The sequence below is a fragment of the Fodinibius sediminis genome, from assembly GCF_900182555.1.
GTDB lineage: Bacteria > Bacteroidota > Rhodothermia > Balneolales > Balneolaceae > Fodinibius > Fodinibius sediminis.
Map to the genome: position 1 here is coordinate 1 of NZ_FXTH01000020.1, position 57,671 is coordinate 57,671.

Below are 57,671 nucleotides of genomic sequence, written 5' to 3' on the forward strand. Positions count from 1 at the left end.
TGGCAAAACAACAATCAGGTCGCCAAAGACGTTATGCAATCGGCTGAATCTGATATTGGATTAACCGATGAACAACCAGCTCCGGAAGAGCCAAACTCAGATGAGATCAACCTGACAACTAAAACCAACTTCTAACGGCTGACTGTCAGATCAAGTCGTGGCTATTACAGGTAAAGTATCTACGGTTTTATCCTTTGAGCGATTCAATCTTTAACAAATAGTTTTTACTAGTGCCATCAAAAGTTTAAGCCCCCGATTAGGGGGGGGCATTTAGAATCAGCCAATATTTGGTTAGTTACTTTTGGTCTTCACTTTGTTCGGCTTCTTTTCCATTCTGCCCTTGTCTTTCGCCCATCTCGCGATCCAGTAAGTATAGTCCAGAGCCGTCTTCACCAACTAATTTTAGTTTATCAATAACATCTTGTACCATCTCTTCTTCCTCTACCTGTTCATCAATAAACCAAAGTAATAAATTTTTGAGTGGGTAATCGTCCTCCTCTTGGGCAAGATTATACATCTTGTTAATACGTTTCGTGATATGCTGCTCCTGTTCAAGAGCAAACTCAAACGCTTCCAGCGGAGAATCAAATTGCACTTTGGGTTTATCAATATCCTGCAATATTGGTTGGGCGTCTCTTTGAATTAAGTGGTTGTAGAACTTCATACCATGTTCTATTTCCTCTTGCCACTGGGCTTTTAGCCAGCTTGCAAAGCCACCAAGGTTATTCTCTTCAAACCACGCCGACATCGCCAAATAAGCATACGCAGACTGAAATTCTTCTTGAATCTGATTGTTTATTTCTTCTTCGATATTTTGCTTAATCATAATGTTAAATATTTAACTTCGATTATTTTCTAATTTTATCTAGTACAAATATACCAGTATGATGCTAAATTGTCCTATTTATACTTTTTATTAAGGACATTGCGGGATTCTTGAAAAGGTCGTGTATAATACCAGGTTTTAAATGTTTCTGTATGCACCAATTAAAATTAGTGATCATTCACTCACAATATATATGGCTTGTTGTCTATTGTCAATAGGCTTATTTTTAACATCGTGATGGGACCAATCTATACGGGATTAGGACTTATGATCTCGTGGTATCTATATATTTTTGGAAGTCTCTTTATAATAACTTTGGAATTGCAAAAGAAATCATCAAATAAATCTTTAAATAGGAAGTTAATTTAAGCTTATTTTCAAATAAGAAAGCTGCTTAATAGTGGCTGAAAAGTATTCTACTTACTTTTCTTATATGTTATTCTAAATCCATCTTAACCTCATGCCATTAAGGATCACTGCCATTACGGACAGCTCATGAACGAGCATGCCGCCCGCCATATGAATCGAACCGGTAAATACGCCGGTCAAAAGGGCCGCGACTGTCACCAGTGCAATCACTACATTTTGGCGAATATTACTCATTGTTTTTGATGACAGGCGGAGTGCCTCTGGAATATTCATCAGCTCGTCCGACATTAGGGCAATATCAGCTGTTTCAATGGCTACATCAGTACCGGCTGCGCCCATAGCAATACCGATATTGGCCGAGGCAAGGGCCGGAGCATCATTGATGCCGTCTCCGATCATGGCCACCTGATACCCCTGCTGTTGCATTTCAAGGATGATATCATTTTTGGCTTCTGGGAGGATGCCTGCATGCACTTCGGTGATCCCTGCTTCTTCGGCAATGGCTTCAGCCGTGGCTTGGGCATCACCGGTAAGCATCGCGATGCGTTCAATGCCATTTTCACGGAGTCTTGATATCATTTTTGGAGCATCTGGGCGCATTTGATCAGCTATCCCGATTGCTCCAAGCAATTCGTTGTTACGTGCTACCAACACAACGGTGCGTCCTTTCTTGGTCAGATTCTGAATCTCTTTATTAATACCTTCACTGATGGATATTCCCTTTTGTTTTAGAAACTCAGCTTTCCCTACATAAGTATGATCATTCCCCAATATCGCCTCAATTCCTTGTCCGGTATACGATTTAAATTGGTCGGGCTCCAGGATGCGGTCCGATTGTTCCATTTCCGCCATAATGGCCTCCGCCAACGGATGTTCAGAGACTGATTCGGCTACCGCAGCCCAATAGAGAAGTTCTTCCACTTCTGATGGGAGTAACTGATTATTTTGTTCAGACAAAGAAACCGTATGTACTTTCTGAAACTCCTCCTCTGAATCAACACCGGCTAAAGCGGCTTCATTTGAAAAGTGAATGATCTCGCTAACAGTCGGTTTACCTGTTGTCAGGGTCCCGGTTTTATCCAGTGCAATGGCCGTAACTTCACCCGCATTTTCCAGGTATTCACCTCCTTTAATAAGAATTCCTTTTTTCGCGGCATTACCTATACCCGTTATGACGGAAATCGGGGTTGATATCACAAGTGCTCCCGGGCATCCAATCACTAACAATGTCAGTGCCAGCTCCAGATTCCAGGTAAATAGGTAGGATGCGATACTAAGCCCCACAATGCCAGGCGTATACCAGCTTGCAAATCGCTCGATGAAACGCTGCGTAGGAGCCTTTTCTTCTTGGGCTTCCCCAACCCGTCGAATGATTTTGGCCAGGGTGGTATCGCCTCCAGCTTTGGTTGCCCGTACCTGAATGCTCCCATTTTGATTAATAGTGCCCGCATCCCGCATATACTTCCGACTGGGGGTGCTTTTCAGCCGGAATCGGCTCTCCGGTAATGGCACTTTCATCGACTGTTGTCCCGCCAGATTCAACAATGCCGTCCACCGGAATTTTTGCCCCGGGCTTGACTAGCACCAGCATTTCTTCCTCAACCTCTCGGGCTGGTATTTCACGGGGATTTCCTTCTTCGAGTACAATTGCCGTGTCTGGAGCCATATTGATGAGCTCCCGCAGTGTATCCCGGGTTTTGCTCATGGTCCGGGCTTCCAGCCAGCCGCCAAGCAGAAACAGGAATGTTACCGCCGCGGCCTCCCAATACACGCCAATGGCAAGCCCGCCCGTTGCGGCAATGGTAACGAGCAGCTCAATGTTGGTATGCCGGTTCTGCAATCCCTGCCATGCCCGCCGTGCGATTTCAGATCCGGCGACCAGCGCAGCCGTAATCATTAGCATGTTAAATAGTACGGCTGAAACCCAAAAGAAGTTAACGGCCCACCCTGCGGTGATGAGCAAGCCACTTGCGATTAATAGCACTTTTTTACGTCTGGAAGGATTACGCAGCATCCTAAATAGCTTGCCTGGTGATTCCATAATTGGAGAATTAAAATTGAGAGATTCTAGCTTCGTATCCCGATTGTCCAACTATTTTTACCAGTTTATCTTCGGAAACAGTCTCGGGATCATGCTCAACTTCAATGCGTCCGGTATTGAAATGAACCTTAGCTTGGGATACGCCCTCCGTTTGATTCAAACTGGATTCAATATTATCTACGCATGTGGGACAGCTCAGTTCATCGCTTCGTAAAGTAGTCTTCATAATAAATTTCTCCGTAATTGGATTTAAATTGATGGTTGTTTGTTAATTATTGCCGACGCCGTGGGCTGGTCCCGCCTGAGTCTTTTGATATAGTTTGTGGACATACACGATGTATTTCACGTAGGCGTCTACCCACTTGCGGCCGGCTTCTACGCTATTATCCTTCTTGCTTTTGGCTTCCATAGCATTGCTGTAAAGTTCCGTGGTTTTTTGTTGGATTTCGTTTGCCAGCATCTCGGTAACAGGGGCCAGTTCGCCTGAGGTAAGCGCTTGTTCGGCGACCTGAATATCTTGTGATCCTTGTTGAGCGGGTTTTAGTCCGGTAAAGGGCATGCCTTCGGCCTCGCGGTGCAGTCGTACCGTCTCACTCATAAAATAGCGTTCGGCAAGCTCTTGGGATTCATCCCCCTTGGTATAAACGTTCAGGCTCTGCTCGAATGTAGATTTGAGCTCTTCGGCCTGCCGGTCTGTTACCCAAATAAGCGCATGAGAGATATCGCCGGTTTCAAGGGCTTTTCGGGCATCCGTTGCTACGGGTCCGTTAACCCGATCACAGTGTGCCTGGCTGGTAGAAGCAAATCCAAGCATTAATGCTACCGTAAAAATGGAAGCTAATATGGTTTTTATATGTGATTGTAAGTATGTCATAATGAGTACCTTTTGTGTGCTTTGTCTTTTTGATTCACTCAAAAGGTAATAGGTGGGAAACAGCACTAAAATGAGCTGGATCAAGTTAGTGCAAACAATTTGTTACAGAGGAAAACTATTGGGAAGGAGAATGGATTAGCGACGCTACAAATACAATGAAGAATTAATCTTCGGCCGAAATGCGAAGCAGCTCTGGTTTATTTTTGATTGCTACCCATTGGCGGCCGGACGTTATAAGATTGTCGTTCTGGAACCGGCTCATAACTCTGCTGGCCGTGGCACTGGAAGTACCGGCCATATCAGCCAGATCTTTGCGGGATAGGGGAAGTTGGATCAGCAGTCCGTGGGGATGTTTTTCGCCGAACTTGTTTCCTAACGTAACAAGGACATGAGCTATGCGTTTTGTTACCGGCAGGGTAGAAAGATGTCGGATGCGTTGGCGGGATTCATTGAGTCGTTCGGTTGTGATATCTAATACCCTCATTGCAACAGATGAGTACCCGTTCATGATCTCCCGGAAATCCGAGAGTCTTATTGAAAGAATACATGCATCGGTCTGGGTTTCTGCGGTTTCATTATAGACATCCTTACTGTCGGCCGTGGGATTTCCGAAAAAATCGCCCGGCTGCAGCATTGCCAGCAGCACGCCTTCTCCTTCCATTGTATGGGCGACCAATTTAACATTACCGGCTACGACCACCCGAAGGATGGTTGCGGAATCGCCTTGACGGTAAATCGTTTCTCCTCTGGCATAGTGATTGGCCGTAAACTTTTTGTTTACCTGGCGGAGCTGCTCGTTAGACAACGCTTGAAAAAACGGGACCATTCCCAGCTTCTCCAGACGCAGGTCAACGGTGCAGTGATGTCCTTCCAACGACGGATTTTCAAGCGGAGTTTTTCTTTTGCTTGACATATAGAGTGTTGTAAGTCAGAATATTAACTTGTTTCCTGCTTTTGAGGAAGCAGTAAATCCTCAAGGAAAAAGGCGGACAGCTCAGATCGGCCCGAAAGTCCTGACTTGGAATAGATCGCATTGGTTTGTGCCCGAACAGTTGGAACACTGGTATCTCTGACTTCAGCGATTTCCTTATTACTTAATCCTTTTAACAGCAGAAAGGAAACTTCTTTCTCGGCCTCCGTCAAGTCCCAGCGATCCAGCTGGTTTTCGATCTCGATGCTCAGTCCCTTGACATATTTTTCAGATACCTGTTTCCATTTCTGGGCCTCAGTTTGTAGATCCTTCGAGAACTGTTGCTCTCTGGCCAATGAATGTTGCAATTTGAAGCGACCTCGAACCAAATAAAAAACGCCTCCCAATGCCACAACTCCCACGACCGCTTCAATCGAAATATGCCACAGGGCTACTCCTTCAAAATAGTCATTATAGATATCTATGGATGCCAGCACTGCTATTACAAAAAGGATCACGGCAATGATCCATCGTTCATTGCTATTCATTTTATTACCGCTTAATCGTCATCATTTTCTTCTTCAGGGGCTTCTCCTTCGTGAGCAGATTCATGCTCCTCTTCACCGAGGACCAGCTCTTGTCCAAAGAAATTTAAACTTTGATTCGTGCTATCGTAGTTGGAATACAAGTAGCCCGTCCACATTAATGTAAGGATTAAAAATAGGATTCCGGCCAATCGTTTGCTACTGGTAATGCCAGATTTTTCTGGCAGGGACTTCTTTTTACCGTCGAACATGCTCAACCACAGCGAATCCCTGTGCTTAATATGATGGAATATAATGCCGCCGACATGGGCCACAACGGTAATCAGAAATATGTTGGCCAGCAGTTCATGCGTCTCTTCATAGAAATCGGTTTCGCCGCCTCCCGTCATTATCACTCCGGTAATAGCTAATCCCGCGGCGCAAATAAACATGATAACTGCCGCGTAGCTAGAGGCCGGATTGTGTCCCAGGTATCGTTTGGTTTTTGTGACGACGGCCTCTTTTAGATATCTGATGAGTTCACCCGGGTTCATCTTAAAGGATGAAAAGCGGGCGTAGGTGGTCCCGACAAATCCCCAAATAATTCTCAGAATCAATAGAAAGCCAATGGTTAGTCCCGCCATCATGTGAAGGGTAAAGAGCGGATTTTTGTCGTCTACTGTTTCAACAATGAGATAAGCTCCCAAAAAGAGGAAGGCGAAAAGCCAGTGAAAAATTCGCGTTGGCCAATCATAAACGGTGGTCTTGGTATTCTCTTTCATAGCTGTGCTCCATAAGGTGATGGTTGATTTCTGCCTCAATATTTGGAATTCACCTTATTTCCGCATCAAACAAATGATGTATAAGAGTACGGTTTTCAGGCTTTATGGCTTCAAAACAGATATTTATGTGAGTCAGGAACATTTTGTCCTGAGTCCAATCTCACAAAAATAAGGTAGGATTAGATTGAGTTTATCAATTAATTGACAGCAGGATCTTTCTTATGAATCGGTTATTATGGGTATGGCCATTCCGCTTTATTTGGATGCGGTAAGCGTACTACCGGTAATCGAATCGTTAATTGGCAAAGGCGTGCCCATGGGAACAGCTATTGCCTTTATGATGGGAGCCATTGGATTGTCGCTGCCAGAAGCTCTGCTGCTTAAAAAGGTAATGAAGAACAGATTGTTGATAGTATTTTTCGTGACAATCGGCTTAGGTATGATCCTATCAGGGTACTTTTTCAATTTAGTTTTGAGTTGAAGTGATGTAAGATCAGTGTCTTTTTTATGAAGAGATACTAAATTTGAAGTTCTAATAACGGTTGTAGTTAAACGAGTGGGCCCCTTGTATTATGGGGCTTACTGATTGTATAGAAGATTTTATCTAGGATTTTTAGAGGAAAATAATCTCCGTATACGTTCCCTCAATAGGTTTGGTATTTGGAATAGTACTCAATCTTTTTAAAGCTCAAAGGTCAAGATAAAGCAAGAGCCATTATCTTGCGTGATTTCAATTTCACCTCCAAGTTGCTGCGTAAGCGTATGGATTAATTTAATTCCAAGAGAACCATTGTGACCTTCTTTAACTTCTTCTGGTATTCCAACACCGTTATCCCTGACTTTTAACCTCACAATACCATCTTCTTCATGTACTGCAATTTTTATATGTCCGTTAGCATGATCGGGAAATGCATGTTTAAAGGCATTGGTCAGAAGTTCATTTAATAACAATCCACACGAGATGGCTTGATCCATCTCAAGCTCAACGGGTTCGGTATCATAAGAAATCGATATTTCTTTCGAGCTGTCTATAAAACTCGAGGCAACACTTTCTCCCAGGTTCTGAATATATTCATCGAATTGCAGGGAAGAGAACAGCTCCATTTGATAGAGCTGTTCATGGATCAGCCCCATGCTCTGGATACGCGTTTGGCTATCTTGTAAACTTCGATAGGCTTCTTCGTGCTCGGTAGTATCCTTTTGGAGTTCCAGCAGTCCCGAAATAACAGCCAAATTGTTTTTTACCCGATGGTGAATTTCGGCAAGTAGTATCTTCTTTTCTTCCAACTGCTCTTTCAACTGCTGTTCTGCTTCTTTTCGCTTAGATATATCCACGTAAATGCCAAAAATGGCAATTATGTCTTCATCTATTTCCACAGGCACTGTAGCAATAAGGACCGGAACATCTTTTCCATCCTTACATTGGCGGATCGTTTCTATCTGAAAGGATTCCCCCTGTAATGTCCGACTGGTAATATCCCGGGCTTCTTGTTTCCGTTCTGGAGGAGCTAAAAAAGAATCAACATCCTTATTTTGTAATTCTGAGAGCTGATACCCGAACATCTCCTCAAAACTCTCGTTCACTCTTGTAATCGAGTGATCCTTGTCTAAGAGTACTAATCCCACGGGCGCATTTTCAAAGAGCTGGCTAAAAAGCTCCATGTTTTTCTTTAAAAGCCGATCCTTTTCTTTACGCTCGGTAATATCTCTTATAATGGCTTGCACGCAATTTTCGCCGTGGAGGGGCATATGGATTAAACTCACCTCAGCCTCAAAGCAGGTACCGTCCTGGCGTTCAAACTGCCATTCGAAGAATTGATCCTCTCCCAGGAAGGCTTGTTTTACCTTCTTATTGCCTATATCATCTGATGCCTCCCCTGAGGGTTGTATGGTTGGAAAAAAAGCATTCAGCGCATGGTCCGTAAGCTCATTACAAGAACATCGAAATAGCTCTTCGGCACGCCGATTACAATCTATTAATTCCTCTTCGCCAAGAATTAAGATCGCATCAAAGGAGGTATCGAACAGACGTTTAAACTTTTGTTCGCTTCGCTTCAAATTTTTCTCAGCATTATAACGCTCATATACTCGACCCAACTGATGACCGATTGTCGCCATTCTCTCCAAGAGAAGGGCATCTTCTTCTAACACCTTGGAAGAAAAGAATTCCAGTATCCCGACCACCTTCTCGTCAACAAGAATCGGAAAACCAAAACAAGCTCGAATTTTCAGGTCGATATCGGGCAGACGCCGAATAAAATCGGGATCTTCGTGGGCATTTCGCACCCATTGGGGCCTACCGGTTTCTATGACATCACCCACCATTCCTTCTCCGGGAGAAAACCGGACGCCCATCGTAAACCTCCGGAAGTCCTCAAACGTTTCCGGGTCTTGTAAATACCAAAGATCAGCCGGATAAAATTCTCCTGAGCCATCATTGGCCGGTTTATAAGCATGACCAACAGGCCAGTCCATAAACTCACAAATCTCCTGGATACTTTTCTCCAACGCCTTATCCAAGCCATGAGCTTCATTGGCTATTTTTGTTAAACTGTGAAGCAACTTGGTGAAAGACTGTTCTCTTCTAATCTTCTCTTGAGCCTCCTGGAAGTCTGAGATATCACGGACCACGGCCAGCGTATGCACTTCCCCATTTTCTTTAAGTGGCCCAAGCATAATATCTACCGGCACCTCGGTTCCATCTTTTCGAATAGCCGATAATTCAAGATCAGCGCCCATCGGCCGTTTATGCGGATTTTCAGTGTACCGGCGGCAGTGGTCTTTGTGTTCTTCCCGCATAAGCTCGGGAACAAGCATTTCAATGGGATTGCCCACCAGCTCTTCTTCGGAATATCCCATCATGCTTTCGGCCTCCGGATTGCTATATAGAATCTCACCTTGCTGATCAACTACAAAAATTGCATCTGGCGCGGCATCAAGTAAGCGCTTGAAACGCCCTTCACTTGCCTGAAGCTCTTCCTCAATATGAATGGTTTCACTGACATCTCGCAAGATGGACAGATGTTGGCCTGGCCGTACATTTGCAATGGCCCGATACTCTGTATATATAACGGTTCCATCTTTTGCTTCCAGCAGATATTTCCCTTCGTCCGTACCGGTACGCTGGAAATTCTCCCATTTTTTATCTGTATATGATTGCATGGGCGTATAGGTAATATCTTCCACGCCCATGCCAAGCAATTCCTCTCGGGAATACCCTAACTTCTTGCAAGCTGTTTTATTCACTTGGGTAAACCGCCCTTCATCATCAGCAACGAGTATAATATCAAGAGCCTTATCGAATATTGATTTGAAAATGGGATGTTGTATAGAATCTTTTGCAAGAAGTGGTGGAAAAAGACCCTTAATGGAACCTAAATATCTGGGCTCCTCCCCACCTTCGATTTGCTGTAGAGATAGTTCAACTATAGTATCATCGCCTTCGGGAAGGGATAAAACAAGAAAGTCATTTGATATATCCGAATCTTCAGCGGGACAGAGGCTTGAAGCAAGAGGTCTTGTAATTTCTTGGAGCGTATGACCAATAATTTTAGAAGCAGGATCAAATTGCCTCTGAAAGGCTTTATTAATATCCGTCACTTCTTTGTTTTGACCAGATATTAAAAGCATTGGAATAGGATTACTCCCAAACAAAGCTTCCTCAACATTCTTCATTAAATCATATAACTTTTATAAGATAGACTTTCCCTTCTACCAACCAACAGTACAAATCCTAAATGAAAAAGCACTAATTTTTGATTACACTGTTAAGTGTATCTATATCACAATAAAATCCCAAGTATGGGAATAGTTATTTACATTCGTTATGCCTGCAAGAAAAATATTTAGTGAAAGACTAAAAGAGTTGGAACAAGTATTAGGCCTTACACCTACTGAAATGGCTAATATCGGGGACTGCAGTCAGTCTACGTATTACCGGTATAGAAAAGGAGAGTCCATCCCCGACCTGGAATTTTTAAATAATATTCTCAAAAATAAGAATAAAATAAACGCTGAATGGCTCCTCAAAGGAATTTATCCTATCCTCAAAAAGGATACATTGAAAAATAGTGACAAAACCAGAAATCCGATTAAATTTTTAAATTTGCCCTATTATACAATGAACCCTATACAAGAAGGGGGAGAAGGACAATTGTCTGTAGAGGAGTGGAAAAACCCCTCCCGTACCATTCCCTTTTGCAATACGTTCATAAATACCATAGTTGAACCTGACACAAACAATCTTTTAGCTGTTAATGTTAAATGTGACTCCATGAGTCCAGTTATAAAACCTGGAAGCATTATCTTGGTAAATAGAGATCAAACCGATCCTGCCGGTGACGGCATTTTTATTGTACAATTAGATGATGAAATACGGATGAAATTGGTTCAACGTCTTCCCTCAAAACGGTTACAGCTCTCAACAATAAATAATAAGTTTAATCCCATTGAAGTGGGATTAGATGAGGATAATTTTGATATCATCGGCCGAATAATATGGAGGGGGGCAGCGGTGTAATAGAGGTAAATTTTTTGAATATAGATATTCACATTTTCTTAATGGTAGGTTGCCTATCTCTTTTATATATGAATTAGTTTCAGTCAATTTGACTCTTTTACCAATCTGCAAATTGGACTTTTGGGATTCTATTATTCACTAAAAGAAGTTATGTCAATTTCTATTGACATGGGGAGTTTAGATACGTACATTAATGAGTGAACGCTCACTTATTAATGTGACTTTAGATATATGTAAGCTCCTGGAGGATATAAGTAAAGAAGATCATTCAGAGTTCATTCTCATTGATATCAAATGTCAGAATCATGAAGCTATTAGACAGGGTTACAAGCTCAGAAAACGTTTTAAGTTCAGTAAATAAACGATCCAAACTAGACGAAGAATTTAAAAGAATGAGGATGCTATGTATATGATCAATTTAAGACAGGATGGAGTTGACGGAAATGTTTTTTCGAACAAAGAACATCTATTTAATCTCGATCGAAATGGAAAGATAAAACAGATTAATGAGACGGAGTTGTTGTCAGCGATTAATGGGAAAAGTGTATTGGTACTTGTGCATGGTTTCTATGAGGAAATTTTTGATGTTTTGTCATATTACTTGACTCTGGATTATCACTACCGAAAATCTTTAACTGATAAATATGATGCCATTGTGGGTTTTATTTGGCCAAGCGGGGAGTCGAAATATGGTAATTACCATTCAAAAGAACATATAAGAAAAGCAGGATCGTTCTTTCGGCATTGGGTGTATCGTCTGAATTGCGCCCAATGCACAATAGATGTTATGAGCAATGGTATGGGATCTTTGGTTGTATATCATTCTTTCCAAATTCCCGGGGATTTTAGGATCCGAAATATTTTTTTGATGGGAGCGGGCATCCCTCAAGAAGTGCAAACAAATATATCTCAAATGGAGAAGATTGTTGATCTAGTAAAGCATATATGGGTGTTTTATATCGAAAATAACAACTCCCACGATAATAAATCAGTCAAGAATAAGGCTAAAAAGCCAATGATATATTCAGAGCGGAAGAAATGGGAGAAACAGACAGCCCAAATACAAAATGTTAGCTTAGCAAACTTAACGGGACTGATAGATGATTATCGCGGTTACCAGAGTTTGACATTCGTAATTGAATTAATTGGAGCATTGCTTTCGAATAGTCAAAACCTTTTAAGTACAACGGTAAATGATGTAAAGGAAAGAGTTTTAAACGACAGTTAATGTAAACGGACACCAAAGAAAATGCTTGAAAAACAAGCAGAAAGGGTGCACGTGTTTACGGTTACCAAAATATAAACACGCGCACCTTTAATATGAAATCATAGATCATTTAGTAGAATGATCTAATCAATTAAAATATACCTTATGGAGGTTGACTATGCAATTTACAAAACAAAATATAAAACTTTACACAAGTATATTAGCAGGAATACTTATTCTGTTAACCACTTCTCAACTACAAGCACAGAATTATCGTCCAGTAAACTGGGGGGTTAAAGCCGGTATTAATGCGGCAGACCTATATGGCGATGATGTTGGTGGTACTTCAGCAATAGCTGGATTCAGCGGAGGTGTTTGGTTAAACTATCGTCTGGCCGATTATTTTTCTATCCAACCGGAAGTGCTGTTCAGTACTAAAGGATCGGATGTGGATACCGGTCTTCTAGGAGAAGCAGGATCAACAGAATATCGATTCGGATATTTAGAAATTCCTGTCTTAGCAAAAATCCATATGCCAACAGGCAGTAATATTGAACCCAATCTATATGTAGGCCCAGAACTGGGTTTTTCTCTTTACGGGGATGCAAATGACATAGAGGTTGACAACCAAATGAGTGATACAGAGTTTGGTCTAGTTTTTGGAGGTGGGCTCGATTTAGGCTTAGACCAGCCTTCAGCATTTCTATTGCAAAGTGTAGGACTAGACTTGCGTTATACGCTAGGCCTCACTGATACTTTTGATGTTGTTGGAGATCCCGAAGTGAGGAATGGTGCATTTACAGCAGCTATTACACTGGGATTTTAAGTTTCAAAGCTAAGGCTAGTAAATAACTGCAATAGCCGGAGGTTGGATAACCTCCGGCTATTCATCAAAATTATTAATGGTATTATCTTTGATTTTAAAAGAGGGCTTGGAGCTTCAATGAAAGAGTAAATAATGCTTATGTAAGGCAATAAACCACCCATGCTGAGATTATTTATTTCTATAAATTCAATAAGAAAAGATGGGCTTATAATCTGAATTTTATAGGCGAATAGCTAAGTAAGAAGCGTAACCACATCTCAAGCATTTCCAAACTAAAAAGTTAAAAACACTTCTTGACAGTAAGCAAAAGAACTTATACTTTGTGAGTGAACGTTCACTTAAAATAATTCAAGGAATTATCGTGAAGAACATTTTAACTATTGCAATATCATTAATCCTTGTGATTGGGGTTGCTCATGAATTAATGGCACAGACGAATAGTGAGGGAAACCAATTAGAGTTGTCTATTGCGATTGAAAAAGCACTTAATAATGCTACTAGTACTCGAATAGCCAAATCTAATTCCGAGGCCGCCAAATTTGGAAGTAGTCTACTCTCATCAGACTACATCCCGAAAGTAAATGCTAATATTTCGTATACAAGATCTCAATACCCTCAAATTATAACTCCAATCCGCCAAAAGGGTGCTTTCCCGCCTTTGGATGATCACATATATGATGCAACTGTACAGGCTGATTGGGAAGTTTTTGATTTTGGTGAGAGTCGTGCCATGCGAAAAAAGACGAAAGCACTTGCTGATGCGGCAAATATCAAATACGAGTTAGCCAAGATGGAGACTATCGAATCGACTAGTTCTGCTTTCATTCAGCTTCAGCAACTAAGAGAGCTAAAAAAGGTTCAAGAAGAACGTATTGAGACCTTGAAGAAAAACAGGAAACAATTGGAGTCATTATTTAATGAAGGTAGGGTCGCCAAAGTTGATTTGCTAAAAATTGATGATACAATTGTAAGTGCAAAAGCCGCTATTATTTCAACAAATAATAGAATTGACCAAACCTTGTTAAGACTTTCGGATGATTTAGCTCTTGAAAGAGAACTTACTTTAGCTAATATCAAGCCAATTAATTTTGATAATGATTACGCCTTTAATCCAGATAACGTAGCTCCGGAATATGCTCCTTCCGTAATTGCAGCCGAGCATCAAAAAGATGCATCTCAGTTTAATGCCAAGGCTTCGTATCGTGCTTTTCTACCGCAATTCAATTTATTTGCTATGGAGCAGTTCCGATCTGGCAGTAATCTTGAAATAGATGATCAATGGATGGTTGGGATTCGAGTGAGTATCCCAATTTTTGCAGGAAAGAAAGTAGTCAATAATCAGGTTAAAAAGAAAGAAGCTAAATCCCAGGCAATTCGACTCGAACAAACCCGTCAGCAGTTTCGGCAGCAGTTGAATAAGTTGACAAATGCACAATATGAAACGCAAAAAAGAATACAATCAATAGAAACTCGAATAAAGTATCTGGAGGAGACCTATCGTGTTGAGAATAAATCATTTCGGGAAGGGCGGTCTACAATGACTGACTTGTTGACAACAGAGTCTAAGTTAAACGGTGTACGTGCGGAACTGATTGCGATGCGTGCTCAACTTAGAATGTTAAATCTAAATATCGCAGTATTAACAGGACAATTAAATAAAGAAATGGCAATAAAACTGGCTGAAGGTGAACCGCGATGAATCTGAACAAAAAAGATATATTAATTCTCTTTACTGTAGTTCTGCTGGGCACTACTCTCGTTTTATGGCTTACTGATGATAATACTACAGCAAAAAATCAGGAACAGAATTCTATAAAGAATTCAGGTATAGCTGTGGAAGTCACTCGTCCTTCTGTAAAAACTATTGACGAAGAATTACCTTATTTGGGAACAATAACGGGAGCAAAAGATGGCAGTCTTTCATTTCGAGTGGGAGGCATGCTTGAAACGATAGAGGTGGAGGAGAGTGAGAAAGTACAAAAAGGTCAGCTTTTGGCTACGGTTTCGGTGCCTGAATTGGATGCTCAGCACAGTCGTGCAAAAAGTGAATTAGAAAAGGCTAAATCGGCAAAGGCTTTTTGGGCACGGGAGGTTTCCACAGATAGCACGCTTTACCGAGAGGGCGCTATCTCTCAAACTGTTTTTAATAAAACTGCCTTCAACTATGAACAGGCCTTAAGTAGTTACCATGCCGCAAAAGCAGCATTGAAAGAAGTCGAAGAGCGTATAAAACTGACGGAATTACGAGCGCCTGCACAAGGAACGATAGGATCAATAATTGTTCGTGAGGGAAGTAATATTGGTCCTAATCAGCCTGTCTTCTTTTTTCATCAGGGGCAGACAGTTATTTATGCAGATGTATTGGAGCAAGATATTCAAAAAGGTATAGAAGTAGGGAGTCCAGTAACTGTAGAATTAAATAATAAGAGTGTTAAAGGCAATGTTAAACGTATTGATTCACAAGCCAAGCCACCATTTAGAAGTGTACGTGTCTTTGTTGGTTTGCCAGATGGAGTAGTTAGTGGTCGTCCTTCTGGAGCTGGCGTATCCTTGTCCTTTAAAATAAATAAACAGGAAAATGCACTGCTGCTTCCTGTGTCATCGATAGATTTAAGAGGTGATTCACCCCGCATTTTTAAGATTAATAAACAGCAGAAGGTAGAAGCAATACCAGTACAATTGGGTATTCAACAAGGAGAATATCGACAGGTAAAAGGGTCTCTCTCAGAAACTGATAAAATCATTAGTTCCGGAGTAAATAATGTAGAGTCCGGAGACCGTGTTAAGATTGTTCGTGAAACAACATTGAATATTTAAATTTTAGAAAACACATTTTATGAACTGGGCAGGATTTTCAATAAAAAATAGATATACCATCTATGCACTGGCTCTTGCCATTCTGGTATTTGGGGCACAGTCTTACTTATCGCTTCCAATATCCTTATTTCCGGAAACATCTCCTCCGGTAGTAACCATTATTACCCAATACCCTGGTGCGACGGCTTTGGATGTGGCTGAAAAAGTATCAGAGGATATGGAGGAGGAAGTTGCAGCATTAGACGGTATTGCAAAGGTTTCCTCAAAGTCTCAGGACGGACTTTCAGTAGTAACAGCTGAATTTCAATATGATGTGAGCGTGGATTTAGCTGCTGTAGATGTGCAGAATGCGGTTAGTCGAATTCGGGGAAGTCTTCCTGAATCGATTAGTGATCCACGAGTTTTAAAAATTAGTTCAAGTGATAAACCAGTTATCACACTTGGGGTAAGTTCACATGATGGTAACTTAAAGAAAGTACGCCAAGTTGCAGATGATGAGATTGCCCCCGCTTTACAGCGCTTAAGAGGGGTTGCCTCAGTAGATATATTTGGTGGATATCGCCGGCAAATTAATATATCAATTGATCGCGATCGTATGGAAGCAGCTAATGTAACGTTAAGTGCGATTAGCCAAGCCATACAGACAGCCAATATTTCAAGGCCGTTGGGCAGCATTGATAACAGCCGTCGTGAGGTATTGTTGCGTTTTGATGAATCCCTCACTACAGCTGATGAAGTCAAAAGTATCCCAATTAAAAATGAGAATAATCAGAGATTGTTAGTTGGGGATATCGCAGAGGTTGAAGATGGTGTGGCTGACCCGCAAAGTGCATTTTTGGCTAACGGTACGGAAGTAGTAGCAGTGCAGGTATTGCAACAGGATGATGCGAATACGGTGGAAGTGGTAGATCGTGTAACTGCAGAACTACCGGAACTACGAACGGAATATCCGGATCTGAAATTTGAAGTTGCCACTGAAGAAGGGTCTTTTACTGAACAGGTCACAGGGAATATGGCCACTTCTATTGCTCTCGCACTCTTCTTGGCATCGCTGATTATATTTGGATTCCTAGAGAGCTTTCGCCGAGCTTTCATTGTAAGTATAGCGATGCCTATGAGTTTTCTTTTGACTTTTGCTCTTATGAAACTCAACGGCATGGAGCTGGATTTAGTTACATTATCAGCTATTATTTTGGCTGTTGGTATGGTTGTAGACGGTGCTGTAGTTGTTATAGAAAATATTAGCCGACATTATGATGATGAGAATATTTCTGCAAAAGAAGCTGCCATTGATGGGACCGGGGAAGTCTTCTTCGCTGTACTGGTTGGAGTTGCTACAACAATCATAGTTTTAATTCCCTTTCAGTTTCTGACAGGTTTTGTGGGTAAAGTTTTTGGCCCCCTGTCGCTTACCATGATTTTTGCCTTCGGCGCTTCCATCTTGATGGCTGTAACGCTTATCCCGCTACTATTTTTTCTTCTTGAGCGAAATAATTCAGGGTTTGTATCATGGATAAAAAGGTATATTGCGCCATTTAATCGAGGCATGGATAAGTTGCGTGACGGATATCTTGTATTGCTGGATTGGTCGCTTAGTCACCGTACAATTTTATTAACTAGTACCCTGATAATATTTATTGGAAGCATGGCTCTACTGGGTATGCGGGGAATGGAAGTATTACCGAAGCTTGATTCGGGTTCATTCTTTATATCCATTGAAGCGGAAGCTGGAAGTTCTTTTGAACAGACAAAATCAATAGTACGTGATATAGAAGCACTGCTCAATAAGGACAAGGATGTCATAAACTATACCTCGCAGATCGGTTTTGAACCGGACGCCAAATTTTTCGGTGATGCGGGAGCTATGGGTGTGCAACAAGCATTTATTACAGTAGATTTGGTTTCTCGTAAAGAACGGGCCAGGTCGATCTGGGAAATTGAAGATCAGCTACGAGATAAAATAAATAACATTCCTGGTATTCGGACAGCTGTGTTGAAAGAAATGGGTGGGACAGCTAAAAGTACGACTTCAGCGCCTATAGATGTAAGAATTTCTGGGCCGGATTTAAAGAAACTTAATAAGCTGGCCAAAGAAGTGAGCCAACGGGTTCGAAAAGTAGAAGGAGCTGTCAATATTTATCGCCAGTGGACGCTCGAACGGCCCCAAGTACAGTTCACCGTTGATCGTATGAATACAGCATTCTATGACCTTACCCCAAAATATATTGCACAAGAGACTTTTGCTGCCGTTGAGGGTTTGCCTGTTACACAGTTAGATGCTCCCGACGGTACTGATCCGAATATTGTAGTAAGGTATGATTCTACACAGCGAAAAGTCTTAGACGATGTGCTGCAAACTAAACTGAAACCGGGTTTGCCGTTATCTTCCGTAGCAAAAACGGATGTAAAACTGGCTCCTAACTTAATAACGCGTGAAAATCTCATTCGTACCGCTGATGTTCTAGGCTTTACCTATGATCGTGCATTTAGTCACGTCATTGCTGACATTGAAAAATCTATTGGTGAGATGGATGTTCCGGATGGATATGAAATGAAAGTAACCGGAGAAAACTCTGATCTTCAGGAATCTCGATCAAAAATGCTGTCAGCGCTCTTTGCTGCTTTGATTGCGGTTTATCTGTTAATGGTTGCTCAGTTTCGGTCCTTTATACATCCATTTACTGTCATGCTTGCGGTCCCTCTTGTTGCAGTTGGGGCCGCAATAGCCTTGATAATTACAGGCAAAGTGATTTCAATGTCTGTTCTAATAGGTTTTATCCTGCTGATAGGTATTGCTGTTAATAATTCGGTCATACTTATCGATTTTATTTTACATCAAATGGAAGGAGAAAGCCGCGAAGAAATTGTGAAAAAATCAGTTGCCGTTCGGTTTCGACCTATTATGATGACCACATTCTCGACGGTGATTGGGATGCTGCCATTGGCGATGGAACTAGCACTGGGAGCCGAACGGTTTTCACCAATGGCTATTGTAATTATTGGAGGTTTAACTGCTTCAAGTATACTTACCATGGTTGTAGTACCCGTATTTTATACAGTAGTTGATGATATTGTTAATTGGTTAAAAAGTAGAAAAGCTGCAAATACGTCATAAATTACTCCCAATCGTACCCACACCCCGATAACCCACAGTCCCAGGAGGTACCGGTTGATAGCCGGTACCTCTTTTAAAGCTTGTTATTATGTTATATAAATCAAGAATTACACTTCTAACTCTATTTATGCTTATAGCATCTATACCTGCTATAAGTCAAACTACCGTAAATTCTGACAGTACCATACATCATATACCAAACTCAACACTGAAAACAGTCAAAGGGGAACAGATTAAGGTTGGAAAGAAACAACACCAGCCTACTGTCATTTTTCTCCTTTCCAAACCTTCATCTATGTCAAAAGGCAAATTATTTTTGAAATATATTCGTCTCTGGGTCGAGACTATAAATTCAAAATACAAAGGGTGTGTTTCTTCTTTCCTAATTGTTCAACCATTTAAAACATCTTTCCCATTCTATCACATCCAAAAAGGAAAGCTTAAAAATGAGTCGTTCCCCGTAATTCTTGATAAGGATGGGAAAATATTGGATGAATTTGGAATCGGGGTAAAAAACGAACTTTCAGTTATAATAACTAAAGGTAATCAGGAAAAGTTACTGTCTATTTCAGTAGGCCAAAATAAAAATTATAAAAAAGAGATTATAAAGAATCTTGATAAATTGATCTTGAAGTCAGTAGAAGACACCACTTGTAAGGATTCTTAAGACATTCAATTCCTTGCCCCAAGAGGAAAACCGATACGAGTAAATAAGTGAATGTTTGCTCATTTTAACTTATCGAATATAAAACCATTGATCACTCAATGCATAATTCAAACGACAAACAATTGGGAGTTATAGATAAATATTTTTGGGTTGCCAATATCCTCTTTTCTATTATAGGAATAAGTCTAATTATTATTGCAATGGGGGAAGCAATAATAATGTCTTCAACATTTGAGTTACTTGCATTAAAAGATAGATGGATAGACAGTCAGGAAGATATCGTAAGAAGAATGATCACTTATGATTTGGGCAAGGATTCTAAAAATAGGTACTTGACAACAAAAGACTTCAATGAACTAGCAACAATTTCCTTAGGGATAGAAGAAATAATATCTGGTAAGAAGGAAGAAACACTCTTAAATAAACAATATTTAAAAGAGCATAGTGATATCGCCAACATTAGTAATGTAATGAAAGATCTAACTGGCTATATACAATATAGTCCCTCATTTAAAGATGCTTTAAAAGCGAAAAGAGAATCAGATCAAATAATTGAAGAACTATATAAGATATTCAAAGAACATAAAAGTAGTTTAGGCCGAGTTGAATCTGAATATCAATTTCAAGTCCAAAAAAAATATCAAAAACTGTCAACGCTAAATTTGAACATCAATAAAGCACTTGATGATTCTTTGGCATGGATCAAAAAATCATTCTTCCTTATAATTATTTCCTCCGGTGTTGTACTATTTATAGCGGGTGCTGGCACTTCATATCTGTTTTATAAAAAGTTAAAAACTTGGCAGAAATCACTACAGAAAGCCTTAGATGAAAAGAAAATATTGATACAGGAAATTCATCATCGGGTGAAAAACAATTTAGCTCAAACTGCAGGATTACTATATCTACAGCAAGAGCGGTTTCCCAAAGATAGCCTTGCACATCAAGCCATTGTCGGAAGTAAAAATCGAATACAGTCTATGGCGTTGATCCATGAGTTATTATATGAAGGGAGAGATTTATCAACGATAAATTTGCAAGAATATGTAGAAAAATTATCGGAGCAAATTAAAGATGCATTAGGAACTGAAGACGAATTAGTTCAATTTTACTATGAAATTGAAGAAATTTTTCTAGAACCGGATAAAGTTGTGCCAATAGGCTTAATTCTTAACGAGACTATTACAAATTCTATTAAGCACGGTTTTAGTAAAAGAGAAAAAGGAGAGATAGAAATTACAATTACAAAGCATTTTGGAAATCACCTTTGTTTACAAGTTAAAGATAATGGTAATGGTATTCCTAAAGATCAAAAACCCTTAAAAAGCTCATCTACGCTTGGTTTTAAATTGATAAGGGTACTTACCCTACAGTTAGATGGCGAGGTAGAGATTCATTCAAGTGAACATGATGGAACAAGTATTAAAGTATACTTTCCATTAAATAGATAATATAGATATGGAAACTAAACAGAGAATCTTAGATTCTACCATTAAATTTATTGCCAAAAACGGATATCATTCGGTAACAAATAGAAAGATAACTGAATTAGCTCAAGTAAATTCAGCAAGCATTAATTACTATTTTAATTCTCAAGAGCATCTTTTAAATCAAGCATTAAGGGTGGCTATAAATAAAGCTCTTGAGCCTATTGAGTTTCACCTCGATTCAACAAGGATTAGTAGAAATGAAAATTTAGGCAAGGCTCTTTCGAAGTATTTTACTCATATAATAGAAGACAAATTATTAATAAGTGCTGTAATTATTGATCCTGCAAAGGACATCGCACTTAGAGAAAAAACGTTGGAAAGGTATTCGTCAATCTTGTTTAAGATGTATCAAGGAATAATTATTGATAGTAGTGGGGATAGTAAAAGAAATAACGAATGTATATTCTATCAATTACATGCTGCAAGTTTGAGTACTTTTTTACATAAAGATGAAGTACAAAAAGATATTGAGAAATTTTTTTCAGAAAATTCTGTTCAATTCAACATTGGAAAAAAATTAGAGCACTTCCTCAACAATAAATCAATCGGACCTGATTGAGATAGTCAGAAGCAAAAATTTATAGTGTCCAAATTTCAAGTTTTGATGGTTGGTAATAAAGCATCAATAGTTTGATCTACTACAGCTCCCTTAGATAAAAAGATCATTTACGTTGGATAAATGTAAAACTTCGTTGACTCAAACCAACAATCGAAGCTAAATAACAGTTTAAAAGTAGTAAACCTATGAGTAGAAAAACTCTGTAATCTGTATTGTGATAAAGATGAAAGAAACGTGTGTCTAAAAGTTTCTGCTTACCATTAACTTCCAAATAATAATGCACCCTCTTTCCATGCTTAAATCCATGCCAGTTTTGCTAATTGTAGGCTTTATGCCCTTATCAGTCTTGGGGCAAAGCCAGATGGCTTTGCCTAAAGTGGATTTAAAGATTATATCACAGGTAAATCAGGGGAACAGTTATATTACCGCCCCAGCCGATATCGGGAATATCGAGCCGCTGTGGTTCGAAGCGAATGTGATTCCGAATTTTTATCTGTGACAAAGTAAAAATGCTCGTTTGATGGGCGTAGTTACTCCCAAAATTATTATTCGAATGTATCAGGAAGAATCGTTTCCAGTACGTACTCCCAGCTATATGCCACAGCTTACGTTGTATTATTTCTTAAAGAAGCGAGCGAACTTACAGACTCTCAGTCTGTATGGTCGCATTGGTCACCACTCAAACGGACAAGAAGGGGGTTTTTATCTGAAGGATGGAGACATTAATCTCAAATCGGGAAGTTTTTCAACCAACTATTTGGAACTGGGATTTATAAAAACCAATGTTAGTGGCCGCTTAAATGCCTATCAGTTTTATAAAACTTCGCTGGAGTTTCATCCCAAGAAATTGGTTGACACCCCGCTTCACGGAATGTACAGCCGGCTTCGATGGAATAATTCCCTTTCTATATTCAGGCTTTCACCTGAGATAATGCAAAATAACTCAAAACGACCAGCCATGTCGCTTAAAGGTGAAACCACATGGAAGTTTGGTGACTATGAAAACCTTAATACTTTTTCACCTCAGAGATTAAACCTTAGTTTAACCTTCTACTATCATCCAAACTTTTTGGAGGATATTGGGTTTTTCGCTCGCTATTACCACGGATCTGATTATTACAATATTTATTTTGATCACCAATTAGATATACTGCGATTTGGAATTATGACCGAAAAATTAAGCTTTTAGCCCCAATCCTTAACCCCTAGTATTAACATCTTATTTATCAGGGTTATACAACACAAAAATTTAAATCCCATCAGAAAAGCTCATTTATATACTTTTGTGAGACTTTATTCAAAAAAACAACCCGACTAAATTGGTGTGCTCTTAAATAATTCGGTAATTCAAAGCGGGTAATGATATAACAAGTTGAGGAAGGCATTTTGAGTGGATATTTTCGGCCACGAAGACCTCAAATGCTACATTCAAATATAGCAGAATAAATGATTTAATGTACTTCCTGTTTTTGCTGTAGTTCAATAGTCGCTGAGAAAGGAATATGACTCTCCCATTAAGCTTTAATAGTCCGTAATGCAGCATCAATAGTTTGATCTACTAGATCTTCCTTAGACAATGAGATCATACCACTTTGCATGAATATGAAACTTCGTTGAACCATACCTATAATCCACGCTATAGCTATATTTGGATCTACAGAGCGAAATTTACCTTCATCAATACCAGTTTCAAGTATTTTTATAAAGATATCCTTTGGGAGAGGTTTAGAAAGAATTTCCTTGGTAATGATTTCTTCCCGGTGATGAACAATAAGGACATATGCGAATTCCTTTTTTTGGTCAAAGGCAAACTCGAATATCTCACGAATTATGGCTTTTATTTGTTCTTCAGGGTTTTTCTCTTGACCAGCGGCTTCTTTAAAAGCAGTTCTGAAATGATTAGCACATTCAAGAAATAATTTTCGTGCCAGATCATTCTTACTTTTAAAATGGCGGTAAATATTCCCTTCTGCTGTTTCAGCACCTTCTGCTATAGCCCTAATTGAAGTGCCGTCTACACCGTCTCTAACAAATAATTCTAATGCCGTATCTAATATTGATTGTTTTTTGCTTTTAGCCACTTATCTGTTTCCAATAATTTTAGTTCTAAAATTAGCATGACAACTTACACAGCCCTGCTGAATGATACTATAATGCTTTAGGATTTCATTCATATTTTTTGCTTTAGCATCTTGAGCTAAAGAATCTGCATGGTTATGTACCTGCTTGTCTAAAGCTACAAAAGCTTTCATCTTCTTACCAAGAATACCTGCAATTTCCTTTCTCTGGCCGAGAGGAATTTTAGGATGGTTTACAATATTGTTCGCTCCTGACCAGATTGTATCATAATTTTCGTTCCAGATGCCAACCTCGATAGTTTGCATATCCATCATGAGGCGTTGCATTATTGTTTTAATAGGCTGTGTATCCTTTGGCTGCTGTAAGAGTTTCTTTTGAATAGAGCCAGTTGCGAAGAATACAATTAGTATCAATAATAGCAAGGTTCTGTTCTTCATAGCTGAAAACCCTTAAGTATGTGAATGTTTACTCACAATGTATTGAATTTAGAATATTTACGCAAAAAGAATGAGATGGAATTTACTATAAAAGGAAATATTAGGGTAATCAGAGAATATTAAACCTAATTTAAAACATATAGGCCTTTAAAGTTCCCAGCTTTTAAAGCTACTACAAAAGTAGCGGATTTTGTAGAGATAGTTTTAAAAGGTCGAATACCAAATATGACTAATGTATAGAAAAGATGTCCTCACTTTTAAGTGAAAGTTGCACATTCCCTGTGATTGGAATATGAAATATATCGATGGTTATTGTTTGGTTGTCCTTTTGGATATCAGTATATGGACATTAAGTCTTTCTGCTTTTATCACAATGAAAAACAATACGCTTTTTCAAGCCTTTGATTGTACTGACAAAACCAATTGTAGTAGAAAATATGACTGAAAGAGATGGCGTTTTCATTGTAAGGTTTAAGTCTAACATTAATGAAGAGACCTTTTCAGTGTTTTGGAATAAATTAATTAGGGATAAATGAAAAAGATAAATCCAATATTTTTCTAGATAGAACCATCTTGTTGAGAGTAGTTTTTCTAGATGATTTTTGATCAATAGAAGAGAGATATAGGTGAAATTAACTCTATTTCATCTAGACGAAAGAGGAATTCTACTCTTTCTTTTATGAATGGAATAAGAAAATCTTCGCCAACCCGGGGGATAGTCGTTAAACCATCTATACCAACGATCCAAAGATCATCAAGAATTTTTAACAATCAGATAGATTTCTGTATCCGAAATGGTATAGGCTTTTGGATCAGAGAGTTTGATGCTGAAATCCTCATAGAGATCATTCATTAATCCCATCAATGCAGTTCTTGATAAAGCCAGCTTTTCTAATAGATCTTTTTGATAGGGGAGATGATTATCATCATTATATTCATACTCCGTTAATTCACGTATTAATGAACTATAATTAGGATTCTTTTCAAATAGACGAGTTATCAGAGGTAATTCGGAAACGATAGCAAATATAAGTTCTCGGAATCCTAATTTTTGACGTGACATATAGATTAAGGCTACATCGATATTGGTATTATCCTGGAATCCCTGTTCATTTTTCATGAATGTTCACGGTCCGTGAACAACACTTTTTAATGAACAGGAGCTTCATTGGATTGTTTAATCTAATGTACGCAGGAAAGAGATAGGTTCTTTGTCCCATCTTGTTCCAAGCCATCCCAACTTGATGATATCAGAATCTTTGTATCCATTTAATCCCAGAATATTCCATTACATCCTTTGATTCTCCATTTCTTTAAACCACCAATCAAATTCTTTAGGGTAACGTGGAGCGTGCTCATCGAACCAATTATTGAGTTCGTTATTATAATAATTTGCTTTGTTAAATTGATCTTCAAATCCGGCCAGCGTAAATCCTAAACGTATTGCTAAAATGTAATGGTGGGCTCCGACATTATCATGTGGATTCGTTTTGAACAGTTTTCTGAGTAACTCAGCAGCCTCTTCGTTATTTTCCTGGTCCCATTCGGATAATGCCCTATTCAAGAACGTCCGAATTATATGGTGATTTTCAGTCCAGCCCCAGTACAGGGCATCCGGCTATTCCCTTTTTTATTGGTGATCAACTCAATAGCGTGACCGAAAGCCGTATTTAGATTTTGGGTCGCTTTATTTTGTTTTCGTACTGGTATATCTCATGAAGATACAGATAGGGATCTAAAAAATGGGGATCTTGATCAATAAGTCGTCCCATCAACTTGATTACTTTCTGCTAGTTCATGGACTCTTGATCCATTCGATCCAACAGTTCATGGTATCTTTGCTGGATGGGTCTATTTTTATCTATAAAACCGGGATATTCATAGGATCAATATTGGCTGTCTATAAAACGTACAAGATACGCTATTTGCTGGCCGCATCCGATACTGTAGTAAAAAGTCATGGATTTAATTGGGGCATTTCGGATTCAGGGGATTATTTAAGGCAGGCTGCTTCAAGATTCCGGAATAATAACATTTCTTTCTTATTTTCTTAGATATCCTGATAAAACATTGGGCCGCAATGAAATACCATCTAAGAAATCCTCTAAGATTGATCTTAGTTTTCTAAGACCGATCTTAGACTTCTTAGTTGTTTCTTAGTCGATTTCTTAGATATATTATTATTTTATAACTAACTATTATTATTATACTTATAGAGAGGATGTTTGGTTGTTTTCCAAGCGTCTAAGAAAATAAGACGGTTTTCTGAGATTTAGATAAAAAGCCCAAAAAAGAAGATTTAGATCAAATCTACTTTCAGTATTCAATATCCATATAGCATTTTATGCAGTTGGCTAAAGAAGTAATAATGAACTCTTCCACAGCCAACTGCTTATTGAATATTAGTATAGTTGATAATGCCGGTAGTTGCCATTTAACCCTTTGTTATCATTCCCGTGCGACCGGCTGTTCTAAGTATGTCTTCAGGCACTAGGTGAACATATTTATTGGTTACTTCCAGGCTTTTGTGACCCAACATGTTCTTTGCTTCAATAACATTGAATCCTATACGAAGTAAAAAGGTAGCGCACGAATGACGTAGCCCGTGAAAGTTAATCGACTTTTTTAACCCGGCTTCTTCCGTGGCATAAAATTTGAACCGCTTCGTAATAGTACCTCCGGTTAGGGCTATTTCCTGGTTAGCAGTTGATTTAGGACTTGGGAAAACAAGGCCTTTATCTGGAAGCCCAAGAAAGTCTCTCCATCGGGTTAGCTCTTCGTGTAACGGATCGAAAATGGGAACCACTCGCTCGGAACCGTTTTTGGTGTCAGTGACTCGAATAAAACGTTCCTCTAAGAAGACGTGCTGCCACCGAAGCTGGATAATTTCCTTTCTTCGCAGCCCGGTATAAAAAGCCAGCGTAATTAAAGGGACAAACCAGAATTGCATCTGCTCGTATCCCTGAATCGCTCCTGTCTCTCGATGTTTTTTCTGGTAAGCATGAAATTTTTGGATGATTAGTTTTAGATCTTTCTCATCAATAATCTTATCTACAAAGTTATCCCGTGTTTTGGGGACCGCAACTTTGTCACAGGGATTTTCATCCAGAAATTCCTCCTCAATCATCCAGTTGAAAAAGGATTTCAAGTGGATATAGTAGTTGTTCTTGGAGGCATTTGCCAGATCTGGTCGCAAACAGAATTTCCTAATATCACCGGCATCAATTCTTCTAACGGGCATGCTATATCCCACCTGTTCCATAAACTGAGTAATCACCTGCCGGTAAGCAGTTTTTGTTTTCTCTGTCACGTTGGTCTTTTCGTTGAGGAACTTCTTTAGCAGAGAGTTTAGCACGGGACTCGTAAAAGAAGTCCCTTCCAACTGCTCATATTTTTCGTAATCCTGGAGGTTCCAGTCGTCATCGAAAGGATTTATTTCCCCTTTTTGATACAGCTTTTCATACTTCAGCTTTTTTTGTTCTGCTATCTTTTTGTACTTGGTACCCAAGGCATAAGTTTTTTTAATCTGTTTCCCATCTATGCGCGTGGCAAATACAATAGAGTAGTACTTATTACGCTTTTTTAGGCTGGCCATTTTTCGACATGTTAGTTAATAATGGCGGGTTTTTGTACCCACATATGTACCCACAAGATATGAAAACTGGGTGATTCTGGGAAAACTTTTCCCGAAGGCAAGATTGGTAGCGTGTGTATATACCAACAAGAAACCCCACTAATCGTTAAATAAGCGGGGTTTTTGGGGTAAAAAAAGATGTACGCCTGAGAGGATTCGAACCCCTAACCTCCTGATCCGTAATCAGGTGCTCTATCCAGTTGAGCTACAGGCGCAGCGATTTGAGAAACCAAAGATACGGTACTTTAAGTAACGAGGCAAACAAATTAGTGAGAAAAAGAGGGCTGGCAATTTGGGCGCAGCATGTCGAGCACGTGGGCAAAGTCGTCAGGCAGTTCTGAGTCGAATTCCACCATCTCGCCGGTAGTGGGATGCTCAAAGCCAAGGGTCTTGGCGTGCAGACACTGCCGCTGGAGCGACTTGAACAGGTTGTTGAACATCTGCCGGCGGCTGCCTGTGTTGGGACCGTAACGCACCGAGTCGCCCCCGTATTTCCGGTCGCCGAAGACCCAGTGGTGCTCGTGGGCAAAATGGACGCGGATCTGGTGGGTGCGCCCCGTCTCGAGGCGGGCCTCCACCAGGGTCAGGTGGTCAAAATATTCCAGTACCCGGTAATGGGTTACCGCATGCTTGCCTTTCCCGTCGGGTACCACGGCCATCTTCTTGCGGTCGCTCCGGTTTCGGCCGATGTCGCCGGTGATGGTGCCTTCCTTTTTGTCGGGCGTCCCCCAGATGATGGCCCAGTAGGTGCGTTCGATATCCTTGGTCCTGAAGTATTCGCTGAGCCTGCGGTGGGTCTCGTCGTTCTTGGCAACCACCAGGATGCCGCTGGTGTCTTTATCCAGGCGGTGGACAATGCCGGGCCGTACGGTATCGGAATCAGGATCCGAGAGCTCATCGGTATACCACATGAGGCCGTTGACGAGCGTGCCGGTCCAGTTGCCGTAGGCAGGATGGACGACCCGGCCGGCCTTCTTGTTGACGATGATCAGGTCATCGTCCTCGTAGACAATATCCAGCTCCATCTTCTCCGGTTTGGTTTCCGGCGGCTTTGGAATAGGCAGGTGGATGTCAATCTGGTCGCCGGGCTCCATGTTGTAGGACGATTTTTCAACCTCGCCGTTGACAGTCACGTACCCGCCCTTGATGGCCTTCTGTACCTTGGTGCGCGATACGTTCTGAATAAAGGAGGCGATGTACTTGTCCAGGCGGATACCCGAAGTGTGTCCGTCAGGGACGGTAAAATGGTACTCTTTAAATTCACGGTCGTCATTTTGAGGTTCGTTCATGGGGAAAAATCGTTGATTTGAGTAAATGAGGGGCAAAGTACAAACTTTTTTAAATTTTTTTGTAAGGATTGGGTTCTTTTTGGGTCTTACTACCAGACTACTCATTAAGACAGACGACAACCAAGAGAGAAAGGGCTCCTGCTTCGGCGGGAGTTCTTTTTTCTTCCTTTCACCTGTACCTGCCAGGAATGGTTGCCTTTGGAAGGGAACGGACCTCAGAAATCATTGTCCTCGTAACGCCGGGCCAGCCGTTCTTCATTGACCCGATTCAGCTCGCCCAGCCGTTCAGGGTCGGGCGAGGCAAGGCTCATTTCGCGTTTGCCAAGGGCCCCGGGTGCGCGCGCTACCTTCCAACCGGCCCACGCCATCGCTCCCCGTGCCCTGGAGGCCGCGCAGTAGGTCGAAAGCAGGGTCTTTTTGGTACTGTTGGTTTTGAGTTTTTTAAAAGTCGTGCCGGTCCACAGTTCGCCGTTTACGTCCGGCGAAAACGCATCATGAAAAAGGTAGTCGGCCTGGATGTCGCCGGGATCAAAATCATCAAACAATCCATAGAAGAGGTGAACGGATATGCTATCCAGCAGTTCAATATGGTTCATCCCCGGGCTGATCTGCCCGAAAAGGTCGGCGACGAGGTCGACAGCTTTGGGATGTTGCAGGTGCTGGTCAAAGTTGAACTGTTGTACGGTGCCGGGCTGCAGGGGAAAGCCCTCAATGGAATAATAATCGATATGGGCTTCGGCGTTGGTTTGAAGGTAGTAATCCAACAGCAGCATCAGGTTCAGGCCCGTTCCAAAGCCTACTTCCAGGATGGAAAGGGAGTCGCGGTTCTGCAGGTCATCCACGAGTCCGGTCTGTTCAAAGAAGACATACCGGCTTTCGGCCACCGCCCCATTGGGATTGTGATAGTGCTGGTCAAATTGGGAAGAGTATACGGTATGCGACCCGTCGCCTGTTTCGACGAGTCTGTGGTCGGTCGTTGGTTCTGGCATGGCCGGTAATAGCTGGTTGGAAAATTCATCGTTCGCCGGGCCGGCCGCGATAGCCACCGACCGGCTACATGGAAGATATGAAAATATTGGGCATACTTTTAATCTCGGGCAGTTCGGGTATATGGGCCTTGGGAACCGTGGAATCCAGCTCTTCTTCCAGTTTCTTGAGCTCTTCTTCCAGGTGCTTGAGTTCCTTTAGCTCTTCAAGCTCTTTTAAGTCTTCCAGTTTTTTGAGTTCTTCCAGGTCAAAGATCATGGTTTTGGCCGAACGAATAGAATCGGTATCCATGTGGGGAGCGTGTTTGGGAGTCGGGATTGACGAACCAGCCGGGTTAAACAGGTAGATGCTCAGGGCGATGAAGGCCAGTCCCGCTACGATAATTTCCCATGTTTTGGATCTGCGTTTCATAGGACTAGAGTGATTTTGTTAGTATATATGACTTGGTGTAGAAAATATACGATATTCTGTTTCTATTTGTTGCAAAATAAGTTCATGAACTTTCTGTAAAATGCCTATTTTGGAGAGCTTCTGTCGTTGTAAGCCCAATAATTGTCAAGTCTATGGATTTAAATAAACTGAAAGAGCGAGCCGAACAGTACCTGGATGAGATGACAGCCATTCGCCGTCATCTGCACCGCCACCCGGAACTCAGCTACCAGGAAAAGGAGACCACCCGGTACATTTTGGATAAACTGGATGAGCTGGGCATCCCGGCCGATCGACCGCTGGAGACCGGCTGTGTTGGTGTGCTGGAGGGAGAACGGGGCGGCGACCGCGTCATCGCCCTGCGTGCGGATATCGACGCTCTGCCCATTACCGAAGAGGGAGAACACAAGAAGGGTTTCTTGTCGGAAAACGAGGGGGTTGCCCACTGCTGCGGACACGACGGACACACCGCCAATTTGCTGGGGGCGGCTCACATTCTTTCCGGCTTGAAGTCGGAGATTGAGGGTACGGTGCTGTTTATTTTTCAACCGGGGGAAGAGACCCTGCCGGGCGGCGGACGGCTGCTCTGCGAATCCGGCTATCTGCAGGAGAAAGGGGTGGATGTGATTTATGGGCTGCACTCCAATCCCAATTGGACGCCGGGGAAGATCGCACTCCGCAAGGGGGAGCTTATGGCACGTCCGGACGAGTTTGAGATTGAAATTATCGGCAGGGGCGGGCACGCCGCCTCGCCCCATGAGACGGTGGACCCGATTGTGATGGCCGCGCAGGTCGTACAGCAGATACAGACCATTGTGAGCCGGAGTGTCAACCCCACGGAGCACGCGGTAGTCACCGTGGGAAAGATGTCCGGGGGATCGGCCTATAACATTATTCCCGAGAAGGTTGAGCTGATGGGCACGGTCCGGACTTTCAGTGCGGAGACAGCTGAGCTGATCAAGCGCCGCCTCGAAGAGATTGTGAAGGGGGTGACGGAAGCCGGCGGCGGCCGGTACGAGTTTGCCTTCAACTACGGCTATCCCGCCGTCCGGAATACCGACTGGGCAACGGATATTGTAGTGCGTACCGCCGGCGAGCTGCTGGGTGAAGAGAATGTAGAACAGATGGATGCCCCGCTCATGGCGGGAGAAGATTTTGCTTTTTACCAGCAGCACTTCCCGGGCGTCTTCTTTTTCCTGGGGAGCGGCACTGAGAAGAGCGGTTCGGTCTATTCCTGGCACCATCCCAAATACAATATTGATGAGGACTGTTTTGTCACAGGGGCGGCCCTGATGGCTTCTCTGGTCTTCCAGCCCCTGCCAGCGGATGAGGAATAGGATTTCCAGCAGGGTATATCATGATCCTTGAACAACAGAAGGCTTATGGATGCCGGTCAACATTACTCTTTCTGGGAACGGGAAACCTTTCTGGCCCCCTGTGATCTGATCATCGTGGGGGCGGGCATCACAGGGCTGTCAGCCGGGCTCTTTTTCAAGCGCAACTGTCCGGATGCCCGCGTGATGGTTATGGAACGGGGACTGTTTCCGACGGGGGCGAGTACCCGGAATGCCGGCTTTGCCTGCCTGGGATCCATCACGGAGCACTTGTCCGATCTGGAGAAGGAGTCAGAATCCCATGTGAAGGATCGCATCAGGAGGCGGTACGAGGGCCTCCGGCTTCTGAAGAAAGAGCTGGGCGAAGGGCAGATGGGCTATGACCCCTGCGGGGGCTATGAGCTGTTCCGCTCCACGGCGTCCTTTCAGAAAGCGACGGCTGAGATGGACCGTTTCAACCGCTGGATGGAAGAGATTACGGGGCAGTCTTTGGTCTACGAAGCCCGCGAGCTGGAAGGGTATCCGATGATCTACAACCGCCTGGAGGGGGCGCTGCACCCGGGACGCATGATGCAGGCGCTGATCCGCCGGGCGGTGGAGCAGGATGTGGAGATCAAATGGGGGGTGAGGGTACAGCAAATTGAGGAGGAAGGGGTCCGCCTTGACGACGGTTCTTTGCTAACGGCCTCGCGGGTGCTGGTGGCTGCCAACGGTTTTTCCCACCGGCTGCTGCCGGATATCGGCATAACCCCGGCGCGGGGACTGGTGCTTGTCACCAATGAGCTGAAGCAGCTACCCTGGAAGGGGACGTTTCATCACGACCGCGGCTACATCTATTTTCGCAACATCGGTTCCCGTCTGTTGATTGGCGGGGCCCGCAATGTGGCCGAAGAGGAGGAAGAGACCGATCAGTTTGGCATTAACAGCCGCATTGAGCGTGAGCTGATCCGATTTGTCAGCCGTGTGCTGCGGCTGCAGGAGGGGTGGCAGGTAGAGCAGCGGTGGTCGGGTATTATGGGATTTACGGCCAGCAAGACCCCCATATTACGTCGGGTTAACTCCCATTGTTACGTGGCGGCAGGCCTCAGTGGCATGGGCGTCGCCCTGGGCATGGAAGTGGGCCGAAGGGCGGCCCGGATGATCGAAAGTTGAGGTGTTATTCTCTGTTGCATTTTGTAAACTAAGGGCCGCACGATTTTTATTAACTTATTAGCCTTACAGAGTTATGATTAGCCGAAAAAACTTTTTAAAACTGACGGCTCTCGGCGGACTGGCTCCTCTCCAGCGCTGGAGTGCTCCCCCCTTTTCCGCTTCCGGAGGTGTTAACAAGCCGCTGGTCATTTCGACCTGGAACCACGGCCTTCCGGCCAACGAAGCAGCCTGGGAAGTGTTGAGCCAGCAGGGCCGTGCATTGGATGCAGTTGAGGCCGGCGTTCGCATCCCCGAAGCGGATCCGGAGGTGCGGACAGTGGGCTACGGCGGTTATCCCGACCGCGATGGCTTTGTGACCTTGGACGCCTGCATCATGGATGAGCAGGAACGATGTGGATCCGTGGCGGCCCTGCAGCACATCAAACATCCCATATCCGTGGCGCGAAAGGTGATTGAGGAATCGCCCCATGTGATGCTGGTCGGCGAAGGGGCGCTACAGTTTGCCCTGGGCCAGGGATTTGAAAAAGAAAATCTGCTCACCGAGGCCTCACGGAACGACTGGCAGGAATGGAAAAAAGATGCCGACTACCAGCCGGAAATCAATATTGAGAATCATGATACCATCGGAATGCTGGCCCTGGACAGCAGCGGGAATCTTTCGGGTGCCTGTACTACCAGCGGCGCTGCCTGGAAAATGCACGGACGGGTGGGCGACTCACCGCTGATCGGGGCGGGCCTGTTTGTGGATAATGAAGTGGGGGCGGCCGCCGCCACAGGACTGGGTGAAGAGGTGATCCGCACCTGCGGCACCCACCTGGTGGTCGAGAACATGCGCCGGGGCGACGACCCCGAGACGGCCTGCAGGAAGGCGGTGCAGCGTATCGTGGAAAAGAACGATTCGGTAGAGGACATCCAGGTAGGGTTTATCGCCGTCAACAAAAAGGGGGAATTCGGGGGCTACAGCATACAGCAGGGATTTAACTTTGCCGTGTACGAATCGGGTAACAACCGACTGATTGATGCGCCCAACTGGGCAGCCAGCTGACGGTCACAGGGCCGGGCTGAGAAAGGGGATGCCGAGGTTGAGTCCACGGAGGATGAGGATGATGCCCACGATCGCTATGAAATAGGGTGAGAGCTTCTGCAGGCGCTGCCGGGCAGCAAGGGAGATGAAGCCGCCGGCGAGACTGATCCCCAGCATGGCCGGGAAGGTACCCAGCCCGAAAGCAGCCATGAAAAGTAAGCCCGGCAATATGCCACCGGTTGTTGCGGCGGTAGCCAGGGCCATATAGACAAAACCACAGGGAAGCAGCCCGTTCAAGAGGCCGATCAGGAAAAGAGAGCCCGGGCTGCCGCTTCCGAATAGCCGTTTGATCCGGGCCGTAATATGCTGAGCGTAGTGATTCGGGAGCCCGCCCATCCGGTTGAAAGCAGGGCGCATCTTCTTCCAGAGCGGGCTAAGCAGCAGCAGGCTGCCAACGGCAATAGACAGGCTTTGCTGGTAGCCGCCTATCGATATGATGCGACTCAGAAAACCCACGACACCGCCCAGGGTAGCATAGGTGATCAGGCGTCCCAGGTTATAGAGAAGCCGGGAGGCCAGGAAATGCAGCCTGCCGGGCTGCTTGCGCGGCAGGGAGAGTGCAATGGGGCCACACATGCCAATACAGTGAAAGCTTCCCAGGAAGCCGAAGCCTAAACCTGCTAAAATCCACGCCATAACAGGGGATGAAGTACGTTCAATTCAGGGGGCGCCGGTGCTTTTGGAGATGGATTCAATCGATGGCGTCCCAGTTGTTTAGCACAATATATCTGAAATACAAGAGAAATGTGGCATGCCCTCCAGAAAAAACTGAATCTAAATTGGTTTGCAGGGTTGATCTTGACTCGATTTAGTAGTTACTTGTCTTAAACTATCGGATTGGTACGTTTAACCCTAACCAACATTACTGTCATGCCTGATGAAACCAGTCGTTCTCCGGATTCAACAGCGCCTTCCAAAAGCTGGGAAGAGCGAAACCCAGAGATCGTACGTGAAATATCCATCGATGAATACCAGCCCAAAGGCACAATGACCCTCACCCTTCTTTATCTGTTCATTGTCGTCGTCATGTGGATCTTCATGTTTTTCATTGAATTTGGAGGCAATGCCCCTTCCATTATTGATTAATAATACAAGATAAACTCCCTATGCATATACATAAATTCGAACAGTTTTGGATAAAGTTATCTTTTGGCCTGATAGCTTTTTTCATTGCAACAGTCGTATATGGGTTCGTTTCCATGGATCTAAAAGTTATTGGCGACTATCAGACCATCGATCCCCAGGGACTGGATGCCACGCCCTTCGGGACGCCCGGGGTACGGGAAGTAACCCGGAACGGGGCCACCGAATACGAGGTATATGTGCAGACGCTCCAGTTTGCCTTTGTGCCTGGCACCTCTTCTCCCATTACAGTACCGGCCAACACACGGGTGACCTTTTACATCACCAGCCCGGATGTGTTGCACGGTTTTGATGTGGCAGGCACCAATCTGAATACCATGTCGATACCAGGACAGGTGGCCAAATTCACAACCATTTTCCCGGAAGCCCGGGAATATGGTATCGTATGCAATGAATATTGCGGGCCGGCCCACCACATTATGGAGGGTATAATTAAGGTAGTTCCTAAATCCGAGTTTGATAAAAGTACTCTTGTAGAATGACATTCTTACATCACTATCCCAAAGCTGCTAAAGTTGCCAAAGCAAATTTCATTGTTGCCTTTATTGCCCTTGCCATAGGAGGATTCTTTGGATTCGTCCAGGCGCTACACCGGACGGATGTGTTTCGGGGATTCTTTAATTCCGGGGAATACTATTCCATCCTGACAGGTCACGGTGTGCTGCTCGCCCTTATTTTCACCACCTTCTTTATAGCGGGCCTGTTTGTATGGGGGGTCGCGCGGAGCCTTGACCGGGAGCCGGAAAGCATGGCCTTCAGCTGGGCCTGGTTCTGGCTAATGACGATAGGTCTTGTCATGGCGGCCGTAACAATCATTGGAGGGCTTGTTCCGGGCAGTTCCATCCGGGCGGCTGTGCTCTACACTTTTTACCCGCCCCTTCAGGCCCACCCGGCCTTTTATATCGGCCTGGCGCTGGTTCTTGTAGGGTCGTGGATGGCCGGTCTTGACTGGTTCTGGTCGTACAAGGAGTGGCGCAAGGATAACCCCAACGAGCGAATTCCAATTCTTACCTTCATGGCGCTTTTCACCATGATGATGTGGTATGTTTGTACCATCGGCCTGGCCCTGGAAGTAGTAGGGCTGCTGATTCCCTGGTCGCTGGGCTGGGTCACGGAGATCGAGCCGCTGCTGCCGCGCACCCTGTTCTGGTTCTTTGGTCACGCGGTGGTCTATTTCTGGCTGCTGCCGGCCTACTATGTATGGTATGCCATCCTGCCGAAGCTTTCGGGGGGACGCTTGTTCAGTGATTCCATGACGCGCATTGTCTTTATTATTTTTCTCCTGCTTTCTACGCCGGTGGGGTATCACCACCAGTATGCCGATGCCGGTATTTCGGTAGGCTTTAAATTTTATGCCATGGCAACCACGATGTTGCTTCTGCTGCCAAGCCTGATGACCCTCTTTACGGTGGTTGCCAGTATGGAGCACGGGGCGCGCCAGCGTGGTGGCAAGGGATATTTGAAATGGATTGGCAAGCTTCCCTGGGACAGTCCCGCTTTTGTGGGCTGTGCCCTGGCCGGTATCATGTTTGCCGCCGGTGGCTTCAGCGGGATGATTAATGCGGGCATGAACATTAACCTGCTGATCCACAATACCATCTGGGTTCCCGGACACTTTCATCTGACCGTGGGAACGGCGGTGGCACTGACCTTTATGGCTATCAGTTACTGGCTGATTCCGCAGCTGACGGGCCGGGAGCTGAAATTCAAGAAACTGGCGCTGGTGCAGCCGTATGCCTGGTTCCTGGGCATGACGCTGATGTCCAATGCCATGCACCGGGCCGGTCTGGCGGGCGTGCCCCGGCGTACAGCCGAGCCGCAGTACAGCGGATTTGAGTTTGAGCCCATTTTTGGGACGATGGCCGAGATGGATTGGCAAATTGCCATCGGGGGAACGATTCTGACGATTTCATTAACCCTCTTTCTGTGGGTCATTACGGCCTCCTGGCTGGGCGGAGCCAAGTCTGACAAGCCGGTGGATGATTATATTCCCGAGCCGCTTTCGGGTGTGGAACATACGCCTGCGGTGCTCGATAATATGAAACTCTGGTTTGCCCTGGCACTGATTATTGTACTGTTGGCCTATTCCTTCCCCCTTTGGGAGATGGTCCAGGATGGAATCTTTGAACCGGGCGCCTTGCCACGGCCTTCATAGATCCATACAAATTGGTATCAATCAATTGCCCGGAGTCCTTGTTCTGTCTAAGTACAGGGCGGGGACTCTTTTTTGTTGTATCTTGTATCCTGTGAACGCTATTAACGGCAATCCCGGGTGGAATTACATCTACTGCAATAAGTTCTCATTATAGGCACCTATGGAAGCTAATACGTCCAACCACGACAATGGTTCATCAAGCTCCACCAAACGGCTGGTCAAGATTCTGGTGATCATCGGCATAGGCATTCCCGTCCTCGTGGAACTGTTAACCCTGTTTAACCTGGTGAATGTCCAAATGTTTGAGGATGAGGAGAATGCAAGGCAGCCCGCCTCCGAAGCAGTCGCTGATGTGAGCGCGGTGGCCGAAGGAGATACCCTTTTCAGTGATCAGCTGTACCCGGTGAGGATCAAGGAGATGCGGGTTAGTGTCAGCGCCCAGCAGTGGCGATTTGAGCTGGGACTTGAAGCCATGGATGACGTGACCGCAGATCAGCTGGAAATTGAGATGGACAGTATCCGGTTAGACAGTGACCGGGTGTTGATGGGACAGCAGGTAGCATGGACCGAGGTGCAGCGGCGCCCCGTCAGCGTACGCGGAGAATGGACGTTGCAGAATGGTGATATTCCAGCAGCACTGTATATCGGACTTCGATACTTTGCGGGCACGGATTCCAGCCGGCACCTACAGCGGGAAATTCCGCTTTCTACAATACCGGTGCGCTATACCCGGCAGTAGGGGATCTCTGGCGCTTACCTTATCGCCCGGAAAGCCTCATGGAACGAGAAGAATTGCTGACCACCAGGATGCTGCTTGTAGCCATTGCCACGGCCGCAAAGAGCGGATTTATGGTACCGGCTATGGCCAGCGGAATAGTGATGATATTGTAAAGAAAGGCCCAGCCCAGGTTCTGGCGTATGCGATTCCTGGTCAGGCGTATGGCCCGGAATGCTTTCGGGATCAGCTCAAGGCGGTCGTTGGGAATGACGATCTGGGCGGATTCTGCGGCAATGGCAGTCAGGTCGCCAAAGGCCAGGCTCAGATCCGCTTCAGCCAGGGCCGGGGCATCGTTGCTACCGTCACCGATCATGGCCACGCTGCCGAACTTGCGCAGTTCTTTGATGATATTGGATTTGGACTCCGGGCGCGCCTCCGTAAAAAGGAAGTCGGGCCGGAGCTTTTCTTTTATACCCTGGGCGGCGGGTGTACTGTCGCCGGTAATCAGGGCAATTTTCTTTCCTTCCTTCCTCAGGCTCTCAATGACCGGAAGGGCGTCGTTCCGGAGCTGGTCGCCGACCACCATGATACTTTGGATGGTCCCGTCCCATCCCACCGCTACGGGCACTTGTCCGTTGGATCGGCTGGTCCTGATCTTTTCGGAAAAGCTGCCCGGAAGATCGAACTGGTGTTCCTGTAGCCATTCGGGCTGCCCAACCCATACGGAACGGCCGTCGATGGTGCCTCGAATGCCGGTGGAAGAGCTTTGAAAATGTTCTACCCGGTGATCACCGGGACCGGGGGAGAGCGCCGCAATGGGTTCGCCCACCGGGTGGGCGGAGTACTGTTCCAGGAGTGCGGCGTATTCTCTGGCCTGCTGGTGCGACCCCGGATCCAGAAGGTGCATGTTGCCGGTGGTAAGGGTCCCCGTTTTATCAAAAGCAACAATATCGGCCTTGCCCTTTTCTTCAAAGAGGGCGGCTGTTTTGAAAATGATATCGTTTTCAAGCCCGCTCCGTATCCCGGAGGCGATGGCCAGCGGGGTGGCAAGTCCCAGGGCACACGGGCAGGAGACAATAAGCACAGCCAGCGCGGCAAGCATGGCATCGGTTGCGGGGGTGCCGGTCATGAGGTGGTAGCCAAAGGAACCCGCGCCGAGGACGATGACGCCGGGAACGAAATAGGCTGCAATGCGATCGGCGAGTCGCTGTTTGCCTGGCCGCGACGACTGAATGTTCCACATCAGCCGCATCAGTTCATCCAGGGTGCTCTGTACGGTCTCCCCGGTCTCGATGGTCAGTGAATGCTGGTTGAGGATGGTCCCGCTGAGGACGCGATCTCCCTTCTGCTTGGAAACGGGCACCGATTCGCCGGTCATCAGCGCCTCATTGACCACGCCCTCCCCTTCGATAACAGTCCCGTCAACCGGGATGCGCTCACCGGCTTTCACCACAACATGATCGCCGGGCCTCAGCTCGGAAACCGGAACGTTGACAAGCTGTCCGTTGCGCCGGGTCCAGGCATGGTTGATCTTTTTTTTGCTGAACTTCGAAAGCAGGGTCTCTTTACCGGATTTTATCTTTTTCTCGTAGTAGTTCCCAATGGATACGATCAGGATGATAGCCATGGTGACATCGAAATACACTTCCGAGGAGCCGGTAAGCATGGCCCCGGTGCTGTAAAGGTAGGCACTTACGGCAGCTATGGTGATGAGCAGGTCCATGTTGGGTCGCCCCACGGAGATGGAGACCCAGGCCCCCCGCAAGATCGGAAAGCCGGTATAGGCCAGAACGAAGGTGGTCATCACAAAGATGTTTGAGACAAAGAACATCTTTTCCAGGCTGGTCAGCGGGATGAAGCTTTGACCGCTGATATAGGACGGATACAGGAAGAGGACATACAGCAGGAGTCCCATGATGCCGAAGAAGCCGCCAATGATAAGCCGGGCGGTCTCGTTCAGATTTTCTTCGGTGACGTCCTCGTCAATATCGTACACGGTATAGCCCATCTTGCTCAGCAGGGAGGGGATGCGCCCGGGGGAGAGACGATCGGGGTCGTAGTAGACTTTCATCATCTCGGAGGCATAGCTGGCCTCGCACCGGTAAAGTCCTTCCTGCCGGGCTGCGAGGGTCTCAACAAAAGACTCGCAGGTGGCACAGTGCATCCCGTCAATTTTAAAGAAGGCCTCTTCATAGGTTTCGGGGAGTGGGGCGGCGGGCTGCTCCGCCCGTCGCTGCTCTATGGTTCGTCTGCGCAGCTCCCGGGCCTGCTCTTCGTCCATATCCTGCAGCAGCCGGTACACATGAAGGCAACCGGAGCAGCAGAAGACGCCGTCAACATCGCCGCTGGTAACAGGCGGATCCGGGGTTTCAAGTTCGCACAAGCTGCATTTATGGGTACTCATCAACCGTATATTTTTAGGGTCTTATGAAGTATAGCATGTTATAGAAGTTTGTAACATATTGCTATACAATGAATAACAAGTATTACAAGCGTTCAAGAATTTCTGAGGCCAAATTTCGGCACCTGATCAAGTGTTTTTCGTTGGATTTGACAGCGACTGAAACGGCTGAACTGATCGGAATTTCGTTGCGTTCGGTAACGGTGATTTTTGACAAGTTGCGTGGGAAAATAGCTCGCTGGTCGGAGCAAGCAGCTCCACTGGCTGGAACTATTGAAGTTGATGAGTCTTACTTTGGCCCCAAGCGGATTCCCGGCAAACGGGGCCGCGGAGCTTCGGGCAAAACCATTGTGTTTGGCATCTTCAAACGCCAAGGCCAGGTCTATACTGAAATAGTGCCTGATGCCCGAAAAAAGACGCTCCAGCGTGTTATTCGCGGGAAAATTGATCCGGGAAGCATCATTCACAGCGACGGTTGGCGCGGCTATGATGGCCTGGTAGATGTTGGCTATGACAAACATTACCGGGTGCATCACGGCCAGGATGAGTTCGCCGATGGCAGCCGACACATTAATGGGATCGAGTCGTTTTGGTCCTTTGCTAAACGCCGGCTGGCCCAGTTTAACGGTGTTCCCAAAAGGAAGTTTTACCGGTATTTGAAAGAAACAGAATTCCGTTTTAATCATCGAAATAAAAACTTATATAACGTCTTACTGGAGAAGCTCCGAGAGGACCCTCTTTGAGAGCTTAACTTCATAAGACCCATTTTTAATTATGAAGCGTCAAGAAATTCCCGGTAAAGGTCCAGCAGTTCATGCAGGATCATGGCTGTAGCCCCCCAGAGCGGCACCTGATGGACATCCCAGTAGGGCACCCGGTAGGTGTGCGAGCGAAGGTTCCAGTCTTCCACGGTCAGGTTTTTTTTATGGAGCAGGGAATCAAGTTCAATAGCAAAAACTTCCTCCACTTCGGCAGGATTGATGGAGAATCGGGGCCGTTCTGGCAGGTAGCCCACAACGGGAACGACCTGGTTATTGGAATGACTGACGTATAGTTCACTCAGCTGGCCGATAACCGTGACATCCTGCGAGGGAATGCCTATTTCTTCCCGCGCTTCGCGGAGAGCGGTTTGCAGGGGACGTTCCCCGCTTTCGGCGCGACCGCCGGGCAGGCTGATTTGTCCCCCATGATTGATGCTGGGGGTTCGCAGGGTAAGAATCAGCTCCCATTTCTGATGGTCGTTTGGGAAAAGGAGGATTAACACGCTGCTCTGTCTGGCGTCCCCGGCAGGGGTCATGGGCCGGCGGCGGGTATTGCCAGTTACGGGTTCCGGGGCCATTGCCAGCTGTGAGCTTTTGCCCGGCAGGGGATGCTCAAGCCGCTGCTGCAAGAATGTGATCAGTGGATCCATGAATAGAGATATCATAAATAGTCGGTATCAAAGATACCATTTTTGATTTTAAATATCGGGGTATTCCAGAAATGGGTTGGCGGTTTCGGAGGCCTGTTGGGGTACCGCCGATGTGGGATTTGATTTTGTTCTGATTGTTGGATAACGTGCTAACACAGTTTTGCTGCAAAAAAATATGCGCCGATTTTTAGGGTATGGTACAGGGTTGTATAGGGATGGAAATGTTGCGTTGTGCCTGCCCCCCCTCTTTTTCCTTCCGGCGGATTAAACATTAACCAATCATTTCTTTCGATATGCAGAATATAAATACATACGTACGAGTAACCGCAGTTTTGCTGCTGGTTGTGGGAATCTATGCCTGTGACCAGCCGACAACCCAGGTACATGAAGAACAGAATGAGCCGTCAGTTTTGGAGAATGAACAGGCTATTGAGAGTCAGTATATCGTGGTGTTCAAGGATTCGGACGCCAAGGGAAAAGCCCTGTCGGACCCCGACCGCGTGGAGGCCCTTCGCAATGAGGTGTTGGATGAGTACAGCATTGACAGGAGTGCGGTTGTGGGCCGGTATAATGTTGCACTCAAAGGATTTGCCGCCAAGCTGAGTGATAAGATGCTCGCCGGGCTGAAAAAGGATGACCGCATTAAGTATATTGAGAAAGACCGGTTTATTACCCTGGCGCCTCCGGGGGCCTGCTCACCCTGGCCGTCCTGCAAAGATGGCGACGGTGGGGGGGATTCCGGACAAGTGGTGCCCTGGGGCGTGCAGCGTATCGGCGGGGCAACAGGCAGCAACGGCACAGCCTGGGTGATTGATACAGGGGTGGATCTGGATCATCCCGACTTGAATGTGGATACGGGACGTAGTGCTGTTTTTGTATCGAGGGGACCCGGTTCGGGAAGCCCGGATGACGGCAACGGCCACGGTACCCATGTGGCGGGCACCATTGCCGCCCTGGATAATGATATCGATGTGGTTGGCGTGGCAGCGGGGGCCACAGTGGTTGCGGTCAAGGTGCTGGACGACCGGGGCAGCGGATCCTATTCCGGGGTCATTGGTGGCATTGACTATGTGGCCGCCAACGCCGCTCCCGGGGATGTGGCCAACATGAGCCTGGGGGGAAGCACCTCGGATGCCGTGGATGACGCCGTTCGTAATGCCGCCGATCAGGGCATATACTTTGCTGTTGCGGCCGGCAATGACGGGGCGGATGCCAACAACTATTCCCCGGCGCGGGTTGAATACAAGAACGTATGGACCGTTTCTGCAACGGATGATACGGATGCCTTCGCCTCATTCTCCAACTGGTCGGGACCCACCGATCCACCGGTGGAATTTGCGGCCCCGGGCGTGGACATCCTTTCGCTCTGGCTGGACGGTGGAACGGATACCATCAGCGGTACGTCCATGGCATCGCCGCATGTGGCCGGCTTGTTGCTGGTGACTAATGGAAGCCCGGCATCCGATGGTACGGCCAGCGGGGATCCGGACGGGGATCCCGATCCCATTGCCCACAACTGAGGCATTTTGAATGTATAGGTGATGTGCTGAAAGCACCTGCTTTTCGGAGCAGGTGCTTTTTTTATTTGCCGGTGGCGGGCCGTCCCGCTTTATTCAGCCGTTGAGAGTTTGTATTTTCCGTCGATTCCATTCAAACTTTAAGTTTTTGATAGTTTAATCGTTCTATGAGCAAAAAGTACAATGTTTACGGTATTGGCAATGCATTAGTGGATATGGAATTTGAAGTCACGGATGCATTCCTGGAGAAACACGACGTTGAAAAGAGTGTGATGACGCTTGTTGATGAGGAGGCGCAATCTCAGCTCATCAGGGATATAAGCCGGGCGGAAACGATTGAAAAACCGGGCGGATCTGCGGCCAACACCATTTATGCGGTCAGCCAGTTCGGCGGCAAAGCGTTCTATTCGTGCAAGGTGGCCAATGATCCCTTCGGGGAGAAATATCTTGAAGAGATGAAGGAGGCCGGAATTGATACCAACTTCGACCGACAGGAGCCGGAGGATGGTATTACAGGCAAATGCCTGGTGATGATCACGGAAGATGCCGAGCGGACCATGAACACCTTTCTGGGTATTACATCCACCCTTTCGGTAAACGAAATTGATGAGTTGGCGATTCGCGATTCAGAATACGTCTATATCGAGGGCTATCTCGTAGCGTCAGATCCGGGCTATGAAGCAATGAAGGAAACCAAGCGGATTGCAGCCGATCATGAGGTGAAGACCGCGCTCACACTTTCAGACCCCTCGATTGTGAAGGGTTTCAGGGAACGGTTTGACGATGTGATAGGTGCTTCGGTCGACCTCCTTTTCTGCAATGAAAAGGAGGCCATGATTTATACCGGCAAGGACAATTTGGCAGATGCGCGTGAACTGCTCAAGAAAGAAGCCGAACGCTTTGTCATCACACAGGGTAAAAACGGGGCGATGATCTGGGATGGTGACACCTTCATTGATATCGAACCCTACAGCGTCAAGGCTGTTGATACCAACGGGGCGGGAGACATGTATGCCGGGGCTTTTTTGTATGGCATCACGAACAGCCTGGGCTATGCGGGAGCCGGAAAGCTGGCGAGCCTGGCGGGCTCTAAAATTGTTTCCCAGTTCGGGCCCCGCCTCAAATGGCACGAAGTACAGGAGCTGCTGCATGAAGCCACGTCGGATCACTGAAAAAGTAACCGTACTGCTGTTAAGAAGACCAAGAATATGAAAACGATAGTCCTCGCCTCACAAAATAAGCACAAGATTGAAGAACTCCGGGCAACGTTGGCCCCGCTGAATATTACCTTGAAATCAACCTACGACTTCCCGGAGCTCGAGGAGGTGATCGAGGATAAGGCCACGCTCGAGGGAAATGCGCTTAAAAAGGCTCGATATGTCTACGAGAAGACGGGATATCCCGCACTGTCTGATGATACGGGACTCGAAGTGGATGCTTTGGAGGGGCGCCCCGGGGTGTATTCGGCGCGCTATGCCGGCGAGTCGGCTTCCTACCAGGATAATGTCAATAAGCTGCTGGATGAGCTTGCCGGCGTGAGTTCTGAGAATCGAGGCGCCCGGTTTCGTACGGTGGTAGCCTTGGTTTCAGATGAGGGTACCGAGACCTTTGAAGGTATCTGCCGGGGCGATATTTTAACCGAAGAGCGCGGGGAAGGGGGATTTGGCTATGATCCGGTATTTCGTCCCGAGGGCTACGACCAAACCTTCGCAGAACTGGACAGCGAAATAAAAAATAAAATAAGCCATCGCGGGAAGGCCATAGAGGCATTTTATCACTGGCTCAAAAAGAAGTCGGACGTCTGAGCCTGTAGTTATGCCCGGTGGCGGATGGCAACCGAACGGGAGACGGGAGAGTAGGAGAAAAGAGGCCGCCCGCTGGTTTGGACCGGGGCATCACGGGGGCGGGACATAACGCAAAAAGAAAAAGGGAGCCTGCTGCCATGATTTGTGCAGCGCGACTCCCTGTTCAATATTCAGGGCTCAATTAAATATGGGGCCCGCCGAGGTCGTTATTGTTCGCGTCCTTTGTATTCTACAAAGCCTTCAATAGCCTCATATTCCGCGAAGCCAAGGGCATCGTACAGCTGGGCTGTGCCGCGGTTTCGCTCTTCAGAGCGCTGCCAGAACTCCCGTTCATCGGCGCCGGGGAAGAGGGGGCGGTCTTTCTGGGATTGGTGCTTGAAAATGGCTTTCCGCTTCTTGGTCAGCTCTTCAGGACTGAGCGGGACGGCCATTTCGATCTCGTTAATATCCCACTCCTGCCATGCACCGCGATACAACCAGACTTTGCAGTCCTCAATCCAGTCATCATCCTGGCACACTTCGAGGGCCCGGAAAATGGCTTCAAGACATACACGGTGGGTTCCGTGGGGATCCGAGAGATCGCCGGCCGCATAGATCTGGTGCGGTTTGACCTCGCGGAGCAGTTCAACCGTGATATCCACATCCTCTTGAGAAAGCGGTTTCTTTTTAACCCGACCGGTCTCATAAAATGGCATGTCAAGGAAATGAAGCTGGTCTTCGGGAATTCCGCAGTAACGCCCGGCCGCTTTGGCCTCTCCGCGCCGGATAAGGCCCTTGATATGCTTGATTTCATAGGAATCGACCTGGCCGGGCTCTTTTTCCTTTAAAAATTTCTTGATGTTGGCCAGCATTTCCTCGGCTTTGGTCTGGTTCATGTCAAACAGATGGTTGTAGTCAGACACAAAATCCACGAACCGGACGACATCATCATCAAATACAGCGATGTTGCCGGAGGTCTGGTAGGCAACGTGCACCTCATGGCCGTGATCCACAAGCCGGATGAGTGTGCCCCCCATGGAGATTACATCATCATCGGGGTGCGGGCTGAAAATTACGGCGCGTTTTGGAAATGGCTTGGCGCGTTCAGGCCGGTTGGTATCATCAGCATCGGGCTTGCCTCCCGGCCAGCCGGTGATGGTATGCTGCAATTCATTGAATATTTTGATGTTGATATCATAGGCTGGTCCATACTGAGTTAGCAGGTCGCCCATACCATGTTCATTGTAGTCTTCATCAGTGAGCTTCAGCACGGGTTTATCAACGGTCTGGCATAACCAGACTACCGCCCGTCGGGTAAGCTTGTCGTCCCAGTCGCAGGAGGTAAGCAGCCAGGGTGTTCGCTGGCGCGTAAGCTTTTCGGCGGCGGCTTCATCCAGTATGACGGTGGCATTCTTGTGTTCCTGCAGGTAGGTGGCCGGCACGTGTTCGCGAATTTCTCCCTCGACGGCCTCCCGGATGATCGGGGCTTTGCCTTCGCCCCAGGCCATCATAATCACGCGGTCGGCATCCATGATCGTACCAACGCCCATGGTGATAGCCCGCCGGGGCACATATTCTTCACCAAAAAAGTCGCTGGCTGCATCTTTGCGGGTGATGCGGTCCAGGGTGATCATTCGGGTGCGCGAGTTGGGCCGCGATCCGGGTTCATTGAATCCGATATGGCCGGTGCGCCCGATGCCGAGCAGCTGGATGTCAATACCGCCGGTTTCGCGGATCTTCTGTTCATATTCGCGGCAGTATTTGGGCACTTCCTCCTGGTCCAGCGTCCCATCCGGAATGTGAACCTGTTCTTCCGGGATGTCAATATGGTTAAAGAGATGTTCATTCATAAAACGAACATAGCTCTGCAGCGAGTTGGGTTGTATGGGAAAATACTCATCCAGGTTGAAGGTGATAACATTTTCAAAGGTTAGTCCTTCTTCTTTATGTAGCCGGACAAGCTCGGCATAGACCTGGGTAGGGGTGGAACCGGTAGCCAGGCCCAGAACGGTAGCTTGGCCTTCCTCGTTGCGTTTACGAATAAGTGAAGCAATCTCAGCGGCAACCTCTTTCGAAGCGGAAGAGGCATCGCTGTAAATGTGCGTGGGAATGTGCTCGTAATAGGTGATTTTTTCGTCTTCGTTGTGATAATTCATTGATGTTGAAGTCTTACATTATTGGCTGCAAAGAAGGATTTGCCAACTATTACTTGGGGTTATATTAAAAATACTCTATAATCGTAAATCTTAGCTCGTAAATAACGCTATTTTCTTGCAAATGTAAATGTTAAAAACAGATAAAACGTATACACGTGGAGTTCTCTCTTGTAGACTATATTGTCATCTTAGGTTACCTTGTGGGAGTTGCCTGGCTGGGTATTCGCATTGCCGGGCATCAATCTTCCACTTCCGACTATTTCCTTGGAGGACATGACATTCCCTGGTGGGCGGTGTTGTTCTCGGTGGTAGCTACAGAAACAAGCACCCTCACCTTCATCAGTGTGCCGGCGGTGGCCTATGGAGGAGATCTCACCTTCCTGCAGATCACTTTCGGGTATATTACGGGTAGAATCCTGGTAAGCCGCCTTTTCCTGCCGGCCTACTTCAAGGGGAACCTGACAACAGCCTACCAGTTTCTGAAGCAGCGTTTCGGGAGTTCCATGCGCAATGCGGCCAGCACCACTTTCATGGTGACACGTCTGCTCGCCGACGGGGTGCGTTTGTTTGCTACCGCTATTCCCCTGGCCATAATTTTACGACTGGGGGGTGCCTTTACGGGGTGGACCGACTTTGAGGTTTACCTGCTTGCCATCACGGTCATCTCGGTCATCACGCTTGCCTATACATTGATCGGGGGAATAAAGGCTGTGGTATGGATGGATGTCATGCAGATGGTGGTCTATATCGGCGGGGCTATCTTCGCAGGTGTCATTATGATTACAGACTTGCCCAACGGGCTGGGTGGAGCTATGACCACGGCCGCGGAGGCGGGGAAAATACATCTGTTTGATTTTGGTTTCGACCTGTCCTTCTCGGAGTTTATTGCACAGCCGTATACCTTTTTTACGGCCCTGGTGGGGGGCGCCGTTTTTTCTGTAGCCTCCCACGGTACCGACCAGCTGATTGTACAGCGCCTGCTGACAACACGGAATGTGGAAGACGGACAGCGAGCCATTGTATGGAGCGGGGTGGTCGTAGCCCTGCAATTTGGCTTGTTCCTTTTTATCGGCTTGCTGCTCTATGCTTTTTACGATGCACAGACGGCCCAGGAGCTGGGGCTGGCCACGACGGATGAAATTTTTGCCAAATTTATTGTGGAAGAACTGCCTGTGGGCTTTTCAGGCCTTATTGTCGCCTCCCTTTTTGCGGCAGCCATGAGCAGCCTCAGTTCATCGCTCAACTCACTGGCCTCCTCCACCACCTTTGATCTCTATAAACCCTACTGGGGCGAGGGCAATACGGAGGCCGAAGATCTGCGGATCTCCCGCATCATCACAACCGTCTGGGCCCTTATTTTGACGGGGTCCGCTTTCTTTTTTGCTTTTCTTCAGCTGCAGGAGGGCGAGCGTCCGGCGGTGGTGGAACTGGGACTGGGTATTGCATCCTATACCTATGGGGGATTGCTGGGAGCCTTCCTTCTCGGCCGTCTTTTTGCAGGCCCGGATATACGGGATGCTCTCATCGGTTTTTTTGTGGGGCTGGTCTCCCTGCTCTTTATGGTAGAGGGGCCCATACACGCGGTGCTCCCTGGCGAGCCGCTGGTCATTGCCTGGCCCCTCTATACGTTGGTGGGCAGCGCTATCGTAGTTCTAACAGGCAAATTGTCGCAATGGATCAGGAAGAGGGCGTGAAGCTGTCACGGCATAGGCCGAAGCCTTGACCGGGGTCCTCTCAGTATCAGCTATGATTATGATAAAAAAGAAAAATATTTTTGTTTTGTTGCTGGCGGCCTGGCTTGCAGGCTGTGCGGCTGAACCGGATACCATCCGGCATGAGGGAAAGGGGCATATTCCGGCCCTGGACTCGCTGATCCTAAAAGAGATGGAAGCTGATCATATTCCCGGGGCCGTTTTACAAGTAAAACAGGGTGGTTCAGTTTTGCACCGGGCGGCCTACGGCTTTGCCAAAAAGTACGGCTACGACCTGAAACCGCTCGGGCAACCGCAGGCCATGACCACCGGTCACCTGTTTGACTTGGCTTCGCTGACAAAGGTGATGGCCACTACTTACGGTATCATGCTGCTGCTAGACCGCGGCCGGCTGCATCTCGATGATCCCATCCATCATTATCTGCCGGAGTTTGAGGAAGGGGAGAAAGCAAGGATAACCATTCGAAACCTGCTGACCCATACAGCTGGGCTGGCCCAGTGGATTCCCACCTACTACCATGGCACCACGCCCGGCGAGCGGTACCGGCATCTTGCCGATCAACCCCTGGAGTGGCCTGTGGGAAAGGAGCGTCATTACAGCGATCTCGGCTTTATGCTGCTCGGCGATATCATCAAGCGGGTGAGTAATTGTTCTCTGGACGAATTCCTGCATGAAGAATTATACCGGCCGCTGGGCCTCAATCGCACCGCCTTCAATCCGCTGGAGAAGGGCATGAAGCCTATAGCAGCGACTTCACACGGCAATCCCTTTGAGAAGCAGATGGTATACGACCGGGATTTTGGCTACCGGGTGGATGTGGAACCGGAATCCTGGGACGGCTGGCGTACCTATACCCTGCAGGGAGAGGTCAATGACGGCAATGCCTGGTATACGCACGGCGGTGTGGCCGGACATGCCGGCCTTTTTTCGACGGTAGGGGACCTGCAGGTACTTGTCGACCTGCTGCTCAACCGGGGCAAGCTGAACGGGAAACAGTATATTTCAGCCGGGGTGGTCGATCGTTTTCTGGTCAAAGATCGGTATGGCAATGGACTGGGGTGGGCCATGGATAAACAAATTATTGCCGCGGCCGGAAGTCCGCCCGGCACCTTCGGTCATACTGGTTTTACCGGGACCAGCGTTGTGGCGGTTCCCCGGGATTCGCTGTCCGTTATACTATTGACGAATCGTCAGAATGTAGGTCGTCAAAAAAATGGCTATTATTATGATTTAGAGACGTTGCGCCAGGCTATTTTTGATACTGTGGAGCAGTATACGGCAAATTAAGCCTGCCTCACATGATCATGTTAATTCATGTCTGACAGAAAATATTAAATTGAAGACAGGCGTTAACAGCCTGCAGCGCTATTCATTAAAACATAAACCGGTTGGTGATGCAACCGAAAACGGAGAGTATTATGAAGCCTCTCAGCCTATTGTTAGCCGCACTACTTTTTGTTTCATGCCAGGGAGATCCCGGTCCGGCAGGACCAGAGGGCCCGCCCGGCCCTGCAGGATCGGTCGGACAAGCCTTTGAAGTGGAAGCGGATTTCACTGAATCGAATGAATATACCCAGTTTTTTGATATCCCCGAGAACATTGAAGTGTTGGACAGCGATATCATCACCGTTTACCTTCTGTGGGAAGTGGACGAGAATGCCGGGGATGTGTGGCGGGTACTTCCGGCTTCGGAGTTTTTTAGCGACGGCGCTGAGCTGCAGTATGCTTTTGACCACACCGCGGTGGATATCAAGCTTTTCATGACCGGGGATGTGGATTTGAATACGGTTGGGGAGGCCTATACACAGAATCAGATTTTCCGGGTGGCTGTTCTGCCCGTGGATTACGTGGAGTCCAATAATGTGGACCTGAGCGATATGGATGCGGTTATGCAGGCCGTTGACGAAAGCAAGGTTGAGCGCTTGCAGCCTGTGCAGTAGCTATGCCAAAGATAGCCATGCCGGGAAATCATGCCGGCATGGCCATTTCGTTAATCCAGCTCGTCAGGGTCATAGTTCAGGTTGGAACCCAGCCATCGTTCCATTTCTTTGACCGTCATGCCCTTGCGCTGGGCATAGTCTTCAATCTGATCCCTCCCCAGGTCGCCCACGTTAAAGTAGGTGGCATCGGGATGTGCAAAATAAAGTCCGCTTACCGAAGCGGCCGGATGCATGGCAAAATGTTCGGTCAGGTGAATATCCGCATTGCTTTCGGCGTCCAGCAGATCGAAAAGGATGCGCTTTTCGGTATGGTCGGGCTGGGCGGGATAGCCGGCAGCAGGACGAATGCCGACATATTGCTCGCGAATGAGGGACTCGTTGGAGTAACTTTCATCCGGCGCATAACCCCAGATCTCCTTTCGAACCTTCTCATGAAGCAGCTCCGTGAAAGCTTCGGCCAGCCGGTCGGCCAGCGCTTTGGTCAGGATGGCGTTGTAGTCGTCGTGTTTCTCTTCAAATTGACGCACCAGCTCCGGTGCTCCAATACCTGCCGTGACTGCAAAACCACCGATATAGTCGGCAATACCCGAATCTTTGGGGGCAACGAAGTCGGAAAGTGCCTTGTTCGGCTGCCCGCGTCGTTTTTGGGCTTGCTGGCGCAGGGTGTGGAAGATCGTCAGGACTTCGGACCGATTGTCATCGGTGTAGAGCTCGATGTCGTCACCTACGGCATTAGCGGGATAGAGTCCCAGCACAGCCTTGGCTTTCAACAGCCGCTGGTCAATAATTTTGTCCAGCAGGGCATTGGCGTCATTAAACAGTTTCCGTGCTTCTTTGCCATACTTGTCATCCTCTAGTATATCCGGGTACTTTCCCTTCATCTGCCAGGCGATGAAAAAGGGTCCCCAGTCTATGTAGTTGCGAATCTCCTGGAGGGGATAGTTGTCAAAAATGCGGGGCCCCATTTGCTTGGGACGGGTAATGTCCGTGGCTTTCCAGTCTATCCTGGTGGCATTCTCACGCGCCTCTTCCAGCGAAAGATAGGTTTTTCGGTTGGAACGGTTCTGGTGTCGCTTGCGCAGTTTCAGGTATTCGTTCTGCTTTTTCTTGACGAACTCGTTGCGGAGGGTCTCCGATACGAGGTTACCCGTCACCGATACGCTTCGTGAGGCATCCAGCACATGGATCACCGGCTTGTCGTAGTTGGGTTCTATCTTGACAGCGGTATGCATGCGCGAGGTGGTGGCGCCGCCGATGAGCAGCGGCTGGTTGAACTGTTCCCGCTTGAGTTCTTTGGCTACGTGGACCATCTCATCCAGTGAAGGCGTGATGAGGCCGCTGAGCCCGATAATATCCACTTCATGCTTGCGGGCTTCTGCCAGGATTTTGTCTGCAGGCACCATGACACCGAGGTCGATGACATCGAAGTTGTTGCATCGCAGCACTACTGCAACGATATTTTTGCCAATGTCGTGCACATCCCCCTTGACGGTGGCCAGTAGGACCTTGGCCTTGGGCTTGCTGTTTTTGTTCTTCTCTTTTTCCTTTTCAATATACGGGATGAGATGAGCCACTCCCTTTTTCATGACGCGCGCACTTTTTACAACCTGCGGCAGGAACATCTTGCCCGACCCAAACAGGTCGCCGACTACATCCATGCCGGACATCATGGGACCTTCGATGACTTCGATCGGCTGCGAGTATTTTTGGCGGGCTTCTTCCACATCATCAACAATATGATCTACAATGCCTTTTACCAGCGCATGTTTGATGCGTTCTTCCACGGGTTCTTCGCGCCAGGCCTTAACCTCTTGTTCTGTTTCGGTTCCTTCGTCTTTGATCTCCTCGGCATAATCGACCAGGCGCTGCGTGGCATCTTGACGGCGGTTAAGCAGTACGTCTTCCACCAGCTCACGGAGTTTGTCCGGTATCTCTTCATAGACCTCAAGCTGACCGGCGTTGACGATGGCCATATCGAGCCCGGCTTTGATGGCGTGGTACAAGAACGCTGCGTGCATCGCTTCGCGCACCCTGTTGTTGCCCCTGAAGGAAAACGAAATATTGCTGAGGCCACCGCTGACCTTGGCCAACGGAAGGTTCTGTTTGATCCACTCGGTGGCCTTGATAAAGTCAACGGCATAGTTGTTATGTTCTTCGATGCCGGTGGCTACTGTCAGGATATTCGGGTCGAGAATGATATCCTGCGGAGCAAAGCCAACTTCTTCGGCCAGGAGTTTGTAGGCCCGTTCGGCAATTTCGATGCGCCGTTCGTAATTGTCGGCCTGCCCCTGTTCATCAAACCCCATGACCACGACGGCCGCCCCGAAATTAAGGATTTCACGAGCCTGACTGATGAATGCTTCCTCGCCCTCTTTCATGCTGATGGAATTGACCACACACTTGCCCTGGGCGGTTTTGAGACCCGCTTTGAGTACTGACCATTTCGAGGAGTCGATCATGATGGGTACCCGGGAAATATCAGGCTCGGCAGCGAGTAGTTGCATAAAGGTAACCATCACCTCTTCGGAGTCAAGCATGCCCTCGTCCATATTGATATCAATGATCTGGGCACCATTTTCTACCTGTTGGCGGGCCACAGAAAGAGCATCTTCATACTTTTCTTCCTTGATGAGCCGCTTGAACTTGCGGGATCCCATTACGTTGGTCCGCTCGCCGATGTTGACAAAATTGGTATCCGGGCGCACGACCAGCGGTTCCAGTCCACTGAGCCGGAGGTACGGTTCCTGTTCCGGAATTTGCCGCGGGGGACAGCTGTCGGCTGCTTCTGCAATAGCCTTAATATGTTCCGGGGTGGTTCCGCAGCATCCCCCCACCAGGTTGACGAAGTTTGATTCTGCGTAGTCCCGGAGCTGATCGGCCATAAATTCCGGGCTTTCATTATATTCCCCCATCTCGTCAGGGAGCCCTGCATTGGGATAAAGACTGGTATGGCAGGTGGCCACATTGGCCAGCTCTTCAATATAGGGACGCATCTGTTTGGATCCCAGCGAACAGTTCAGTCCAACGCTCAGTAGATTCTTGGTATGCGAAATAGAGATCCAGAAAGCCTCGGTTGTCTGTCCCGAGAGGGTGCGCCCGCTTTGATCCACAATGGTTCCGGAAATCATGACGGGTATCTCCCGGCCGGTCTCCTCGGCAAATTTGTGGATGGCGTAGATGGCGGCCTTGGCGTTGAGCGTGTCAAAAATGGTTTCCACCAGCAGGATGTCCGCGCCTCCGTCAACCAGACCGCGGATCTGTTCAGCATAGGCCTCTTTGAGCTGATCGAAGGTGATGGCACGGTAGCCCGGATCTTCCACATCCGGGGAAAGCGAGAGCGTTTTATTGGTCGGTCCAATGGCGCCGGCTACCAATCGCGGCTTATCTGGATTTTTCCGGGTGAATTCATCAGCAACCTCGCGGGCATTCCGGGCCGCGGCCACATTGAGGTCGTAGGCCAGCTCTTCCATATGGTAGTCGGCCTGGGAGATAGAGGTGCTGTTGAAAGTGTTGGTTTCAATGATGTCGGAACCCGCCTGCAGGAATTGGCGGTGGATATCCTTGATGATGTCGGGCTGGGTGAGGCTCAGCAGGTCATTGTTGCCTTTTAAATCGGTGTCGTAATCGCTAAACTGCTGTCCCCGGTAATCGGCTTCAGAGAGGTTGTGATCCTGTATCATGGTACCCATGGCGCCATCCAGGATAAGGATTCGATCGTTTAACAGATCCTTTATTTGGTCAAAGTTCATGTACGTCTGGTTCAGGTAATAATTATAAGGTGCTTGTGGTTGCACAAAAACTTTTCAACTGAGTTGCGAAGTGATTACCTTATACACTATAAATTTTCATGCCGAAAATGATGCAACGGTAAAAAAGTTTTTGGATCTCAAAGGTACAAAGAATAGCAGATTAAATGAAAGTTATTGAACATTACGATCGAGCCGAAGAACCGTTAATCTCTTTTGAAATTATTCCGCCCAAGCGGGGGAAGTCCGTAAAGAAGGTTTTTGATTCGCTGGATCAGGTTATGAAGTACAATCCGCCTTTCATCGATGTGACCTATCACGCGGCGGAATCGCATTACGAAGAGTTGAGTGATGGCACCATCAAGCGCCACATCAAGCGTAAGCGTCCGGGAACGATCGGGCTCTGTGCGGCGATATTGCACAAATACGGGGTTGACCCGGTGCCTCACCTTATCTGTGAAGGATTCACGAAAGAGGAGACGGAGGATGCCCTCATCGAGCTCAACTATCTGGGGATTGACAACGTGCTGACGATCCGCGGGGATGCCGCTGACGAATCGGTACCCCGGTATAAAAACGGTACGTTCAACAAATATGCCGTTGACTTGGTGAAGCAGGTTAAGAATATGAACAGGGGAGAGTACCTGGAAGATATTGTCAACGCACAGCATACCGACTTCTGTGTGGGGGTGGCCGGTTATCCGGAGAAGCATTTCGAGGCCCCCAACCTTGATTTTGACATACAGATGCTCAAAAACAAGGTGGAGAAGGGCGGCGACTATATCGTCACCCAGATGTTTTTTGACAACGAAGCCTATTTCCGGTTCGTGAGGAAGTGCCGGGATGCCGGCATAGAATGTCCCATTGTGCCCGGCTTAAAAGTACTGACACGGGAACGGCACCTGAATTGGCTTCCGAAGTATTTTCATCTCAACATTCCCGAGGGGCTGTCCGAAGAAGTCCAGACCAATCCCACGCATGCTCGCGAAATTGGCATTGAATGGGCGGCACAGCAATGTACCGAGCTGCTGGAGAGCGGAGCCCCGGGTATCCACTTTTATATCATGGGCGATCCAAGCCCCGCTCTCAGCGTCATCGACAAGCTGCCGCTGGGGCACGGAGTGAAAAAATAAAGGCTCCTTTCTTATCGAATGAAGACCGGTTCATTCTGGTCTTCGGTGTGTTCTTCGCTGTAGCTGTAGTCGTTCCCGTTAAAGCCCAGCAGTCCCTCATAGCTGTCGACATTATTCTCGACAAGATACCGCGACATCGTCCCGCGGTTCTTTTTAGCGTAGAACCCAATGACTTTCAGCTTCCCGTTCTTAAAATCCTTGAAGACGGGACTCACCACATCCACTTTCAGTTTGTCCGGGTTGAGAGCTTTGAAATACTCCTTGCTGGCAAGGTTGACGAAGAGTTCATCCTCTTTCAGTTCGTCATTCAGTGCATCGGTGAGTTTGTCTCCCCAGAAATCGTACAGCCTGTCGTGCCCGTTGATGTGCAGCTTGGTGCCCATTTCCAGGCGATAGGGCTGCATCAGGTCCAGTGGTCGCAGAATACCATACATGCCGGATAAAATGCGCAGGCTGTTCTGGAGCGTGTCAATGTGCGATTCATCGATACTATAGGCATCCAACTCTTTATACGCCGACCCATTAAAGGCATAGATGCAGGGACGGGCATTCTCTTTGTCAAAGGGAGTGGAGAATTTCTGATAGCGCTCATAGTTCAGGTCGGCCAGGTTCTGGCTGATGTCCATGAGCTTTTTGAGCTCATCTTTCGACATTTTGGCGAGTTTATTATTGAGCGTCTCCGCTTCCTCCAGAAAGCGGGGCTGAGTGGCCCGGTCTGTGGGGAGCTCACTCTCATAGTCCAGCGATTTGGCGGGAGAGATAACAATTTTCATAATAAGAATGAAGTACTTTGATTGTATTGTGTCGGTTCAGCGTTTCTAATGCATCTCGCCGTTCGGCCGTTCCATGGTCTGCCGGAAGGATACAGATGCATATAAAAAGAGTACTCCGCAGGCTGTTCATGCTCGGACTGCTTGCCTGCGCAATACTCTTTATACTTTGCTTTGTATGATGGGTGACCGGATGCTACAGGGCGACTTTTTTGCCGGTTTTTACCGACTCATCGCTGGCCAGTACAATCTTGAGCGTCTGTACTGCTGCCTTCATATGGTCCGACAGGTCGATATCCTCCTGAATAGCCTTCAGGAAGTATTCCTGTTCAAAAAAGCAGATCTCGTCGTGGCCCGGCTCGTCGGGCGTTTCAATGAGTTTGTCGTCGTTCACCAGCTCTCCCTTGTCGTTCAGTTCGGAATAGTGGAGCTGAAGCTGCTTGACGCTTGAGTGATCTTCGATATCTGCCGATTTGCCGCGGGGATCATCAAAAGTGTCCTTGCGGATGCTTACACTGCCGTTGGGACCGATTACATCCTTGATAAAGTAGGCTGTTTCGCTCATCATGGGGCCCCAGCCTGATTCGTACCAGCCAACCGATCCGTCATCGAAGGTAACCTGGAGCTGTCCGTAGTTGTACATGTCTTTGCTGATATCCTCGGTCAGCCGCGCACCGATGGCGTGCACATGGGTGGGATTGGCCTCGGTCATCTGGCACATCATGTCGACATAGTGAACCCCGCAGTCCACGATGGGCGACATGGAGGACATCAAGTTCTTGTGGGTTTCCCACTGGTGCCCCGTACTCTGCTGGTTCAGGTTCATGCGCATAACCAGGGGCTTGCCCAGCTTTTTGGAATGCTCAACAAACTTGATCCAGCCGGGATGGTGACGCAGGATATAGCCAACAAGCAGTTTCTTCCCGGCCTCCTGGGCAGCCTCCACCACTGCCTCGGCTTCTTCCACCGTTTCGGCAAGGGGTTTTTCTACAAAAACGTGGGCGCCCGCTTCAAATGCCTTGATAGCGTAGTCGGCATGCGTTCCCTGGTAGGTATTGATAGAAACGGCGTCGGGCTGGGTCTCAGTGAGTGCTTCCTCATAGCTGCCGAAAGTGGGGAGTCCGCCCAGTTCT

The 57,671-nt window shown here is 46.8% G+C and carries 49 protein-coding genes, 1 tRNA gene and 1 pseudogene (1 of these 51 running past the window's edge); 26 read left to right on the forward strand and 25 right to left on the reverse strand.

Features of this window, described 5'->3' with window-relative positions:
• Positions 1 to 295: 295 nt before the first annotated feature.
• The 8 genes from FN808_RS16740 to FN808_RS16770 form a co-directional block, all read right to left on the reverse strand.
• Positions 296 to 826 carry a ferritin gene (locus FN808_RS16740; RefSeq protein ID WP_142715771.1) on the reverse strand — a complete coding sequence of 177 codons (531 nt, stop codon included), beginning with the start codon at positions 824 to 826 and terminating at the stop codon, positions 296 to 298.
• A gap of 441 nt (positions 827 to 1,267) precedes the next feature.
• Entirely contained in the window at positions 1,268 to 2,713 is a 1,446-nt protein-coding gene (locus FN808_RS16745) for a heavy metal translocating P-type ATPase (protein WP_221930094.1), read from the reverse strand.
• Positions 2,631 to 3,236 (reverse strand): P-type ATPase actuator domain-containing protein, encoded by a 606-nt coding sequence (locus tag FN808_RS19160; protein WP_221930095.1) that lies wholly within the window; start codon positions 3,234 to 3,236, stop codon positions 2,631 to 2,633. The genes FN808_RS16745 and FN808_RS19160 overlap by 83 nt, the downstream gene beginning before the upstream one ends.
• 10 nt (positions 3,237 to 3,246) lie before the next feature.
• Positions 3,247 to 3,462, reverse strand: a complete 216-nt coding sequence (locus FN808_RS16750) for a heavy-metal-associated domain-containing protein (RefSeq protein ID WP_142715772.1) — start codon at positions 3,460 to 3,462, stop codon at positions 3,247 to 3,249.
• Between the two features lie 42 nt (positions 3,463 to 3,504).
• The gene (locus FN808_RS16755) at positions 3,505 to 4,110 is read right to left on the reverse strand and encodes a DUF6448 family protein (protein ID WP_142715773.1); all 606 of its coding nucleotides are present in this window, start codon (positions 4,108 to 4,110) and stop codon (positions 3,505 to 3,507) included.
• A 163-nt stretch (positions 4,111 to 4,273) separates the two neighbouring features.
• Positions 4,274 to 5,023 (reverse strand): Crp/Fnr family transcriptional regulator, encoded by a 750-nt coding sequence (locus FN808_RS16760; protein ID WP_142715774.1) that lies wholly within the window; start codon positions 5,021 to 5,023, stop codon positions 4,274 to 4,276.
• A 23-nt stretch (positions 5,024 to 5,046) separates the two neighbouring features.
• The gene (locus FN808_RS16765) at positions 5,047 to 5,568 is read right to left on the reverse strand and encodes a helix-turn-helix transcriptional regulator (RefSeq protein WP_142715775.1); all 522 of its coding nucleotides are present in this window, start codon (positions 5,566 to 5,568) and stop codon (positions 5,047 to 5,049) included.
• Between the two features lie 11 nt (positions 5,569 to 5,579).
• Positions 5,580 to 6,326: a cytochrome b/b6 domain-containing protein gene (locus FN808_RS16770; RefSeq protein WP_142715776.1), complete on the reverse strand. Its 747-nt coding sequence runs from the start codon at positions 6,324 to 6,326 to the stop codon at positions 5,580 to 5,582.
• A gap of 226 nt (positions 6,327 to 6,552) precedes the next feature.
• Here FN808_RS16770 and FN808_RS16775 point away from each other — a divergent pair.
• Positions 6,553 to 6,807: pseudogene (locus tag FN808_RS16775) on the forward strand (permease); the annotation flags it as partial.
• Between the two features lie 200 nt (positions 6,808 to 7,007).
• Here FN808_RS16775 and FN808_RS16780 read toward each other — a convergent pair.
• The gene (locus FN808_RS16780; protein WP_142715778.1) at positions 7,008 to 10,001 is read right to left on the reverse strand and encodes a PAS domain S-box protein; all 2,994 of its coding nucleotides are present in this window, start codon (positions 9,999 to 10,001) and stop codon (positions 7,008 to 7,010) included.
• A gap of 151 nt (positions 10,002 to 10,152) precedes the next feature.
• Between FN808_RS16780 and FN808_RS16785 the strand changes: the two genes are divergently transcribed.
• From FN808_RS16785 to FN808_RS16830, 10 genes are all read left to right on the forward strand, one after another.
• The gene (locus FN808_RS16785; RefSeq protein WP_142715779.1) at positions 10,153 to 10,845 is read left to right on the forward strand and encodes an XRE family transcriptional regulator; all 693 of its coding nucleotides are present in this window, start codon (positions 10,153 to 10,155) and stop codon (positions 10,843 to 10,845) included.
• A gap of 403 nt (positions 10,846 to 11,248) precedes the next feature.
• Positions 11,249 to 12,073 carry an alpha/beta hydrolase gene (locus FN808_RS16790; protein WP_142715780.1) on the forward strand — a complete coding sequence of 275 codons (825 nt, stop codon included), beginning with the start codon at positions 11,249 to 11,251 and terminating at the stop codon, positions 12,071 to 12,073.
• Between the two features lie 157 nt (positions 12,074 to 12,230).
• Complete coding sequence (locus FN808_RS16795; protein ID WP_142715781.1) at positions 12,231 to 12,878, forward strand: porin family protein; 648 nt, start codon at positions 12,231 to 12,233, stop codon at positions 12,876 to 12,878.
• A 322-nt stretch (positions 12,879 to 13,200) separates the two neighbouring features.
• A complete protein-coding gene (locus tag FN808_RS16800) occupies positions 13,201 to 14,577 on the forward strand; it encodes a TolC family protein (protein WP_142715782.1) in 1,377 nt (458 codons plus the stop codon).
• On the forward strand, positions 14,574 to 15,695 hold the full coding sequence (locus tag FN808_RS16805; protein WP_142715783.1) for an efflux RND transporter periplasmic adaptor subunit: 1,122 nt from the start codon (positions 14,574 to 14,576) through the stop codon (positions 15,693 to 15,695). The genes FN808_RS16800 and FN808_RS16805 overlap by 4 nt, the downstream gene beginning before the upstream one ends.
• A gap of 19 nt (positions 15,696 to 15,714) precedes the next feature.
• Positions 15,715 to 18,810: an efflux RND transporter permease subunit gene (locus tag FN808_RS16810; protein ID WP_142715784.1), complete on the forward strand. Its 3,096-nt coding sequence runs from the start codon at positions 15,715 to 15,717 to the stop codon at positions 18,808 to 18,810.
• A gap of 127 nt (positions 18,811 to 18,937) precedes the next feature.
• Positions 18,938 to 19,477 (forward strand): hypothetical protein, encoded by a 540-nt coding sequence (locus tag FN808_RS16815; protein WP_142715785.1) that lies wholly within the window; start codon positions 18,938 to 18,940, stop codon positions 19,475 to 19,477.
• A 98-nt stretch (positions 19,478 to 19,575) separates the two neighbouring features.
• Positions 19,576 to 20,928, forward strand: a complete 1,353-nt coding sequence (locus FN808_RS16820) for a sensor histidine kinase (RefSeq protein ID WP_142715786.1) — start codon at positions 19,576 to 19,578, stop codon at positions 20,926 to 20,928.
• A gap of 7 nt (positions 20,929 to 20,935) precedes the next feature.
• The gene (locus FN808_RS16825) at positions 20,936 to 21,526 is read left to right on the forward strand and encodes a TetR/AcrR family transcriptional regulator (RefSeq protein WP_142715787.1); all 591 of its coding nucleotides are present in this window, start codon (positions 20,936 to 20,938) and stop codon (positions 21,524 to 21,526) included.
• Positions 21,527 to 22,079: 553 nt separating this feature from the next.
• The gene (locus FN808_RS16830; protein ID WP_221930096.1) at positions 22,080 to 22,715 is read left to right on the forward strand and encodes a hypothetical protein; all 636 of its coding nucleotides are present in this window, start codon (positions 22,080 to 22,082) and stop codon (positions 22,713 to 22,715) included.
• A 325-nt stretch (positions 22,716 to 23,040) separates the two neighbouring features.
• Here the strand turns inward: FN808_RS16830 and FN808_RS16835 are convergent, their stop codons facing one another.
• From FN808_RS16835 to FN808_RS19015, 9 genes are all read right to left on the reverse strand, one after another.
• A complete protein-coding gene (locus FN808_RS16835; RefSeq protein WP_142715788.1) occupies positions 23,041 to 23,607 on the reverse strand; it encodes a TetR/AcrR family transcriptional regulator in 567 nt (188 codons plus the stop codon).
• Positions 23,608 to 24,042: a cytochrome c gene (locus FN808_RS16840; RefSeq protein WP_142715789.1), complete on the reverse strand. Its 435-nt coding sequence runs from the start codon at positions 24,040 to 24,042 to the stop codon at positions 23,608 to 23,610. It lies immediately after the preceding gene.
• A 754-nt stretch (positions 24,043 to 24,796) separates the two neighbouring features.
• Positions 24,797 to 25,162, reverse strand: a complete 366-nt coding sequence (locus FN808_RS16845) for a hypothetical protein (RefSeq protein WP_142715790.1) — start codon at positions 25,160 to 25,162, stop codon at positions 24,797 to 24,799.
• Between the two features lie 168 nt (positions 25,163 to 25,330).
• Entirely contained in the window at positions 25,331 to 25,606 is a 276-nt protein-coding gene (locus FN808_RS16850; protein WP_142715791.1) for a hypothetical protein, read from the reverse strand.
• Positions 25,607 to 26,476: 870 nt separating this feature from the next.
• Positions 26,477 to 27,637: a tyrosine-type recombinase/integrase gene (locus FN808_RS16855; protein ID WP_142715792.1), complete on the reverse strand. Its 1,161-nt coding sequence runs from the start codon at positions 27,635 to 27,637 to the stop codon at positions 26,477 to 26,479.
• Between the two features lie 180 nt (positions 27,638 to 27,817).
• Positions 27,818 to 27,891 (reverse strand) — tRNA-Arg (locus tag FN808_RS16860).
• Positions 27,892 to 27,942: 51 nt separating this feature from the next.
• The gene (locus tag FN808_RS16865) at positions 27,943 to 28,965 is read right to left on the reverse strand and encodes an RluA family pseudouridine synthase (protein ID WP_142715793.1); all 1,023 of its coding nucleotides are present in this window, start codon (positions 28,963 to 28,965) and stop codon (positions 27,943 to 27,945) included.
• A 215-nt stretch (positions 28,966 to 29,180) separates the two neighbouring features.
• On the reverse strand, positions 29,181 to 29,954 hold the full coding sequence (mnmC2, locus tag FN808_RS16870) for a tRNA (5-methylaminomethyl-2-thiouridine)(34)-methyltransferase MnmC2 (RefSeq protein ID WP_142715794.1): 774 nt from the start codon (positions 29,952 to 29,954) through the stop codon (positions 29,181 to 29,183).
• Positions 29,955 to 30,018: 64 nt separating this feature from the next.
• On the reverse strand, positions 30,019 to 30,363 hold the full coding sequence (locus FN808_RS19015; protein ID WP_185958467.1) for a hypothetical protein: 345 nt from the start codon (positions 30,361 to 30,363) through the stop codon (positions 30,019 to 30,021).
• Between the two features lie 152 nt (positions 30,364 to 30,515).
• Here FN808_RS19015 and FN808_RS16880 point away from each other — a divergent pair, with 152 nt between their 5' ends.
• The 3 genes from FN808_RS16880 to FN808_RS16890 all read left to right on the forward strand — a co-directional run bounded on the left by FN808_RS16880 (position 30,516) and on the right by FN808_RS16890 (position 33,912).
• Positions 30,516 to 31,718, forward strand: coding sequence for a M20 metallopeptidase family protein (locus FN808_RS16880; protein WP_142715795.1), 1,203 nt, complete (start codon positions 30,516 to 30,518; stop codon positions 31,716 to 31,718).
• Between the two features lie 45 nt (positions 31,719 to 31,763).
• Entirely contained in the window at positions 31,764 to 32,867 is a 1,104-nt protein-coding gene (locus tag FN808_RS16885; RefSeq protein WP_142715796.1) for an NAD(P)/FAD-dependent oxidoreductase, read from the forward strand.
• Positions 32,868 to 32,940: 73 nt separating this feature from the next.
• Positions 32,941 to 33,912 (forward strand): isoaspartyl peptidase/L-asparaginase family protein, encoded by a 972-nt coding sequence (locus tag FN808_RS16890; protein WP_142715797.1) that lies wholly within the window; start codon positions 32,941 to 32,943, stop codon positions 33,910 to 33,912.
• 3 nt (positions 33,913 to 33,915) lie between these two features.
• Here the strand turns inward: FN808_RS16890 and FN808_RS16895 are convergent, their stop codons facing one another.
• Positions 33,916 to 34,587, reverse strand: a complete 672-nt coding sequence (locus FN808_RS16895; protein ID WP_142715798.1) for a sulfite exporter TauE/SafE family protein — start codon at positions 34,585 to 34,587, stop codon at positions 33,916 to 33,918.
• A gap of 234 nt (positions 34,588 to 34,821) precedes the next feature.
• Here FN808_RS16895 and FN808_RS16900 point away from each other — a divergent pair, with 234 nt between their 5' ends.
• From FN808_RS16900 to FN808_RS16915, 4 genes are all read left to right on the forward strand, one after another.
• The gene (locus FN808_RS16900) at positions 34,822 to 35,037 is read left to right on the forward strand and encodes a hypothetical protein (RefSeq protein WP_221930097.1); all 216 of its coding nucleotides are present in this window, start codon (positions 34,822 to 34,824) and stop codon (positions 35,035 to 35,037) included.
• A 20-nt stretch (positions 35,038 to 35,057) separates the two neighbouring features.
• Positions 35,058 to 35,576, forward strand: coding sequence for a cupredoxin domain-containing protein (locus FN808_RS16905; protein WP_142715799.1), 519 nt, complete (start codon positions 35,058 to 35,060; stop codon positions 35,574 to 35,576).
• A complete protein-coding gene (locus tag FN808_RS16910) occupies positions 35,573 to 37,249 on the forward strand; it encodes a b(o/a)3-type cytochrome-c oxidase subunit 1 (RefSeq protein WP_142715800.1) in 1,677 nt (558 codons plus the stop codon). The genes FN808_RS16905 and FN808_RS16910 overlap by 4 nt, the downstream gene beginning before the upstream one ends.
• A gap of 160 nt (positions 37,250 to 37,409) precedes the next feature.
• Complete coding sequence (locus tag FN808_RS16915; protein WP_142715801.1) at positions 37,410 to 37,988, forward strand: hypothetical protein; 579 nt, start codon at positions 37,410 to 37,412, stop codon at positions 37,986 to 37,988.
• Between the two features lie 19 nt (positions 37,989 to 38,007).
• Here FN808_RS16915 and FN808_RS16920 read toward each other — a convergent pair whose 3' ends face one another.
• Positions 38,008 to 40,371 (reverse strand): heavy metal translocating P-type ATPase, encoded by a 2,364-nt coding sequence (locus FN808_RS16920; protein WP_142715802.1) that lies wholly within the window; start codon positions 40,369 to 40,371, stop codon positions 38,008 to 38,010.
• A gap of 68 nt (positions 40,372 to 40,439) precedes the next feature.
• Here FN808_RS16920 and FN808_RS16925 point away from each other — a divergent pair, with 68 nt between their 5' ends.
• On the forward strand, positions 40,440 to 41,111 hold the full coding sequence (locus tag FN808_RS16925; RefSeq protein ID WP_142715803.1) for an IS1595 family transposase: 672 nt from the start codon (positions 40,440 to 40,442) through the stop codon (positions 41,109 to 41,111).
• A 29-nt stretch (positions 41,112 to 41,140) separates the two neighbouring features.
• On the opposite strand, the gene FN808_RS16930 is transcribed toward FN808_RS16925, so the two are convergent.
• Entirely contained in the window at positions 41,141 to 41,794 is a 654-nt protein-coding gene (locus FN808_RS16930; RefSeq protein ID WP_142715804.1) for an NUDIX hydrolase, read from the reverse strand.
• Positions 41,795 to 42,072: 278 nt separating this feature from the next.
• On the opposite strand from FN808_RS16930, the gene FN808_RS16935 reads away from it, so the two are divergent.
• From FN808_RS16935 to rdgB, 3 genes are all read left to right on the forward strand, one after another.
• Positions 42,073 to 43,299, forward strand: coding sequence for a S8 family serine peptidase (locus FN808_RS16935; protein ID WP_142715805.1), 1,227 nt, complete (start codon positions 42,073 to 42,075; stop codon positions 43,297 to 43,299).
• A gap of 164 nt (positions 43,300 to 43,463) precedes the next feature.
• A complete protein-coding gene (locus FN808_RS16940) occupies positions 43,464 to 44,468 on the forward strand; it encodes an adenosine kinase (RefSeq protein WP_142715806.1) in 1,005 nt (334 codons plus the stop codon).
• A gap of 36 nt (positions 44,469 to 44,504) precedes the next feature.
• Positions 44,505 to 45,101: an RdgB/HAM1 family non-canonical purine NTP pyrophosphatase gene (gene rdgB / locus FN808_RS16945; RefSeq protein ID WP_142715807.1), complete on the forward strand. Its 597-nt coding sequence runs from the start codon at positions 44,505 to 44,507 to the stop codon at positions 45,099 to 45,101.
• Between the two features lie 206 nt (positions 45,102 to 45,307).
• On the opposite strand, the gene nagB is transcribed toward rdgB, so the two are convergent.
• Positions 45,308 to 47,236 carry a glucosamine-6-phosphate deaminase gene (gene nagB / locus FN808_RS16950; protein WP_142715808.1) on the reverse strand — a complete coding sequence of 643 codons (1,929 nt, stop codon included), beginning with the start codon at positions 47,234 to 47,236 and terminating at the stop codon, positions 45,308 to 45,310.
• Between the two features lie 155 nt (positions 47,237 to 47,391).
• Here nagB and FN808_RS16955 point away from each other — a divergent pair, with 155 nt between their 5' ends.
• The 3 genes from FN808_RS16955 to FN808_RS16965 all read left to right on the forward strand — a co-directional run bounded on the left by FN808_RS16955 (position 47,392) and on the right by FN808_RS16965 (position 50,889).
• Positions 47,392 to 48,930: a sodium:solute symporter gene (locus FN808_RS16955; RefSeq protein ID WP_142715809.1), complete on the forward strand. Its 1,539-nt coding sequence runs from the start codon at positions 47,392 to 47,394 to the stop codon at positions 48,928 to 48,930.
• A 58-nt stretch (positions 48,931 to 48,988) separates the two neighbouring features.
• The gene (locus FN808_RS16960; protein ID WP_185958468.1) at positions 48,989 to 50,236 is read left to right on the forward strand and encodes a serine hydrolase; all 1,248 of its coding nucleotides are present in this window, start codon (positions 48,989 to 48,991) and stop codon (positions 50,234 to 50,236) included.
• Positions 50,237 to 50,367: 131 nt separating this feature from the next.
• Positions 50,368 to 50,889, forward strand: coding sequence for a hypothetical protein (locus FN808_RS16965; RefSeq protein ID WP_142715811.1), 522 nt, complete (start codon positions 50,368 to 50,370; stop codon positions 50,887 to 50,889).
• A 50-nt stretch (positions 50,890 to 50,939) separates the two neighbouring features.
• On the opposite strand, the gene metH is transcribed toward FN808_RS16965, so the two are convergent.
• Entirely contained in the window at positions 50,940 to 54,638 is a 3,699-nt protein-coding gene (metH, locus tag FN808_RS16970) for a methionine synthase (RefSeq protein ID WP_142715812.1), read from the reverse strand.
• A 164-nt stretch (positions 54,639 to 54,802) separates the two neighbouring features.
• Here metH and FN808_RS16975 point away from each other — a divergent pair, with 164 nt between their 5' ends.
• Complete coding sequence (locus FN808_RS16975; RefSeq protein WP_142715813.1) at positions 54,803 to 55,768, forward strand: methylenetetrahydrofolate reductase; 966 nt, start codon at positions 54,803 to 54,805, stop codon at positions 55,766 to 55,768.
• A gap of 11 nt (positions 55,769 to 55,779) precedes the next feature.
• On the opposite strand, the gene yaaA is transcribed toward FN808_RS16975, so the two are convergent.
• Positions 55,780 to 56,541 (reverse strand): peroxide stress protein YaaA, encoded by a 762-nt coding sequence (gene yaaA / locus FN808_RS16980; protein ID WP_142715814.1) that lies wholly within the window; start codon positions 56,539 to 56,541, stop codon positions 55,780 to 55,782.
• Between the two features lie 193 nt (positions 56,542 to 56,734).
• Positions 56,735 to 57,671, reverse strand: partial view of a Gfo/Idh/MocA family oxidoreductase gene (locus FN808_RS16985; protein WP_142715815.1) — the 3' portion only. 137 nt of this gene lie beyond the right edge of the window; 937 of the gene's 1,074 nt are visible here — the last part of the coding sequence; the start codon falls outside the window, past its right edge; the stop codon is at positions 56,735 to 56,737.

Excerpts from the sequence above, each read along its gene's own strand:
- FN808_RS16925 (WP_142715803.1), top strand. The coding sequence starts at position 40,440 with ATGAATAACAAGTATTACAAGCGTTCAAGAATTTCTGAGGCCAAATTT.
- FN808_RS16900 (WP_221930097.1), top strand. The coding sequence starts at position 34,822 with ATGCCTGATGAAACCAGTCGTTCTCCGGATTCAACAGCGCCTTCCAAA.
- FN808_RS16760 (WP_142715774.1), bottom strand. The coding sequence starts at position 5,023 with ATGTCAAGCAAAAGAAAAACTCCGCTTGAAAATCCGTCGTTGGAAGGA.
- FN808_RS16935 (WP_142715805.1), top strand. The coding sequence starts at position 42,073 with ATGCAGAATATAAATACATACGTACGAGTAACCGCAGTTTTGCTGCTG.
- FN808_RS16930 (WP_142715804.1), bottom strand. The coding sequence starts at position 41,794 with ATGATATCTCTATTCATGGATCCACTGATCACATTCTTGCAGCAGCGG.
- yaaA (WP_142715814.1), bottom strand. The coding sequence starts at position 56,541 with ATGAAAATTGTTATCTCTCCCGCCAAATCGCTGGACTATGAGAGTGAG.
- FN808_RS16750 (WP_142715772.1), bottom strand. The coding sequence starts at position 3,462 with ATGAAGACTACTTTACGAAGCGATGAACTGAGCTGTCCCACATGCGTA.
- nagB (WP_142715808.1), bottom strand. The coding sequence starts at position 47,236 with ATGAATTATCACAACGAAGACGAAAAAATCACCTATTACGAGCACATT.
- FN808_RS16865 (WP_142715793.1), bottom strand. The coding sequence starts at position 28,965 with ATGAACGAACCTCAAAATGACGACCGTGAATTTAAAGAGTACCATTTT.
- FN808_RS16770 (WP_142715776.1), bottom strand. The coding sequence starts at position 6,326 with ATGAAAGAGAATACCAAGACCACCGTTTATGATTGGCCAACGCGAATT.
- FN808_RS16830 (WP_221930096.1), top strand. The coding sequence starts at position 22,080 with ATGTATCAGGAAGAATCGTTTCCAGTACGTACTCCCAGCTATATGCCA.
- FN808_RS16920 (WP_142715802.1), bottom strand. The coding sequence starts at position 40,371 with ATGAGTACCCATAAATGCAGCTTGTGCGAACTTGAAACCCCGGATCCG.
- FN808_RS19160 (WP_221930095.1), bottom strand. The coding sequence starts at position 3,236 with ATGGAATCACCAGGCAAGCTATTTAGGATGCTGCGTAATCCTTCCAGA.
- FN808_RS16880 (WP_142715795.1), top strand. The coding sequence starts at position 30,516 with ATGGATTTAAATAAACTGAAAGAGCGAGCCGAACAGTACCTGGATGAG.
- FN808_RS16895 (WP_142715798.1), bottom strand. The coding sequence starts at position 34,587 with ATGGCGTGGATTTTAGCAGGTTTAGGCTTCGGCTTCCTGGGAAGCTTT.
- FN808_RS16840 (WP_142715789.1), bottom strand. The coding sequence starts at position 24,042 with ATGAAGAACAGAACCTTGCTATTATTGATACTAATTGTATTCTTCGCA.
- FN808_RS16910 (WP_142715800.1), top strand. The coding sequence starts at position 35,573 with ATGACATTCTTACATCACTATCCCAAAGCTGCTAAAGTTGCCAAAGCA.
- FN808_RS16965 (WP_142715811.1), top strand. The coding sequence starts at position 50,368 with ATGAAGCCTCTCAGCCTATTGTTAGCCGCACTACTTTTTGTTTCATGC.
- FN808_RS16825 (WP_142715787.1), top strand. The coding sequence starts at position 20,936 with ATGGAAACTAAACAGAGAATCTTAGATTCTACCATTAAATTTATTGCC.
- FN808_RS16755 (WP_142715773.1), bottom strand. The coding sequence starts at position 4,110 with ATGACATACTTACAATCACATATAAAAACCATATTAGCTTCCATTTTT.
- FN808_RS16785 (WP_142715779.1), top strand. The coding sequence starts at position 10,153 with ATGCCTGCAAGAAAAATATTTAGTGAAAGACTAAAAGAGTTGGAACAA.
- FN808_RS16745 (WP_221930094.1), bottom strand. The coding sequence starts at position 2,713 with ATGAAAGTGCCATTACCGGAGAGCCGATTCCGGCTGAAAAGCACCCCC.
- FN808_RS16795 (WP_142715781.1), top strand. The coding sequence starts at position 12,231 with ATGCAATTTACAAAACAAAATATAAAACTTTACACAAGTATATTAGCA.
- FN808_RS16905 (WP_142715799.1), top strand. The coding sequence starts at position 35,058 with ATGCATATACATAAATTCGAACAGTTTTGGATAAAGTTATCTTTTGGC.
- FN808_RS16915 (WP_142715801.1), top strand. The coding sequence starts at position 37,410 with ATGGAAGCTAATACGTCCAACCACGACAATGGTTCATCAAGCTCCACC.
- FN808_RS19015 (WP_185958467.1), bottom strand. The coding sequence starts at position 30,363 with ATGAAACGCAGATCCAAAACATGGGAAATTATCGTAGCGGGACTGGCC.
- FN808_RS16765 (WP_142715775.1), bottom strand. The coding sequence starts at position 5,568 with ATGAATAGCAATGAACGATGGATCATTGCCGTGATCCTTTTTGTAATA.
- FN808_RS16790 (WP_142715780.1), top strand. The coding sequence starts at position 11,249 with ATGTATATGATCAATTTAAGACAGGATGGAGTTGACGGAAATGTTTTT.
- FN808_RS16740 (WP_142715771.1), bottom strand. The coding sequence starts at position 826 with ATGATTAAGCAAAATATCGAAGAAGAAATAAACAATCAGATTCAAGAA.
- FN808_RS16975 (WP_142715813.1), top strand. The coding sequence starts at position 54,803 with ATGAAAGTTATTGAACATTACGATCGAGCCGAAGAACCGTTAATCTCT.
- FN808_RS16845 (WP_142715790.1), bottom strand. The coding sequence starts at position 25,162 with ATGAAAAATGAACAGGGATTCCAGGATAATACCAATATCGATGTAGCC.
- metH (WP_142715812.1), bottom strand. The coding sequence starts at position 54,638 with ATGAACTTTGACCAAATAAAGGATCTGTTAAACGATCGAATCCTTATC.
- FN808_RS16805 (WP_142715783.1), top strand. The coding sequence starts at position 14,574 with ATGAATCTGAACAAAAAAGATATATTAATTCTCTTTACTGTAGTTCTG.
- FN808_RS16940 (WP_142715806.1), top strand. The coding sequence starts at position 43,464 with ATGAGCAAAAAGTACAATGTTTACGGTATTGGCAATGCATTAGTGGAT.
- rdgB (WP_142715807.1), top strand. The coding sequence starts at position 44,505 with ATGAAAACGATAGTCCTCGCCTCACAAAATAAGCACAAGATTGAAGAA.
- FN808_RS16780 (WP_142715778.1), bottom strand. The coding sequence starts at position 10,001 with ATGAAGAATGTTGAGGAAGCTTTGTTTGGGAGTAATCCTATTCCAATG.
- FN808_RS16960 (WP_185958468.1), top strand. The coding sequence starts at position 48,989 with ATGATAAAAAAGAAAAATATTTTTGTTTTGTTGCTGGCGGCCTGGCTT.
- FN808_RS16810 (WP_142715784.1), top strand. The coding sequence starts at position 15,715 with ATGAACTGGGCAGGATTTTCAATAAAAAATAGATATACCATCTATGCA.
- FN808_RS16815 (WP_142715785.1), top strand. The coding sequence starts at position 18,938 with ATGCTTATAGCATCTATACCTGCTATAAGTCAAACTACCGTAAATTCT.
- FN808_RS16820 (WP_142715786.1), top strand. The coding sequence starts at position 19,576 with ATGCATAATTCAAACGACAAACAATTGGGAGTTATAGATAAATATTTT.
- FN808_RS16855 (WP_142715792.1), bottom strand. The coding sequence starts at position 27,637 with ATGGCCAGCCTAAAAAAGCGTAATAAGTACTACTCTATTGTATTTGCC.
- FN808_RS16885 (WP_142715796.1), top strand. The coding sequence starts at position 31,764 with ATGGATGCCGGTCAACATTACTCTTTCTGGGAACGGGAAACCTTTCTG.
- mnmC2 (WP_142715794.1), bottom strand. The coding sequence starts at position 29,954 with ATGCCAGAACCAACGACCGACCACAGACTCGTCGAAACAGGCGACGGG.
- FN808_RS16890 (WP_142715797.1), top strand. The coding sequence starts at position 32,941 with ATGATTAGCCGAAAAAACTTTTTAAAACTGACGGCTCTCGGCGGACTG.